This window comes from Luteolibacter sp. LG18 (assembly GCF_036322585.1).
Taxonomy (GTDB): Bacteria; Verrucomicrobiota; Verrucomicrobiia; order Verrucomicrobiales; family Akkermansiaceae; genus Luteolibacter.
Window position 1 is genome coordinate 748571 of record NZ_AP024600.1, and the last position, 57671, is coordinate 806241.

A 57671-nucleotide genomic window follows, 5' to 3' on the forward strand; every position below is an offset into this window, starting at 1 on the left:
CCGCAGGACGGCTGCGGCGGCATGGTGAAGCGCCTGCTCGGCACCGGTGCCGGCCTCCTTTTCAAGGGCGGCGGATTCTACCAGACCGACTACCGCTCTTCCTCCTACCAAGCCGGGGCGAAGGCCGACGCGGGTTCGAGCGCCGCCAGCGCGCCGGCACCTTCCAGCGCTCCATCCACCCCCGCCTCCAACTGATTTTCCATGGCCAGCAAGCACGAGGAAACTCCCCCCGCGAAATCCCGCGGCGGATGCATGGGGGTGCTCACGAAGACTTTCCTCTTCGTGACCCTTCTCGGGCTGGTCATCGCACTGGCCTTCTCCTACCGGCCGCAGGATCTCAGCGGAATCGACGGCGTCGGCCCGGCAGCGGCCGCGGCTCCCAAAAAAGACGTCCGCGCGATCCTGCGCAGCTCGTTGGAACGGGGCTTCGAGGTTTCGTTCACCGAGGAGGAACTCAACGCCTATCTATCCCGCACCCTCGCCAGCAAACAGAACGGCCTGCTGGGCAAGAACGCCACCATCGACGGGGTCTGGGTGAGCTTGGAAAAGGACTGCGCCGAGGTGATCATCGAGCGCCGGGTGTTCGGCCACTCCTTCACCGTATCCACCTTCCTCCAGGTCGAACAGACCGAGCAGCCGAACGGCAAGGCGAAGACCGAAGTGGTGCTCCACGGTGGCCCCTACATCTCCGGCACCTATCCCTACCGCGGCGGCCGATTCGGCTCGCTGGTGGTACCCCAGGGCTTCCTGCGCCTGGTGCTGCCCGCGTTCGAGAACCTCGCCGCGGTCTATCAGGATGAAATCGGCCTGATCTCGGACATGTCCCGGATCCAGATCGGCGAGAACCGCATCACCTTCAATCCCCACGCTCCGGGCGACGATCTGTCCGGCCTCGGCGGCGGATCGTTCTGAACCCGCATCCCCTTCCCCGGTGAAACGCCACGCCGTCGCCTTCGCGCTCATTTGCGGCGCGGCTTTCGCCGCCGATCCGCCGAAGGCGATCGTAGCGGAGCCTGTCGCCCCCCCCGCTCCGGCAGGTCCGGAGGTGGTCCCCGCGGCGGAACCTCCGGTGGCCGCCCCCCAGCGGATGGTGAGTGCCTCGAAGCAATTCGTGGTGGTCGGCGGAGAGCCGCACACCCGCGGCACCGTGGCCATGATGGCCGACGACGTGAAACTCCGCCTGCTCCGGCTCTCGAAGTCCACGGATGCCTGGAAGATTCCACTCACGATCCTCCTCCAGGGCCAGGTGGGAGATCCCCTCCCTGCGAAGCCGACCCAATTCGACCTCTTTTTCGACGACAGCGGCTGGGTGCTGCAACTCAAGCTCCACCTGCCGAAAGGCTACGAGAATGGCTCCGAGCACGAGAAGTTCGACCGCGCCATCCTCTCCGCCCTGCTCTATGAACAGGCGCTGCGGAAGATGCCGCCCCAGGAAATGGATGAACCGTTGATCGTGCCGCCGTGGCTGGTGGCCGGCCTCCAGGAAACGATGGCCTGGAAAGACGGCCAGAGCGACCGCAAGCTCTACGCCGCCTTGGACAAGAGCGGGGGCCTCTACAAGCTCGCGGACCTGCTGGCGGTCAAGGAAAGCCGGTTTGACTCGCTCGACGGCGCCTCACGCGGGGCTTTCCGCGGCACCTCCGGAGCGCTGGTGATGGCCTTGGTGGACCAGCCGGACGGCGAGGAGGGTTTCCGGCAGTTTCTTTCCGAGGCCGCCAACTTCGGTGGTGAAATGCCGGTGCTGTTGAAGCGCTGCTTCCCGGGCCTGAACCTCTCCGAGACCAGCCTCTCGAAATGGTTGGCGCTGAAGGTGAAGGAATTGGCCGAGCCGCCCCTCACCGAATCGCTGTCGGTGGCCGACTCCGATGCCTCCCTCGAGCTGGGGCTCAAGGTCCACTACCGCGATGCCGTGGGCAACCGCGTCGAACGCCCGCTCGGCGAATGCTGGCAGGACCTCGCCGCGCTAGCCCCCTCCGCCCGTGCCGAGGCGGTGAAACAGGTGCAGGATGACCTCGTGCGCCTCAGCTACCGCTGTTTCCCCTCCTATCGCCCGCTGTTGGAAGAGTATCAGGCGATCCTCCTCGATATCCTCAAAGGCAAGACCCCGAAGACCGCCGCCCAGCTCTCGAAGCTGGCGGACACCCGGACCACCATGAAGGAGCGGGCGCGCCAGGCCGGGGATTTCCTCGACTGGTTCGAAATCACCCGTGCCCGCGAAACCAGCGGTGCCTTCGAGGACTACCTCAAGCTCAAGGAGAAACTGAAATACGAAACCCCGGTCCGCAAAGACCCGGTCTCGAGCTACCTCGACCTGATGCAGAAATCGTTCGGCCGCGAAGAGCCCGCGCCGAAAGGCACCGGCCGCTGATCAGAGCACGGCGTGCCGCTTCAGGTCCGCCATGTCGGCGAACTCCAACGCCGATTCGTGGGTGGCCTCCAGCACCACCTCGGGCGCGCACCCGGCGTGCAGGGCCTCCTGCCAACGCGCCGCGCAAAGGCACCAGCGATCACCCGCCTTCAACCCCGGGAATCCATACTCGGGACGGGGAGTGGTCAGGTCGTTGCCACGGCGTTTGGAAAACTCGAGGAAGGACTCGTTCATCCGGGCGCACACGACGTGGACGCCCGCGTCTCCCTTGCCAGTACGGCAGCAGCCGTCCCGGAACCAGCCGGTGAGGGGCTCGATCGAGCAGGTGATGAGCGGCGTGCCGAGCACGTTGAGCGCTTCGCGGGGCATGCAGCCAATCTAACCGGAAATGCCGTGGCGTCCAGCGTGCTTGCCGTCCGGAGGGATCGATGGAACAATCGTCACGTGGGATCAGCATGGGACAATGACCTGCCCGAGCGCTTCGGGCCGATGACCGTCAAGGAACTGCGGCAAAATCTCCGCCGCGGGAGTTTCGTTTATCCATTCATCGGCATCCAGTTGCTGGCCGTGCTGGCGGTGGTCGCGGAGTTCCAGATGCGGCGCGTGGGCGAATACACCGAGTACATCGGCATGCTGAACCTCGGGATGCTGTTCACCTCCGGCCCGTTCTGGATCGTGGTCGCGGTGATCTGCATGGTGATCATGCCGCTGGGCGGGCTCATCCTGATGGGCCAGGAGCTGGAGGAGGGCAACCATGAGCTGCTGCTGCTCACCCAGCTCAACCGCTGGAAGGTCGTGCTCGGGAAGTTCTACACCATCTGGGGCCTGTGCGCCCTGACCTTCGTGTCCCTGCTGCCCTACGTGGTGGTGCGTTACCTGCTCGGCAGCATCGAATGGTGGCGGGAATCCTGCTGCTCGCTGAGCGTGCTCGGCGGCTCCGCCATCATCGCCGCCGGAGCCATCGGCGCCTCCTCCTTCAAAGGGCTGGCCGCGCGCATCGGGATCATGACGCTGTTCCTCTTCTCGTGCGTCGGAGCCTGCGGGGTGCCGCTGGCATCCTCCGCGAACATGGGCACGGTGAAGGGCTGCGGCGTGTGGTACCACCTCAATGCCATCTCCTCCGTGTTCTGCTACACGCTGCTCGGCCTTGCGCTCGCGCGTTCCCGGCTGCGGCTGGTGGTTCACGCCTACGAGGTGAAGCCGAGCTGGATGATCGTCGGGCTGCTGGTCTTCACCCCCTTCGTGGTGTGGATGACCACCCTTTTCACCGGCGGCTACGCCGGCTTGGTCGGGTTGGTCGGCATGGCCTTCGTGTCCATCTACTCGGACGTGACCCCGAAGGCCCCGAAATGGATGGCCGCGCCGCCGCCGAACGTGCCGCCTCCCCCGCCGATGCCGACGGCTTAAACCCGCGCCGCGGCGAGCAGTTCGCGCAGGCGTGCCAGCTCGGCCGCCGAGGTCTTCGCCACGAACCCGCGCGCGTGGGCGAAGTGGACGTCGTGCTCCTCCTGGATGCGGGTGAAATCGAACAACGGGCTATCGTTATGCCGGGACAGCCCGTAGCCGCTGCCGCGGCGGTCCGGATAGACGAGCCCCGCCACCGTGGTGTGCTTTCCGATCGATTCGAGATAGCGCCCGAGACCCGCGGAGGGCTCCTCGGACATCGGCTCGGTGCGCGGCAAGAACAGCACCTCGGTGCCATCGAGGTCCCACAGCTCGGCATGGCGCGCGACGAAGTCGAGCCGCTCGCGCAGGTTCTTCAGGTAGTCGAGCAGGTCCTCGCCGATGAAACGCAGGAGCTCCCAGATCGGGTCGCCGGGCTCCAACCGCTTGGCCTTGGCGAAGCGCCGCAGAACGGTCACGTCCACCGGCGAGTTCAGCTTCGCCAGCGTCTCGCGTTCGAGGCCGAGCCACTTCGCCGTGGAAACCGGGCCGCGGGTGTCGAACCACTCCGCGGGCTCCAGCCAGTCGCAGAACTTCCGGGCGTCCTCGTAAACCCCGAGGTGCTGGAGCACGAGCGTGAGCGCGCAGACCGGCGGATGGTCCGCGGGAAACTGGTGGTGATCGAAGTTGTTGCGGGCCGGATCGTGTTCGCCACCCACATCCACCACCGCGATCGCCACATCATCGAGATCCGCCTGCGTCGGCTCGCGGCGCTCGATCGGCACGCCGTGGACGGCGACGAGCAGGCTGCACGCGAGGAGTTCATCTTTGTGCGCGCCGCCGGGATGGGTGAGGATCAGGGAGAGGGACATCGGGCCGCCAATCTAGGCGGCTTTTCCCGCCCGGCAAGCCTGCCCGGAGCAGAGCGAGGTTGAGATGTCCGCCTCCAACTGATTCAGTCATCTCATGAGTTCATATGGCAGTCTCGGACGGATCGCCGGCTGGTCCACCGTCGGATGGATCGGAGGATGGTTTCTTGCCGCAACGGTTTGTTACTTCCAGCCAAAGAAATACCAATCCCGCGCGGGCTTCGAGGGACAAGAGCCGAAGGACCGCACGGTGGAACTGGCGCCGATCCATGTGGCGCAGGTGGTGCGTGACCAGGAGTTCAACAACCGCTGGCTGGTTTCGGAACAAGAAGCCGCGGCGATCGTGAAAAAGGCGATCAGCATCCGTTCGGTTCCAGGTGGGGTGGCGGTGATCGCCACCCACACCAACAAGGAGGACGCCCGCGATCTAGCCGCAGCGGCCGGCCAGTATTTCCGCGGCATGGACGCCGAGGTCGCGCTAGCCGCGAAAAGCGTCACGGTCCCGCCCCTCACGGAGAAGGCGGACTACGACCTCAGGCAGCTCCTGAACGATCTCCGTGCGAACGCCCGCAAGGCGAATCTGCCGGACTTCCGCCTGATTCCCCGCGCCGCGGAAGCCGGGGAGAAGGCCGCGGCCACACTCTGGAGCGACCCGGCATTCCAAACCCGCTGGACCGAATACGACAAACTCTCCGCCGCGGTCGACGGTCTGCCCACCGATGGCTCCGCGCCGAAGCTGTCCCATCTCGTCGAGATGCCCGTCATCGCCGCCGCCCCCTCCTCGCCCAAGGTCAATCTGTATCTCGCGGCAGGCTGCTGGCCGGGGCTATTGATCGGCTGCCTGTTCGGCCTGCGCCAGGAGAAGAAGCGGCCCGTGGACGCGGATGAAACCCATCCGAGCACCGATCTCGCCTTCGAAGACGCCCCGACGCAGCCCGTCCGGCAAACCCGCGCCACCGTGGAGGAAAGCTGGTGACGCGCCCGCGGAATTTTCCTTCGACACCACCCCGGGGCCGCCTCCATACGCGGGTATGAAAATCACCCGCCACCTCGCCACCTGCACCACCAAGGACGGCTCCGTGCTCGTCCTGCAGGAGCATGACGGGCACTTCTACCTACGCGTCGATGGCGTGCAGCTCATGAGCACCACCGCCTCGTCCTCCGAGCAGACAATGGCGGAGCTGGCCTGCTCCCACCTGCCGGAAAAGCCACGCGTGCTGATCGGCGGGCTCGGCTTCGGTTTCACCCTGAAGCGCGTGCTCGAACTGGTCCCCGCCGATGCGATCGTGGAGGTGGCGGAGCTGCTGCCGGAAATCGTCGCCTGGAACCGCGAGTTCCTCGGCGAGGTGAATGGCAAGCTGGTCGATGATCCGCGCGTGATCATCCACGTGCGGGATGTGAATGAATTGCTCAACCGTTCCGGCGCGGACCGTTACCACGTCATCCTCCTCGATGTGGACAACAGCCCAGACCCGCTGGTCCAGCGCGGCAACGCCCGCCTTTACAACCGCTCCGGACTGGAACGGGCGAAGGCGGCTCTCCATTCGGGAGGTCGCATCGTTTATTGGTCCGCGAACCAGGACAAGGACTTCGCCCGCTCGGTGGAGAAGGTCTTTGGCAATGTCGAGTGCGTGGGTGCGAAGGCCTACCCGAAGGCGAAGCGGTTCACGCACACGCTGTTCGTCGCGGATCGGAAGTAGGCATTGTTTGGCCGGTCGTGTAGGGTTCGCCGCATGAAACTCCGGCATGCGAGATGGATCGCCGCCTGCGGCCTTTTCGCAAGCTGCGCACCGCGATTGGTCGATGTGGAAGCCCTTCCCCGCCCACCGGTGCTGGACGTGCGCTACGCCACCACGGACAACTTCACGCGGACGAAACTCTATCCGCTGCCGAAGGTCTTCCTGCATCCGGACACGGCGCGAGCTTTGGAGGAGGTGCAGTCGGATCTCGCCTCACGCGGACTGGGCTTGAAGATCTTCGATGGCTACCGGCCGCTCTCGGTCCAGTGGAAGATGTGGAATCTGATCCACGATGAACGCTACGTTTCGAATCCCGCCGTGAACCGCGGCCGCCACACCCGCGGCACCGCGGTGGATGTGACTCTGGTGGATCGCAGGGGCCGGGAGTTGCCGATGGGCACGGCTTTCGACGATTTCACCGACCGCGCGCATCCGGACTATGCCGCCCTGCCGGAGGCGGTGAAAGGGAACCGACGCCTGCTGGCGGAGGTGATGACGAGGCACGGCTTCGAAGCATATGCCTACGAGTGGTGGCACTTCGATCTGAAGGGATGGAAGCGCTACCCGGTGCTGGATGTCGGCATCGACCAGCTGGCGGTCGCACGTTAGCTGGCTCAGCCCTCCAGGCGTCCGAGCCCCGGGCTACTTTGGCGCACACTTACCGATCAGCAAACTCGCGGCCTGATCGCACACCTTCGCGCCTTCACCGCTGTTGCACATGACCACCACGGCAAAGTCCTTCGCCGGAGACAGCCACATCACCGCGAAGAACATGGTGTTCGAGCCATTGTGCGTGAGCGTGGTGCCGCCCGCCCAATCGCGCTGCATCACCCCCCAGCCACAAGCGTAGTCGTCTCCCGGGGGCACCGGGCGATGCAGGTCATCGAGCTGGGCCTGGCTCAGCGGGCCCTTTTTCAGATCTCCCAGATGGAAGCTGGCATACTTCGCGAAATCGAGCACCGACATGCACACCGTGCCCGCGGGACCGATGGCCGCGGGATTGTCGCCATTCGGCTGCGGATTCACGGCGGTGAGTTTGCCATCCACCAGATGATGGCCGTAGGGCTGATCCACCTTGCCATTCGTGGCCGGTGCCCCGAAGCCCGCGGAGGTGATGCCCAGCGGCTTGAACAGGCGGTCCCTCATCAGATCCTCCCACGCCTTCCCGGTGACCTTCTCCAGAGCCGCGCCACCGATTGAAAATCCGCCATTGGAATAAACGCGTCCCTGCCCCGGCGTGTAGTCCGGCTTCACGGAGAGGACGTCTTTCACCAGCGCCTTGCGTTGTTCCGGCCCGCTCTGGTTCCGATCCCATGACGGGTTTTTCAATACGTGAGGAACCCCGCCACTGTTGGAAAGCATCTGGCGCAACGTGGCCTCGCGATAGTCCCGATGAATCTCGATGTCCTTGAAAACATCGGAGACTTTCGTCTCCCAACCGATCTTGCCGTCCGCGATGATCATTGCCGCGAGGCTGGCAGTCATCGATTTGGTGCAGGAACCGACGTGGAAATGATCGCCGAGCCCCACCTTCTGCGGTTCATCGAGCTTGCGGACTCCGGCCACCCCGGAGGCGACCACCTCGCCCTTCAGCACCACCGCCGCGGCCATGCCCGGCACCGGTGCGCCTTCGATCAGTTTCGCCAGATCGGCGGAAACGTCGACCGGTTCCGCCGCCGCGGTCACGGCGAGGCTGGCGCAAAGAGCGAGGATGCAACGAATCATGGCAGCGGTGACATACGATCACCGCTGCGCCGCTTCATCAAGACTTCGCCGGAGGCGGAAACGGCTGGTCGGTGATCTCCCAGTCCTCGTTCTTGTCCGTGAAGGTCTTCAGCGCCCACTCGTGCGGGATCAGCGCGACCAGCGCGCCGTGGACATCGCGGGCCAGCGTGACGCCCATCGAAAGGGCGGGAAGGTCCTCGCCGGTCTTTTCCGGGTCCTTCGGCCTCATCCAGCGGGCGAAGCTCCAGGTGCCGTTCTCCAGGCGGGTCTCCGCGCCGTATTCGTTTTCGAGGCGGTGCTGGAGCACTTCGAACTGGAGCGGGCCGACCGCGCCGAGCAGCGGCACGGCGATGCCGATGGCATCCAGCAGCGTGAACTCGGTGACGACGCCTTCCTTGAGCATCTGCTCCAAACCGGCCTGGAAGCGCTTGTATTTCGCCGTGCTGCGGTTGTGCAGGTAGGCGAAGCACTCCGGAGCGAAGCGCGGGATCTCGTCGAAGCTCACCTTCGGGTCGCTGGAAAGCGTGTCGCCGATCAGGAAATCGTGGTTGCCCACCAAGCCCGCCACGTCGCCCGCATAGGCGTCGTCCACGGTCTCGCGTTCCTGCGCGAACAGGCGCTGCGAGTTGGAAAGGCGCACGCGCTCGCCGGTGCGGGTGTGGACCACCGTCATGTCGCGCTCGAACTTCCCGGACACGATCCGGATGAACGAGACGCGGTCGCGGTGCTTCGGGTTCATGTTCGCCTGGATCTTGAAGACGAAGGCGGTGAACTCGGGAGAGGTCGGTTCGATCAGCTTGCCGCCGCCGCTTTCGCGCGAGGCAGGTGGGGGAGCAAGTTCCAGGAAGCGGTCGAGCAGGAGCTGGACACCGAAGTTGTTCGCGGCCGAACCGAAGAACACCGGCGTGAGTTCACCGGCCTCCACGGCGGAAATATCGAAGTCCGCGCCCGCGCCTTCCAGCAGCTCCAGTTCATCGCAGACCTGGCGGTAGGTGCCCTCGTCCAGCGTCTGGGTGACGATCGGATCGTGGATGTCCTTCACCGATTCCGCGGCGCGGTAGGCCCCGCCCGGGGTCTTTTCGAAAAGGTGGACCTGGCCGTGTTCGCGGTCGAAGACACCCTTGAAGCGCGGGCCATCGCCCAGCGGCCAGTTCAGCGGATAGGCGGCGATGCCGAGCACGGATTCCAGTTCATCGAGCAGCTCGAGCGGCGGACGTGCCGGGCGGTCGAGCTTGTTCATGAAGGTGAAGATCGGCACCCCGCGGCGGCGGCAGACCTCGAAGAGCTTCCGGGTCTGGCTTTCGATGCCTTTACCGGCATCCACCACCATCACGGCGGCGTCCACGGCGGTGAGCACGCGGTAGGTGTCCTCGGAGAAGTCCTTGTGGCCCGGGGTGTCCAGGATGTTCACCATGCAGCCCTTGTATTCGAACTGGAGCACCGTCGAGCTGATCGAGATGCCGCGCTGCTTTTCCAGCTCCATCCAGTCGGAGGTGGTGGCGCGCTGGTTCTTGCGCGCGGTGACGCTGCCGGCCTGGTTGAGGGCGCCGCCGTAGAGCAGGAACTTTTCCGTGAGGGTCGTCTTGCCCGCGTCCGGGTGGGAAATGATCGCGAACGAACGTCGGCGGGCGACCTCGCGTTTCAATTCGGCGGCGGTGGGAGCATCGGAAGCGGACATGGGACGGAAAACGCGGACGGCGTCAGGCGGAAGTAGGGTGCATTTCCGGTCGAGTCGAGGCTTTAGGCGGGGCCGAGGCCGCCGGAACTGGAGATCCTCCCCCGCTCCGGCTATCTTGGGATACCCACCGGCATCCGATGAATGCCCCCTCCATCCCCCCGCGGCGCGGCCACGAATTGTTCGAGGCCACCAGGCCGTTTGCCCGGGAATCCCGCCTCAGGAGCTGGTGGGAGGTGGCGTCCACCTTGGTGCCACTGGTGCTGGTCCTCGTGGCGGCGGCCCTGGTCACGGATTGGCCGTGGCGGCTTCTCCTTTCCCTGCTGGGCTCCCTGCTGATGGTTCGTTCGTTCATTTTGTTCCACGATTTCCTGCACGGCTCGATCCTCGTCCATTCCCGCCTCGCCCGGATTCTCCTATACGGGGTGGGGGCCCTCTTGCTGGTGCCCCCGCGGTCGTGGCGGGAAAGCCATAATTTTCACCACGCCCACGTCGGCCGGATCGGCGCGCCCGGCAACGACACCGCGCCGGTGATCATCACCGACATCGGAGCCTTCCCCATGCTCAGCGTCCAGGAATGGCGGCGCGCCACTCCTCTCCAACGCTTCCTCTATGCCCTCAGCCGCCACCCGGTGACGATCTGCTGCGCCTACTTCTCCGTCTTCCTCGGCAACATCTGTCTCGGCTCATTGTTCCGGAATCCGCGCAAGCACTGGCCCTCCGCCTTGGTTTTCCTCGCCCACGTGACGCTCATCGGCGGATTGTGGCGGGCGTTTGGCTGGAGCGTGATGCTCCACTCCTACCTTCTGCCCGTTTGGATCGCCGGGGCCATCGGGGCCTACCTCTTCTACATCCAGCACAGCTTCCCGGGCGTGAGGGTGTTCGTTCCCGATGAATGGGACCTGTTCGATGCGGCGATGGAAACCGCCAGCTACCTCAAGACCGGTCGGATTATCGAGTGGTTCACGGGGTGCATTGGCTACCACCACGTGCACCATATCAATTGCACCATCCCATTCTACCGCCTGCGGGAGGCCATGCGGGCGATTCCCGAGTTCCAGCACCCGATGACCACCCGGCTCCGCCCCTCTGAGATCTCCGGCTGCTTCCACGTGAATCTTTGGGATCCGGAAAAGCGGAGGATGGTGAGCTATCGCGAGGCGATGGCCTCGTGAGTTCCGATCCGAGATGGCCGGACGCCTCCACAGGCGGACGCTTTTAATGGCAACCCTTGAGCACGTAGAGGATCAGAAGCACCGGCAGCGGCACGCCGAGCAGCCAAAGGAGAGCCCAGCCGACTTTGCCGGCGGCGAAGTTCCAGAATCCGGGACGTTGGGTGGGATGGGGAGGCGTTTTCATGAGGATGGAATGGATCTCGGGATTCCATTCGCACGCCTCATGCCGCCGACAATCCGACTGATTTCCAGATAGTTGCAAACCGGGAAAGAATTGCGGATTGCGCCGAATGCCGCATTCCCGAGGCCCGCGATGCAGAACGCAAGATCACGGCGGGCATCGCCGCTTTCCATTTCCGCGCCGCCCCTTCAGCGTGCCGTCCGCGCATGGCAGTCCTCGATCCCAGCTCCATCACCGATCCCTCCTCGTCGGATGAGATCCTCAATGCCTTCCTCGAATACCTCGTCGAGGCCGGGATCGAGCCCTATGGCCACCAGGAGGAAGCCATCCTGGAGTTGTTCGATGGCAACAACGTCATCCTGAACACGCCCACCGGTTCCGGGAAATCGCTGGTGGCGCTGGCCCTCCATTTCAAGGCGATCTGCCAGAACCGCCGCTCGTTCTACACCGTGCCGATCAAGGCGCTGGCGAATGAGAAATTCCTCTCGCTGTGCCAGATCTTCGGCCCGGAGAAAGTCGGCATGATCACCGGGGACGCCACCGTGAATCCCGGCGCACCGGTCATCTGCTGTACCGCCGAGATCCTCGCGAACCTCGCGCTGCGCGAGGGCATGCGCGCCCAGGTGGACGATGTGATCATGGACGAGTTCCACTATTACTCGGACTCGTCCCGCGGCGTGGCCTGGCAGGTGCCGCTGCTCACGTTGCCGCAGGCGCGCTTCCTGCTGATGTCCGCCACGCTCGGCGAGACCGTGTTCTTCGAGGAAACACTGACCAATCTCACCGGTACGAAAACCGTGCTGATCAAGAGCGAGGACCGCCCGGTGCCGCTGCAGTTCGACTACAGCGAGACGCCGATGGAGGAACAGGTGATCGAGCTGGTGGAGGCCGGGAAGGCTCCCGTCTATCTCGTCCACTTCACCCAGCTCGCCTGCGCCCGCAGCGCGCAGAACCTGCTCAGCTCGAATTTCTGCACGAAGGAGGAAAAGCAGCAGATCGCCGAGGCCCTGCACGACGCGAACTTCCGCAGCCCCTATGGCAAGGAGGTCAGCAAGCTGCTGCGCCACGGCATCGGCATCCACCACGCCGGGCTGCTGCCAAAGTACCGCATCCTCGTCGAGAAGCTCACCCAGCGCGGGCTGCTCAAGGTGATCTGCGGCACCGACACCCTCGGTGTGGGCGTAAACGTGCCGATCCGCACCGTGGTTTTCACCCAGCTCTGCAAGTACGACGGCAACGGCACCAAGACCCTGGCGGTGCGCGATTTCAAACAGATCTGCGGCCGTGCCGGTCGCCGCGGCTATGACAACGTCGGCTACGTGGTCGCCCAGGCCCCGGAGCACGTCATCGAAAACCTCCGCCTCGAACAAAAGGCCGCGAAGTCCGGCAAGAAGAGCTTCGTGAAGCGCAAGCCGCCGGAGAAGGGCTACGTGGCGTGGGACGAGAAGACCTTCCGCAAGCTCCTCGATTCCCCGCCGGAAAAGCTCGTCTCCAGCTTCACCGTCCATCACGGCATGCTGCTCAATGTGCTCGGCCGCCAGGACGAGGACGGCTGCGCGGCGCTGAAGAAGATCATCGCGGACAGCCACGAGCCGCCCGCGAAACGGAAGGCGCTCAAGCGCCGCGCGATGCAGCTTTTCCGCGGCCTGGTGGAAGGGAAAATCCTCCGCATCATCCCGCCCGCCGAACGCACCGGCCCGGCCAAGGTCGGCCTGAACGTCGAGCTCCAGGAGGATTTCTCGATGAACCAGGCGCTCGGCCTGTGGCTGATCGACACCATCCCGCAGCTCGACCGCGAGTCGCCGGAATACGCGATGAACGTGCTCTCGCTGGTCGAGTCGATCCTGGAGAATCCCGAGATCGTGCTACGCAAGCAGGTCGAGCAGCTGCGCGGCGAACTCGTGGCGCAGCTCAAGAACGAGGGCGTGGAATACGAGGCCCGGATGGCCCTGCTCGAGGAAGTCGAGTGGCCGAAGCCCGGCAAGGATTTCATCTACGACACCTTCAACTCGTTCGTCGCCGGCCGCCCGTGGATGGCGGAGGGCAACGTCCGGCCGAAGTCGATCGCCCGTGAGATGTTCGAGAACTGGCAGTCGTTCGAGGACTACGTGAAGACCTACGGCCTGGAGAAAAGCGAAGCCGTGCTGCTGCGCCACCTTTCCGAGGTCTACAAGGTGCTCATGCAGACCGTGCCGCCCGCGGCGAAAACCGAGGAACTGGTCGAGGCCGAGCAATTCCTCGAGGACATCCTGCGCAGCGTGGACTCCAGCCTGCTCGACGAGTGGGAGAAACTGCGGAACCCGGACTATGTTCCCGAGGCGGAGAAACCGGTGGCCGAGCGCCGCGCCGTGCCCTTCACCCGCAACCGCGCCGCCTTCACCCGGGCGCTGCGGAATGCCGTCTTCTCGATCATCAAGTCGCTCGCCGCGGATCACGCCGAAGCCGTGCTGGAACAGATCGAGCCGAACGACGCGGACGGCACCGCCTGGACCCGCGACCGGCTCCTCGATCTCCTCGACCACTACCACGAGGACCACGAGCGCATCCGCCTCGACCCCGAGGCCCGCAACATCAAGCACACCCACATCGACAGCGAGCAACCGCGCCGCTGGACCGTGCACCAGACCGTGGTCGACCCCGAGGAGAGCAACGACTGGACCGTCACCTTCAGCGTCGATCTCGACCGCAGCGATGCCGAGGCGCGGCCGGTGCTCACGCTGGAGTCGATCGCGCCGACCGCGTGAGAGAAGCGGCTGACCACAGGGAGCAGCTTCAACTGGACCGCGGACTTCAGTCCGGCCTTCGCAGGCGAAGCTCGATGGATATTGGACTCCTTTCCCGTCATGGACGGAGGGATTCAGAGGCGAACTGAGACTGTCGACAAAAACCTCATAGGCAGGAGCCACTCCGGAAGTCTTCTCTTCCAATCAGTATAATCAGCGTAATCAGTGGTCATCCTTTCCCTTTTAAAGAGAGAGCTTTCCACGAAGAAGAGCGTCTCTTGGACTCCGAAAAGGAAACCACTGATTACGCTGATTATACTGATTGAAGAAATCCCCTTCGGGGGGAGGGGGATTTGTGGCGTCCCCCTTCGTCAGGGGCACCGATCCGAGCGGACTGAAGTCCGCGGTCCAGTTGAGATTTCCCGTTTTCCAAAGCGTTCCCCGGAAACCGTGCTACCCTCCCGCACCCGATGGACCATCCACCTGCGGACCCACACGAATCCCCCGGCAATCGCATCGCCGAGGCGATCCTCCATTTCCTCGGCAAGGTGCCGGAAACCGAATTGACCGAAAGCCGCACCCCGGCGCAGTGCGCCCGCACCATCGCCAACGGCGCGGCCGTGAAAGCGGCAACCGCGGCCGGGGCCTTCGCCCTGCCACCGGGACCGCTCGGCTGGCTCACCATCCTCCCCGAACTGGCCACGGTCTGGAAAATCCAAGGCCAGATGGTCGCCGATATCGCCGGCGCCTACGGCAAGCAAACCGCGCTTTCCCGCGAGCAGATGATCTACTGCCTGTTCCGCCACGCCGCGGCGCAGGCGGTGCGGGATCTGGTGGTGCGGGTCGGCGAACGCTACTTGGTGCGGAAGGTGTCCACGCGGGTGCTGGAAACCGTCGCGAAGAAGGTCGGCCTCAAGGTCACCCAGCACGCGGTGGGCAAGGGCGTGGCCCGATGGATGCCGGTGATCGGCGCGCTCGGCGTGGGAGCCTACGCCTACTATGACACCGCGCAGGTGGCGAAAACCGCCATCGAGCTGTTCGAAAGCGAGATCGAGACCGAGGAGGAGCCACCCAAGGGACCACCGCCGCTGCCCATTGGTGCGGGCCCTGCCACCCCCGCCGAATAGCCCATTCGGGTTATTGCCCGCAATTTCCGAAATGGGCTATAAAGCTGTCACTCCGGCATGGCGTTGGACGCCACCGGAACCAGCTTTTATTGGGTACGATGCTCCCAACGCCGTGGTTCTTTTCGAGGGTGCCACGGCGTTGGATCGTGTACATCCCGCGCTCAGAACGTCGTGCCGATGGAGAAATGCCAGGCACCCGACGGCTCGCCTGGATCCTGCGTGAGGTTGTGACCGTATTCGAAACGGACCGGCCCCACCGGCAGGTCGAAGCGGATCCCCAGGCCGGCCGCGACATCCGGATTGGGGTCGGACGAATTGCCCGAGCCGGCACCGCGCTGGGAAAGAGAACCGGCGTCGATGAAGCCCACCAGCTTCAGCGAGCCCGCGAGGCTGTGGATGTATTCGGCGTTCGTCACCCAATAGGCCTCGCCTCCGATCGGATAACCGGTGCGGGAATGCGGGCCCATTTCGCGCTCGGCGTAGCTGCGCACGGTGTTCGCGCCGCCGAGGAAGAAGCGCATGTCGATGGGTAGATCGAAATCCTCGCCGCTGGCCGCGATCACCCCGCTGCGCGCCGCGAGCGCCACCTGGCCCTTTTTCCCGACCGGGTGATACCAGGCCGCGGAAAGCTCCGCCTTCGTGTAGATCGTTGACACCTGCCCGATCGCGGAGCCGAACTCGATCGGCATCTCGACCTTCCAGCCCTTGGTAGGCAACACCGCGCTATCGCGGTAATCCAGCCGCTGGTTCAGGCGGACGTAGGGGTTTTGATAGACCGTTTCACCCAGCAGGGTGCCGGGAATGTCCTCGCTGTTGGTGTTCACGAAGCCCCAGCCGACGCGGCCATCGACCGTGTAGTGGGGCGTCACCGGCCAGATCACACTGCCTTCCAGCCCGGCCTTCCAGGTGCTGTAGCCCTCGTTGTCATGCGTAAGCAGGAACAAGCGCGCCGTGCCGCTCGCATCCGTGCCCCACAGCCAGGGATCGGTGAGCGACACCTCGCCGAGGATCGAGCGGGCGGAGACCTCGAAACCGCTGCTGAAATTGTAGAGCCGTCCGAGGAAATTCCGGTCGTAATAGGCCACCCCGGCGATCGGTCCCTCGTAGCTGCCCAGGCCCGCGGACAGCGTGTAGCCGCGCGCATCGCCTTCCTCGAAATGCAGGGTGGCGTCCATCACCCCATCCTCGCGCGGGTGGCGCTCCAGCCGCACGGTCTCGAAGGCCCCGGTGGCCATCATCCCGCGCAGCCGCTTTTCCATTACCGTTTCATCGAGTGTCTTCCCTTCCAAGTTCGCGATCCGCTGGCGGATGCGCCACGGCTTGGTCTTGGAAAGACCCTCGATGGCGATGTGGCCGAGCTGATAGCTTTTCCCCTCCTCGATGATCAGGCCGGGCACGAATTTCCCGCCCGCGAGCGTGCTGGTCATCAGCACCTTCGCGTTGGCGAAACCGCGCTTCCGGTAATAGGTCTCGATGGCGGCGCGCAGGCCATTGACGTTCGCGGTGTCCGCGGGCAGCCCGGTGAAGGCGGCGGCCTCGCGCGCCACGCCGTCGCGATTGCCGCCCGCGCCCTCGATGGTGGGCGCGGCGATCGTGTGCAGCGGCCCGGGATTGGTATCGATCAAGATGTCGATCCGGCCGCCCTGTTTCGGATTGAACTCGCGGTTCCGCACGGTGGCGGTGGCCGCCCAGTAGCCGCGGGAATGGAAATCCTCGATCACCAGCGCGAGCCCTTCGTCGATGTCCGACTCCCGGAACGGAGGACGCTGGCCCGCGCCGAAGCGCCGCTTTTCCGCGGGCACCGCGTAGAGTTTCGAGAGCCGCTTCGCCGTGTCCTTGTCGACACCGAGCACCTTCACCTCGCCCAGTTGCTGGCGCGGCCCTTCATTCACGATGAGCTGGATCGAGGCGGGCCCGGTGATCTTCCAAGTCACCTCGCACTGGTTGAAGCCCTGGTTCCGGAACAACTGGCGGGTCATGAACGCGGCATCGCTCGCGCGTGAGGCGCTCGGGGCCTGGCGGTGGACGTGCTCCAGCCGATCCCCGATCAAGGAAAGCGCGTCACCCTCCGACATGGTTGTAGTGCCCGCGATGCGGACCTTCGTGCGATGGTCCACCTCCGCCTCGCCATGGAGGATCTCTTTGAAAATCTCACGCAGTCCCGATGGCTTCTGCTCCGCACGCGCGAGGGAGGGCAGCAGAACCAGGACAAGCAGCGCTGTGGAAAGCCGGGTCATCGGAAGCGGACGAGATACATCAGCATCACCCGGGAGCGGCCTTCCTCCCCCATGCCGGCGCTGATCAGCCAGTTGTCGTCGAGATTGATCGTGGCGGAATTGTACTTCTGCCCGGAGTAGCGGTTCTGTTCGCCGATCTGGAAATCGACCCGGTCCAGCACCTTCAGCAACGGCTGGAGCCGCCTCGCGAAACGGATGCGCCCGCGCCGCAGCTCCTCGATCAGGAGCTGTGCACCGCGGGTGGTGGCCGCCTGCGGATCGGCGATGCCCGCGGTGGTGGTGCCGGTTGCGAGCAGGGTCATCACCTCGCTCTCCGGCATCGGCGGGTTCGAGGTGGTCAGCACCTTCGGATCGGACACCGGCCCATAGACGTAAACGTTCACCTCGTAGGGCCGCACCATTGAACGGCCGCGGATGTTCAGCGTGGGATCGAAGGGCGCATCGGGCCGGAAATCCACGGTCCCCTCCTCCACCAGCAGCGTGCTGAACGGCAGCTTCGCGGACACGTCCCGCATGATCGCCTGACCGCGGGGGGCGGGCTTCCCGAGGGTGCCGCCGACATTCACATCGAGAATCGCCTGGCCGCTGGCGAGATTGCCACGGATCAGGAACGCGTTCGCCGTCTTCACCTTCACCGCGAGCGGCCAGTTCCGGAACGGCTCGGGAATCGCCTCGACCGCGGCATCTTTCTTCGCCGTGTCGATCGCGGGCACCGAGGGCGGCGTCGGCTGGTTGAAGGGCACGCCAATCGGCAGCAGTTCGATGTCCCGGTAGAACAAGCTGTCGACGATCGCGACATTGCCACTGACGGCAGCCGTCTGCCACGGCCCGCGCACGGTGAGATCGACATCGCTGCGGACGATCATCGACTCATCCCGCTTCAAGGGCAGCGCGCGACCGCGCAGCGTGAGGTCGATGGTCTCCGGTTTGCCCTCCTTGAGGGCGATCTTCCCGCGGGCATCGAAGGTGCCGCCATCCATCTGCAAGCCGGACTGCTCCAGCACGATCGCCTCGGGCGTGGCAGTCGCCTTCAGACCGATCCCCTGCAACGGCGGAAACGCCTCGCTGACCAAGGTGAGGCCGCCGCCTTTCAGCTCCACCACGCCGTGGGGCTCCGGCTTGCCAAGCGTGCCGCCCACGATCAGGTCGCCTTTCAATGATCCGGCCAGCGACTTCACGCCGGGCACCAGCGCAGCGAGGCGGGAAAGTTCGAGATTCGGAATCCGCGCGGCGGCATCCAGTTTCTCGTCCTTGAGCACGGCGGGATTCTCGACCCACACGCCGGGGCGGAACGGCAGCTTCGCCGAAAGGTTCGCGGCCGGATAGCCCGGCGTGGTCAGCGTGCCGGCAACGTCGAGTTCCGCGCCCTCGGTCTTCAAGGTGAGGTCCAGGTCCGCCTTCGGGACCTTTGGCTGCGACAGCAGGCCGATGTCGCGGGCCGTGACCCGGGCATCGATCACCGGCTGGGCCGGGGTGCCGGAAACGTGGAGCACCAGCTTGCCGCGCGCGCTGTCCGGAAAGCGGGTGGTCGGCGGCAGGAACGGGTGGAGTTTCGCGAGCGGGAGTTCGCGCGATTCGATGTCGATGGCGAGCGGACGCGTCTGCTTGAGCAGGCCCTTCCAATCGGCGGGATTCTCGGTCACCGGCACGCTCGCCTTGCCATCGAGCAGCACCTCCATGCCATCGGTCCACTGGAGCTGGTCGAGGGTCAGAAGTTGGTCGGCGAGCTTCGCGTTGCTGACGAATTTCTCCGGTCCCTGCACCAACGTGAGTCCGCGGGCCTCGGCGCTCCTCGGCCAATCATAGGTGAGATCGCCGGTGGCGGTGAGCGGACCATTGGCCGCCTTCGCCGCGGTGAACTCCGCGATCACCGCGTGGCCCTTGTGAGATTTCGGCCCCAGGTCGCCCTCGCCCTCCCAAGTGCCACGCAGGGTCATCTGCGGCGGCACCCGCACCGCGAACGCTTCCAGCCAGCCGCGCAACCGGTCCGGCGTGAACTCCGTGAACGCCGCCCGCCCGCGGTAGCGCCGCGCCGTGGGGTCCACCGTGCCATCGACCTGCGCGCCATCGGCCACCACCCGCGCGTCCACCGGCCCGTGCGGCAGCCACCCGGCGGTGACATCGAGTTTTGAAACAGCCTCCGGGTGCGCCGGGGTCAGGATCGCGTGGGCGTCCGCCCGGGAAATCTTCCCCTCCGTGAAAGCCGCGGTGGCGGTGGCCTGGAGCGACGACTCTGGCACCTCGCCCGGCTCCTTCAGGTTCTTCATGCGCCCGCGCAACTCGGTGAGCACGGCAGCGGCATTCGGCGCGGCGATGTCCGCCGACGCGTTCTGGAGCACGATGCCCGCCGCCCGGGAAACGGCCGCCCGCGCCGCGATCGTCACCGACGAGCCCAGGGCCTCCGCGCTCACATCGGCACGGAGATCTCCCCCTTTCAGCTCGCCATTCAAGCGCAGGGCCGGCACCTGCCAGTCCTGATAGGCAATCCCGCGCAAGGCCGCGCGCATCGTGCCATCGAGAGTCTTCACACCGCCCTTCAACCCGCGCGCCTCGACCTCGAACGTCTCCAAGGTCCCATCCACCGGCAGTTTCACGCCGAAGGTCTCCCCCACCGGTTTCGCCTGGAGCGTGCCCTCGGCCAGCCGCACCTGCGCCCGCTCCAGCGTGCCCGCCGCCAGCAACCGCGCGTCGTTCAGGCGGATCGCCCCGTCGTAAGCCAGCTCGCCACCCGCGGGCAGGTTCGCCTTCACACCCTCCAGAGTCAGTCCCGGCAGCAGCAGCGCCTTTTCCAACACCACCGATTCACTCCCCCACACCAACGCCGTCTCCTGCGGCGGCAGCGTGCGGCCGTTGGAAAAACTGAGCTGCCCGAGTTTCAGCGCGAACCGGTCGTCGCCCGCGGTGTGCTGGAGATCCATCGACGCGAGCCCGAACACCGGCTGGCCCTGCCGCGTCACCATCACCTGCAGGTCGGCGATGTCCGCCTGCACCGGCACGATCCGCTGGCGTAGGGTGCGCAGCGTGTCGGAGAGTTTCGAGAGCCCGTCGGACTGCGCGTCCTTCGGCTTTTTCGGCCCCGGCCACGGCTTGTCGAGATTCAGCTCGGCATGCAGACCATCGATCCGCACCGATTCGATCTCGCCGTGGATCACGCGGGACGGCTGGTAGCGCAGCACCACCTGGCCGAGCTCGACCGACTTCACTGCACCGTCCCCTTTCAGGTCCACGCCCTTCAGCACGATCTCGCCGCTACTCAGGTTGCCCGCGAACGCCACGTCCCCGGATAGCCCCAACTCCGGCAAATAGTGGGCTGCCACCCGCCGCGCGATCCACCGCCAGCCGGGCCCGTTCAGCACCACCAGGCCGATGCCCGCGAGCAGCGCCAACACGAGCAACGTCCAGCGTTTCCAGCGCCGCCGCTTGCGCGGTGGCTTCTCGGGAGCAGCATCGGGATCCGGCATCGTGGGCGCAGCATGGACGCGAACTCCCGTGGCGGCAACGACGTAGCGACGGATTCCGGACTGCAATGCGCACCCTTCCACCGCCTCCGCCTGACGCCGGAATCCTGCACCGTGGCCTTCCTCCAACGGAAATTCCCGCCCGGCGATCTCTCCGAACCGCTCTCCAACCGCCGCCGCCACCCCGCGCGGAAAACCGGTTGTACTACGCGCAACTGGTTCATTGACACGGGGATGGCTGTTGCTAGCCTCCGCGCGCCTTGCGCCGGATCGAATGGGGCTCCCTGCCTTTTTTCCATCCGTCACGAAGTCTCACAACCCGACTAACACCACATGGCAACGAAAAAGAAGGCCGCCAAACCGGCTGCCAAAAAGTCCGTCAAGAAAGCGGTGAAACCCGCCGCCTCCACCGAGAAGAAGATCAAGTACGTCTACACTTGGGGCAATGGCAAAGCCGACGGTAACGGCAGCATGAAGGCCCTTCTGGGTGGCAAGGGCGCGAACCTCGCCGAGATGACCCGCATCGGTCTGCCGGTGCCTCCGGGATTCACCATCACCACCGAGGTCTGCACCTACTTCTACGGCCACAAGAAAACCTATCCGGCCGTCCTTCAGGCCCAGATGGAAGCCGGTGTGAAGAACATGGAGAAGATCATGGGTTGCAAGTTCGGCGACGCCAAGGGCATGCCGCTCCTCGTGGCCGTCCGCTCCGGTGCCCGTGACTCCATGCCGGGCATGATGGACACCATTCTCAACCTCGGTCTCAACGACCAGACCGTCCTTTCCCTCGCCGCCGCCACCAAGAACGAGCGCTTCGCCTGGGACTGCTACCGCCGCTTCGTCCAGATGTACGGCGACGTCGTGCTCGGCGTGCAGAAGACCGAAGGCGAGGACCACGAGCCGTTCGAAGTCGTCATCGAAGGCTTCAAGCATGAGAAGTACGGCAAGGACATCATCGACTCCGACCTCACCGCCGAAGACCAGATCGAGCTGGTGAAGCGCTTCAAGTCCCTCGTCAAGCAGCGCACCGGCAAGGGCTTCCCGAACGATCCGTGGGACCAGCTCCGCGGTGCCGCCGGCGCCGTGTTCGGTTCCTGGATGAACGACCGCGCGATCGTCTATCGCCGCAAGTACAACATCCCCGCCGAGTGGGGCACGGCCGTCAACGTCCAGGCGATGGTCTACGGCAACACCGGTGAAACCTCCGGTTCCGGCGTGGCCTTCACCCGCAACCCGGCCAATGGCGTGAACGAATTCTACGGCGAATTCCTCGTCAACGCCCAGGGCGAAGACGTCGTCGCCGGTGTCCGCACCCCGGATCCGGTGGCGCTGATGAAGAAGGCGATGCCGAAGCCCTTCGCGGAACTCATGAAGGTCCGCACCATCCTTGAGAAGCACTTCAAGGACGTGCAGGACGTCGAGTTCACCGTGCAGGAAGGCAAGCTGTTCATGCTCCAGACCCGCAACGGCAAGCGCACCGCCGCCGCCGCGCTGAAGTTCTCCATGGACATGGTCAAGGAGAAGCTCATCGACTGGAAGACCGCCGTGCTCCGCAACCCGGCCGACCAGCTCGACCAGCTCCTCGCCCCGATCTTCGACCTCGCCGAGGTCAAGAAGGCCAAGGAACTCGCCAAGGGCCTCCCGGCCGGCCCGGGTGCCGCCTCCGGCAAGATCTACCTCAATGCCGACCGCGCCGCCGCGGCCGCCGAGAAGGGCGAAGTCGTCCTCCTCGTCCGCAACGAGACCTCCCCGGAAGACCTTCGCGGCATGATCGCCGCCGAGGGCATCCTCACCGCCAAGGGTGGTGTTTCCTCCCACGCCGCTCTCGTCGCCCGCCAGATGGGCAAGGTCTGTATCTGCGGCGCCGCCGCCGTGGAAATCGACTACGACAAGAAGACCGTCACCGTGGCCGGCGAGACCTTCAAGGAAGGTGACTACCTCTCCATCGACGGCACCTCCGGCACCGTCTACGGCGGCCAGCTCAAGACCGCTCCGTCCGAGATCATCACCGGCATCGTCAGCAACGACAAGGCCGCCCAGAAGACCGAGAAGTTCAAGAGCTTCCTCCAGCTCATGAAGTGGTGCGAACAGGCGACCAAGATGGGCGTCCGCACCAATGCCGACACGCCGGAGCAGACCCGCATCGCCGTGGCCTTCGGTGCCACCGGCATCGGCCTGACCCGCACCGAGCACATGTTCTTCGAAGGTGACCGCATCGACGCGATGCGCGAGATGATCCTCGCCACCACCCTGGACGCCCGCAAGGCCGCCCTGGCCAAGCTCCTTCCGTATCAGCGCGAGGACTTCACCGGCATCTTCACCACCCTCAAGGGCCTGCCGGCCACCATCCGCCTCCTGGACCCGCCGCTTCACGAGTTCCTCCCGCACTCCAAGGAGCAGCAGCTCGATCTCTCCCGGAAGATCGACGTGCCGGTCGAGAAGATCATCCAGCGCGTGCACGACCTGCACGAGTTCAACCCGATGCTCGGCCACCGCGGCTGCCGCCTCGGCATCGCCTACCCGGAAATCACCGAGATGCAGGCCCGCGCCATCTTCGAAGCCGCCGCTGACGTGGCGAAGAAGAAGATCAAGGTGAAGCCGGAAGTGATGATCCCGCTCGTCGGCTTCCAGAAGGAATTCGACCTCCAGGCCGAGATCGTCCATCGCGTCGCCAAGGAAGTGATGGCCGAGAAGAAGGTGAAGTTCGAATACCAGGTCGGCACCATGATCGAAGTCCCGCGCGGTGCCCTCACCGCCGACGAGATCGCCAAGGGCGCCGAGTTCTTCTCCTTCGGCACCAACGACCTCACCCAGACCGCGCTCGGCGTCAGCCGTGACGACATGGGTGCCTTCCTCATGCCCTACATCGAGAACGAAGTGTTCAAGAAGAACCCCTTCGCCACCCTCGATGCCACCGGCGTGGGCCAGCTCATGGAGACCGCCGTCGCCAAGGGCCGCAGCACCCGCCCGAACATCAAGCTCGGCATCTGCGGCGAGCACGGTGGTGATCCGGACTCCGTGAAGTTCTGCCACACCCTCGGCCTGAACTACGTGTCCTGCTCGCCGTACCGCGTGCCGGTCGCCCGCCTCGCCGCCGCCCAGGCCGCCATCGAGGAAGCCGCCAAGGCACCGGCCGCCAAGCCGGTGAAGAAGGCCGCCGCCAAGAAGGCTCCGGCCAAGGCCGCGAAGAAGGTCGCCAAGAAGAAGTAATCGCGAAAGCGGTCACTCCGACTGACTGATTCCAAAGCCGCTCCGGGAAACCGGAGCGGCTTTTCCATTGGCCCGCATCTCCTGCCCACGATAGGTTCAGACGAAATGCAGGCGGCAGCCGTCATTGATGCCAATCACGAAACGTTCGCCGTACAGTGGTATGTCGATGGCGTTCGGATCTCGAAAGAGATCGGCTGGAACGAGCTTCTGACCGTAACCGCATTCAAACGCGATCTCGCCCTCTTCGACCTCATTTGCCTCGGCATCCGGACGGTCGATGGCTTGATCGAAATCGACGAGGAAGATCCGTTGTGGGAAGATTGGATCGCAAAGGCCACGGAGATGTTGCCAGGCATGGTCCCATGGAGCGAATGGTTCACCTCCGTCGCATTCCCCGCATTCACGACGAATGAACGGGTGATCTTCACGAGCCCGCAAGACCATGACGGCACCGTGGCACTGGAACGCCCTTCATAGTCACATCCCGACGAGCCGTTCTTGACTCCAAAGCCGCTCCGGAAAACCGAAGCGGCTCTTCCATTGGGTGGCATCCCGTTTCCTGAGCACCCGGCCAAGGATACTTTCATCGCGATTGCCATTGCCAGCCCGCGCGCGGCCGCTATCTGGTAGCCCTTTTATGAAATTCTCGTTCCATCAATTCGCGTTCGCCGCCGTGACGGCCCTGTTCTGCTCCGGTGCCGCGCTCGCCAGCGGCGAAGGCTGGGTCACCGATTTCGAAGCCGCCAAGAAACAGGCCGCCGCCGAGAAGAAGGACCTGCTGATCGACTTCACCGGCTCCGACTGGTGCGGCTGGTGCATCAAGCTCGACAAGGAGGTTTTCTCCGAGGAGGCCTTCAAGACCGGCGTGAAGGACAAGTTCGTGCTCGTCTCGCTCGATTTCCCGCGCAAGCCCGAGAACGTCGAGAAGCTCGGCGAAACGCTCAAGGCCCAGAACAGCGAGCTCCAGAAGAAGTTCGCGATCCGCGGCTTCCCCACCATCATGCTGTGCGACGCCACCGGCAAGCCGTTCGCGAAGACCGGCTATCAGGAAGGCGGCCCGGAGAAATACGTCGCCCACCTCGACGGGCTCCTCGCGAACAAGAAGACCCGCGATGAGGCCCTGGCCGCCGCCGGAAAAGCCCAAGGCCCGGAGAAGGCAAAGCAACTCGTCGCCGCCCTGAAGGCGATGGACCTCGATGACGGTGCGGTCGCCAGCTTCTACGGCGACATCGCGGAGCAAATCAAAGCCGCCGACCCGAACGACGAAAGCGGCTTCGCCAAGGCTGCCGCGGCCAAGGAGAAGAAGGCCGCCTTCGAAAAGGAACTCACCACCCTCCTGCGCGCGAAGGACACCGCCGGCGCGATCGCCCTCATCGACCGCACCATCCAGACCGGCGACCTCGATCCCGAGACCAAGCAGCAGATGACCATGGCGAAGACCTCCGTCTACGCGCAGGCCGGCAAGTTCGACGAAGCCGTGAAGGTCTGCGACGAAGCCATCGCCCTGGCTCCGGACAGCAAGAGCGTCCCGCGCATCCAAGCCTTCAAGGAGCAGCTCGGCATGGCCAAGTCCAAGGCCGCCGACGCGCCGAAGGAGAAGGAATAACCCCCCTTTCATCGATCGATTCCAAGCCATCCCGGTTCCTCCGGGATGGCTTTTTCGTTCTGGCCAGCCTACACTGGCGGAGTGAGAACGCGGCTCTTGCTGCCACTCCTGATCGGAATCATCGCCCGTGCCGATGATTTCTCGGAGGAGCTCAATCGGCTCTCCGGCCCAGGCAGTCACTCGCGGGAGGCGGCCGCCCTCTTCGTGGAAGCGGAGCTCGAAGTACAGCGGAGCAATCCCGACTACTACGCTGCGGCGGCCACCTTCTGGTGGCATATGGCCCTCGCCAAGGAAGCCACCGACAAGCTCGACGCGGGAGGCATTCCGGATGGCAAGGGTGACCCACTCATCCGCCAACGCGCGATTGATCTCGCGATCGAAGGCCACCGGAGGTTCCCTCAGCGCGTCGACATCGCCTTGTTTCTCGCGCTGCTGGAGATCCGCACCGATCGACCGGACAACGCAGTCGCCACCGTCCGGACCCTCCTCGATCAAGCAAAGTCCACCCCGGACAACCTCACCTGGAAAGACAATGCCAGGCTTCCCTCCGCACCGGATACTTTCATCCCTGATCAACTCACCCTCCACACGTTCCTGCTGATCACAACCCGTGCTCCGCGCGCGCCGGACCTCGCCCGGGAGCTCGCCTCCGCCACCATCGCAGTCTATCCCGATCATCCCCGCGCCTACAGTGCCCTCGCCGAGATCGCGAACCTCCAGGGAGATCGAGAGGCGGCCTTCCACTGGCTCAAGCTCGGACACACCAAGGCACCCTCCGACCGCTACCTCCTGGATTGCCTGATCGAAAGCGCCCATCGCATCCGCCGCTTCGGCGACCTGCCGCAGCTCTACCGGGATCTCCTCGCGACCGACATCGACGAGGAAACCCGCAAGAACGCCAACAAGTCCCTCGATCAGGTGAACTCTCGGCTGGCGAAGGGCAAATGAACCTCAGTGGGAAAACGCCGCCGCCGGAACCGGCTGCCGCGCGATGCCCGGCCCGCTCCACTCGAAATCCAGCGCGGGCTTTCCACTACCATGCGTGTAGTAGAGGCGGAAGGCGTGGGGACCGGCCTTGAGCAGGATCCGCCCCTCCGCGTCCACCGCCTTGGAGCCGAAGCCGCCGTCGATCACGGTCGCTTCGTGCACCCGCAGCACCACGCCGGAGTCCGCCTTGCAATGAAAGGTGTATTCGCCATCCGCCGGCACCTGGATGAACCCGGACCACAGCACCCCGGCATCCTCCTGCTTCGTCAGCGCGGCAACCTCCGGCCGCGCGGACACACCGGCCTTCACCGGCACCACGGAATCGAACTTCGGCACCCACGCGAACTTCGCCTCATACGCCCGCCACGCGACGCCCGGCTCCTTGCCGCCCGCCTTGTCCGCGGGCACCAGCTCGCCATCGTAGGGACGCTTCGCCGCAGGCAGCGGACGGCGAAGTTGCAGCACCTTGTCCTTCATCTCCTGCTGGAGCTCCTGGTTCTGCCCGGCGAGGTTCTTCGTCTGCTGCGGGTCCTTGATGACGTCGTAGATCTCGAAGTCGTCGGCCTGCGCCTTCACTGCATAGCGGACCCCCACCAGGTTTCCAAGGCGGATCACCTGCATCTGGCCGCGCTGGCGATCGCGGTGCGAGACATCGAACTCCGGAAACGACGGCGTCCGGCCATTGAAGGCGTATTCCACGTACACCGTGGAGGGCTTCTGCTCGCCCTTCCCGGTCAACGTCGGAACCAGTGAAACACCATCGGCACGTGCCGGAGCAACCACGCCCGCCACCTCGGCGAAGGTCGTCATCCAATCGTGCGCCTGACAGGGCAGCTCGCTCACGCGCTTGCCGGGAACGAAGGCGGGCCAGCGCACGATCGCGCCGGTGCGGATGCCGCCTTCCCAGCAATCGCGCTTGATGCCATCGAAGGGACCAAAGCTGGCGAAGAAATTCGGTTGGAACTGCTGCGGCAGGTAGGACTCGTTGCTCGGACCGTTGTCGGTGGTGAAGATGACCAGCGTGTTGTCGTCGATCTTCAAGTCCTTCAGGAGCTGGCCGAGGTCCGCCACGCACTCGTCGATCCGCCGCACCGAGGTGGCGTAACGCTTGTAGACATCCGGCCACGGGCGCTTCTCCACCGTGTCATCCTTCTTGTCCTTCTTCCCGCCCCATGCCGGACCGGTGTAGGTCGCGTTGGCAAACTCCGGATAGTAATAGGAGTCCACGGTCCCGGTGGCAGAGCTGATCATCGCGCCCGGCTTGCCGGTCCATTGGAGCCCACCCTTCACCCCCTTGCCTGCCGGGTAGGGCCCGGTCGGCAATTCGGTGGTGGCGTGGGGGGTGTCATACGCGAGGTAGAGGAAAAACGGCTTGTCCGGCGCGGAGGCCTTCTGATCCACGATCCACTTCTTCGCCCGGGCGGTGAAAAGGTCGGTGGTGTAGCACTTGTCGAGCTGCGCGGAGATCTCCTGGTTTCCGTCCCACACTTGCTTGCCCCCCTTGTAGGTGCCCTCCTTCGGATAATGCTCGTGGCCGTCGCCGTGGCGCACGTAGCCGAAGAAGTAATCGAAACCGCGCTTCGTCGGATAGGCCGGCCAGGTGCCCGGCGAACCGGCCTTCTGGCCCTTCGCCTCGTCCACCTCGCCACCGCCGCCGAAGGGCGAGCCTTGCAGCCCCCACTTGCCGATCACCGCGGTGGCGTAGCCCGCCTCCTTCAGCACGGACGCGACGGTGTGGTTGTCCTCCAGCGCCTTGTCGAACTGGTTGTCCCGCACGTTCGCATGGCCCTGGTGGACGCCGCTGAGAAACGAGGCGCGGGAAGGTGCGCACACCGGAGCCGGGCAGTAGTGGCCGCGGAGCTGGAGTCCCTCGCCCGCCATCTTGTCGAGCGCCGGGGTCATTTCCGCGGCGGCGTTCTTGGCGGCCCGCTGGTTCTGGAAAAACACGCCGACATCGCCGTAGCCCAAGTCGTCGGTGAGGATGTAAATGATGTTCGGCTTCGGCGCGGGAGCCGCTGCGGACGCGACCGGGCCAAGAACCGCCATCGCGGCGAGGGTCAACAGGACGGGAATCTTCATGAGCTGGAATGAAAGCAGGGGCAGCGGCCTCGCCGTGAGCGCGTGGGACGGCAGCCCGGCCTTCCCCACCCTATGACGAAACCTCCCGGAGTCTTACACCATCCGCGGAGGAAAATGATCATGCAAAATGCCGGAACCTATCTGCAATTTCCGCTCGCCACCGGCCTGATCCACAGGCACCCACGGGCATGGACGATGAACTCAGGATCGCCGCGAAGGCCGCGGGCGTGGGGCAAGTGAAACGCCACATCTTCCTCTGCGCCACCCCGACCAAGCCGAAATGCTGCGACCCGGCCAAGGGCACGGAATCCTGGGAGTTCCTCAAACGCCGCCTCGCCGAGTTCGGTGCCGCCGCCCCCGGCCTCCTCCGCACCAAGGCCGATTGCCTGCGCGTCTGCACCCGCGGCCCCATCGCCGTGGTGTATCCGGAGGAAGTCTGGTACCACTCCTGCACGCCCGCAGTGCTCGAGCGCATCGTCGTCGAGCACCTCGTGGGCGGAGAGATCGTGGAGGATTTCCGGATCGAAGCCGCGGGCTGAATCCCCGCGGCCTCCCCGGTTTCAAACCGCATCCGGCTCGGTGCGGATGCGGTAGCTCTCCACCGCCTTGCCCCAGGACGAGTGGAGCGTGTCGAAGGGGCGGGACCACACCGCGCGGTGCATCGCCAGCACGGACGGACCGTGGTAGAGGATGTTCGCCAGCTCGTCCTTCTTCAGGGCACCCGGCCCTTCCTTGAGCATCTTCTCCGCCAGCTCGGAATGATCCTCGTCGGGATCGGAGGCATCGAGCAGGGAAACGTGGACGCCGTTCACATACGGATCGACGACCGCGGCGATCACGCCCTCGCGACCGGCAGCCCGGGCGGTCAGCGCCGCGTCCACCGCGGCCTGGGCATTGTCCGCCAGCGTCATGATCTCCGGCTGGTTGATCTCCTCCGGGATCGAGAACAGCTTCCGCTTCTTTAGCGCCTGGCCATAGCGGACCCGGCTGGTGAACACCGAAAGCGGGATGGAAAGCAGCATGCCAAGCAGGATCGGGCTCATCCACAGCGCGAACGAGGGTCCGATCCACAGGGCCAGCGCGGTCCAGAGCACACCGGCGATGAACGCCGGGCCGTGCACGGCGACCGCTTCGCCCCAGCCGGTGCCATCGGTCTCGCGGGTCTGGTTGCCCCAGCTCACGGAGGCCCCCATCACCATGCCCAGAATCATGAAGGTGTGGGCGATCATGATCGCCGGTGCCATGAACATCGAGAGCACCAGCTCCATCGCCACGCCGAGAATCAGCGGGATCGCCCCGCCGAAGGAACGGCGCGTCGGACCATGCAGGACACCACCGATCAGGGCCAGGATCTTCGGCAGGAACAGCATCGTGGCGACCAGGCCCATCAGGATCAGCGCCTGGTCGTTCGTCGTCATCTTCAGCGTCAGGTCGCGCAGATGATGTAGCTGGGTGACCACCGGCTTCAGGGACGGCCATTGACCCACCCATGCGGCCAGCTTGTCCAGCCATTCGAAAAGGCGGCTCACCACCGTCAGATCGCTCAGATCGCTCTTGCGGCGCTCCCACGCCACCCAGGTGCCGAAGGCGAGGAACAGGAACCACAGCGGGCTGCCGAGGTAGGCCATGATGCCCATGAAAAGATGGACACGGGAAGGCAGCGGGAATTTCCGGGCGAACACCAGCCACATGTGCTGGAGGTTGCCCTGACACCAGCGGCGGTCGCGCTTGAGGTGGTCCACCAGCGTCGGCGGAGCCTCCTCGTAGGTGCCAACGATGTCCCAGGCGAGCCAGACCTCCCAGCCCTCGCGGACCATCAGCGCGGCTTCCACGAAGTCGTGGCTGAGGATGCGGCCGCCGAAGGGCTCGCGGCCCGGCAGCGCGGGGAGTTCGCAGAACTCCGAGAACGGCTGTACGCGGATGATCGCGTTGTGCCCCCAGTAACTGCCCGAATTGAGCTGCCAGTAGTTCAGACCGCGGATGAACAGCGGCCCGTAGAGGCGCATCGCGAACTGCTGCATCCGGGTGAACACCGAGCCGCCACGGATCAATTTCGGCGGCGTCTGGAGGATACCCAGTCGCGGATAGAGCTCCATCGTGCGGGCCATCTTCACGATGTCGCCGCCGTCCATCAGGCTGTCCGCATCAAGCACCACCATGGCCTCGTAGTGGCCGCCCCAGTTGCGCACGAAGTCGCCGATGTTGCCCGCCTTGCGGTTCTCGTTCTTGCGGCGGCGGCGGTAGTAGATCTTGCCGAAGCCGTCGAGGCGGCGGCACAGGTTCGTCCACGCGACCTCCTCCTCCACCCAGCAATCGAGGTTGGTGGTGTCGCTGAGGATGTAGAAATCGAAGGCGTCGAGCTGACCGGCGGCCTCGATCGAGCGGTAGATCGCCTCGACACGGCCGCAGACCTTCACGATGTCCTCGTTGTAAACCGGCATCACCACCACGTGCTTCTGCGTGAGCGGGCCTGTCTTATCCTTCGCCAGATCGGTGATGCAGATCGCGCGGCGGCGGCCGCGCAGGAAATCCCACGCACCGATGAAGGCGTGCATCGTTCCGAGGGTGAGAAGCCCGTTGAGCAGCAGGAAGAGTCCGAGGATCAGACCGTGGGCACGATGCATGCCGAGCCGGTCATAGAGATCGAACAGCCAGATTCCGGCCGCCAGGTTGATCGTGAACACCAAGCCGAAGAAAATCGTCCGCCGCACTCCGGCCGTGAACAGGCTGGTGTAGGGCTTGATTCCAGTGGGCGGGCCGCTATCGGCGTGAGAAGGGGAGGAATCCATCAACGGGGAAGTTCGATATCAGGGCCGAGCACGAACCAGAGCACCACGGCGACGAGGAGCAGCAGCAGGAAGAAGAAGAACATCTTCCGGATCACCGGGCGGCGGTCCATGGTTTCCCACCACTGCGCGGCACCGGAACCGATCGCGTTCAGCTCCAGCGGGCGGGGGGTCATGGTGAGAGCGGCAAACTGCGGGCCAGCCTTGAGGTAGGATTTCCGCATCGACTCGACGAAAGCCGGGGGCCACGGCTCGGGGGTGAGGAAGACGGACTGCCACTGGCCGGGCATGTCCGTCAGCAGCAGCGCCAGACGGCCGCGCGCGGCGAGGCGGCCCTGCTGGAGCGGCTCGGCGAGCACCTGCTTCGTCCACTCCGCGATCTCCTTGAGCGTTTCATCCATCGCCAGGCTGCGGACGGAAACGCCGGGCTCCTTCGCGTGGCGGGCGGAAGCACGCCACAGGATGCCGCGCACCAGCTCCGCCACCAGCAGGCGATTGCGGATGCGGAGCGCACCGAGGTACGCCTCCACGGCGACGTAGGCTTCTTCCCACTCAATGAGTTCGCCCTCGTTCAGAGGGCGCAGAGCGGCTAGGGAATGATCCGGTTGACCCATGTTTCAGTGAGGAAATCGTCTCCCACTTTCAGCGAGACGCGGATATCGAGCGGGCCCACGTCGGAAAGCTTGGCGCCTTCCTTGAGCGGAGCGATCTGGAAACCGGCGCGCCAGCGGTCGCCGGGAAGCGATTGGACGGCCAAGCCCTGGACCTTCGCGCGCTCCTTGCCGTCGCCCACGAGTTCCACCACCGCGGTCGGAACCACATCCTTGCCGTCCTTGTCCTTGAGGCGTTCCGGAGCGATGCCGCTGAATTCCACGGCGATCGTCCGCTGCTCCGGCTGCCAATCGTGCAGGCCGGTGCGGGTGGCGACCACGTGGCCGCCCGCCTTCGCCGGATCCTCGGAAGTGGTCCAGTGCTGGCGGTAGACGAATTCCATGCGCTGGCCGGGCTGGGCCTTCTGGCCCGGCTCCCACATCGCCACCACGTTGTCCGAAAGCTCGTTGGCGGTCGGGATCTCCATCAGGAACACCTTGCCCGGACCCCAGTCGTTGACCGGCTCGATCCACAGCGACGGGCGCTGGTCGTAAGCGGCCTCGCCGTCCTCATAGGCGGCGAAACGGCGGTCGCGCTGCAACAGGCCGAAGCCGCTGAGCTTCTCGACCGCGAAATAGTTCTTCTCCAGCCGGCCGGTGTCGTTCGAAAGCGGGCGCCAGATGCTCTCGCCGGAACCCTGCTTGATCGCGAGGCCGTCGGAATCGTGGACCTCGGGGCGGAAATCATCGAAGCGGCGGCGGGAATTCTCACCGAACCAGAACATGCTGGACATCGGCGCGACGCCGAAGGTCTTCACCTCCTTGCGAGGGAACAGCACCGCCTTGACCGTCATCACCGTGTCGTCGCCCGGCTGGACCACGAAGGCGTAGGCACCAGCCACCGACGGGCCGTCAAGCAGGGCCAGCACCTGGGCCGCTTGGTCGCCCTGGTCCGGCTTGCGCAGCCAGAACTCACGGAAGCTCGGGAACTCCTCGGCGGAACCCTCCGCTCCGGTGTCGATCGCCACCCCGCGGGCGGAAATGCCGTAGCGCTGGCCCTTGCCAAGCGCGCGCCAGTAGCTCGCTCCTTGGAACACCGCCAGTTCGTCAAATTTCCCCTGCTGGTTGAGCTGGGACAGCAGGCGGACGCCAGCGAAGCCCGCGTTCGGCGGAAACTCGCCCTTCTCCCCCACCAGCGAACCGTAGTCGTAGAACCCCGGCGTGAACCGGACTTCCTGGGAATGGGTGGAGGTGAACTCGCGGACCTGGACCGACTCCCGGAACAGGTAGCCCGGATGGAAAAACATCGCCCGGAACGGCAGATTTCCCTGCAACCACAGGGCTTGGTCCTCGCGGAACCGGATGTCCCGGTACTGGTCGTAGGAAAGCGCCTTCATCCATCCCGGCAGGGCCTCGCGGTCCGGTGCCTGATAGGGCTGCGACGCGAGCTCTTTGGCGCGGGCCTCGATTTTCTGGAAATCGACGTCCTCGCGTAGCCAAGTCTGCGCGCGGGCGAATCCGCTGGCTGCGACGACCCCGAGCGCGAGGGCTATGGGCCGGTAGGGATGGAGTGGCATAGGGAGGCCCTTATCGGACGACGAACGCCACCCTACTGTCAATTCTCTACCGTTATTTCAATAATCCCGCCGGCAGAAGATCCACGCGGCCAGGCCCAACATCACAGCCTCGAACGCCAGCGAGGTGCCGATGATGTAGAAGGCTGAATGGCGGGTGGCTACGCTCTTCGACAGCTGCCCTAGCTCGCCATACCCGGACGTAGTGGCGGAAATCAGATCGTCCTGCGCCCCTTCCCTGGCGGTTTTGACCTTGATGAGCCGGTTCATCAGCCTCGTGGTCTCACCGGTCTTGGGCAGAGCCATCATGACCCCCTCGGTAACACGGTGCCATTTTTCCCACTGGATATCGGTTTGACCAGGCTCCAGGCGAGGAGCCCCGAGGACATCACTGCCTTTTGCCATCATGTAGAGGCCATCGTTGGTGAACTGCATGAAGAACACGAGCGCCCAGAAGAAAAAGCCCGCCAGCAACCCCGGAAGCACTGAGCGGGTCTTTACCGCAACGACCACCACCACCGAATATATATAGCTGAACATCAGGGTCACCAAGGGCACCGCCCAGAAAACCCCCGGATTCCAAATACCTATCCGCCACCGGACCGCGACGAACACAATCACACAAAACGCGAGGACCTGAAGGAGCACGAACAGCAGGCAACCCACGTACTTATAAAAGAACAGGGTTCCCCGGGATACTGGCTTCGACATGGGAATCCCGATCGCCCCCTCGGTCATGAAATCTGGAAAGATCGGGGCACATGAGATCAAGGCCAGAATCACCGCAGCCCACGACAACCAGAAGCCAACCAGCTTCCCGAAGATGTCCAAATACATGGATTGGGCACCGGGACTGCCGGCCCGGATCACCTCGTCCTTCGCCGTGAGCATTCCGAATCCCAGATACCAGCCATCGCTAGTAAAGCCCACGGACAAATAAGCCAGAGCCACTACAATCGAGATCGCCAAGGTCACCCAGAACAAGCGCCGCGCGCGCAGCAGCCGCAGCGAGTCCACCAGCAATGTCATGAACACCTTCATGCTCCGTTTTCCTTTCCTTGGGATTTGACCGCGCTGAGGAACAGATCCTCCAGCGAGAGCCGGGCCTCCTTCACCTCCCGGATCATCAGGTTCGCCGAGCGCAGGGCGTCGATCACCGGCTGGACCGGCGCGGCGTTGTCCGCCTCGATGTCGATGCGGTCGCCCGCCACCTGCCAGCCCGCGGCCAGAAATTGATCCCGCAGCGCGAGCGGCACCGGGCCCTCGGTACGGACCTCATAGTGGCGGCCGCGGTTGGTGAGATCGGACATCCGGCCGCTTTCCACGATCCGGCCCTTCGAGAGGATCGCCACGTGGTCGGCCACCTGTTCGACCTCCGCCAGCAGGTGGCTGTTCACGAAGACCGTCTTGCCCTCCGCCCGCATGCTTTCGATGAGCTTCCGGATCTCGATCCGGCCCTCCGGGTCCACCCCGTCGGTCGGTTCGTCCAGGAACACCAGCTCGGGGTCGTTCACCAGCGCCTGGGCGAGGCCGACGCGCTGTTTCATCCCCTTCGAATAGGTGCCCACCGGCTTGTCCGCCCAGGCGGCCATACCGACCCGCTCCAACAGGGCCGAGGTCCGCGGGCGGCTCACGGAAGCCGGGACCTTGGACAATCCGGCGGTGAACTCCACCACCTGGCGGCCGGTGAGGTAGTCGGGAAACTTGGCGTGCTCCGGCAGGAACCCCACCTTCGCCAGCGTGGCCCGGTGACCGATCGGCTGACCGAGGAGCTGGCCGCGGCACTCGGTCGGCCGCAGGATGGTGAGCAGGGATTTCACCATCGTGCTCTTTCCCGCCCCGTTCGGCCCCAGCAGGCCGAACACGCTGCCCCGCGGCACCTCCAGCGAGATTCCCGCCAGAGCCTCGAAGCCCCCGCGGTACACCTTCCGCAGATATTCAATGGATACCGCCAGACTCATGGCACCGTGTCTAACCGATCACGAATCCCGCGCAATCTGGAATTCCATGACTCGGCCCGCCGTATGGGCTATGGAATCCCTTGTCCGGAGCCCCTTTTGTTTTTCCGGGAACAATTTCCCATCCGCGCCATCTTATGATCATGAACCGCCGCTCGATCCTGGCCTTGCTTTTCATGCTTCCCGCGCTTGCTTCGTGCGAACCCGAAAAGCCCATGGACCACACCCCCGCCCCCACGCCGAAAGTCCCCGCCGGAGACGAAGTCGTCACCCTCGGCGCCGGCTGCTTCTGGTGCGTCGAAGCCGTCTTCAAGCAGATCGATGGCGTCGCGTCCGTCACCTCCGGCTACATGGGCGGCAAGGTGAAAAGCCCGACCTACCAGCAGGTTTGCGAGGAAGACACCGGCCACGCCGAGGTCGTCCAGATCGTCTACGATCCCAAGAAAGTCACCCTTGAGAAGATCCTCGACTGGTTCTGGAAGCTCCACGATCCCACCACCTTGAACCGCCAGGGCAACGACGCGGGCACCCAATACCGCTCGGCGATCTTCTACCACACCGACGCCCAGAAAACCGTGGCGGAGGCCTCGAAGAAGGCGGCCCAAAAGGATTTCACCGACCCGATCGTGACCGAGATCACCAAGGCCACCGACTTCTGGCCGGCGGAAAACTACCATCAGGACTACTACTTCCTGAACAAGAACAAGAACGGCTACTGCCGCGTGGTGATCGAGCCCAAGCTGAAGAAGCTCAAGCTCGAACACTGACACCCCGCCTCAGCGGCGGCGGCGGAAGATCAGCAGGGTGGCGAGGCCACCGAGCAACGCGGCGGACGGCTCCGGCACCGGGGTCGTGGCCGCCGGAGTGGTGCTGAACTGGCCCCACAGCTCGGCCTTGCCCTGGGTGCCCTCGTAAACGCGGAACTCGTCCGCGCTGGAGAGGGTGTTGCCCATGGTGTTCGCGTCCGGGCGGAAGGAGAGGTTCAGGTAGTAGGTGTTGCCCTGGGCATCGGTGAAGGTCAGGGCCGAGGCCGGATTGCCGAGTTTCACGATGTCCGCGCTGGCCGCCGGATCGCTACCGTTCGGGGTGTTGATAAGGTCCATCGAGAACGTCGTGGTGACGTCGGAAAGGCCGCTCGGATTGGAAAAAGCGAGCTGGAGGGTGAGCTCCACGCTGGTGGCACCGGTATTGGTGACGATGGTGCCGTTGCGGTAGTAGAGGTCGGCGATCTTGAAGACCTGCTCCGGCGAGACGTTCGAAACCTCGGCCGGCGAGAACCACAGCGCGCTCGGGTGGGCGTAGGAGGAGGAGCTCGAAGCCTTGCCCCACTGGAAGGCCGCCGATCCGGCCGGGCCGCCGCCGGTCATGCCGGACGGGGCATCCTTGAGATCGAAGCCGCTGGCATAGCCATCGGTCAGGTTGTTGTCGGCGATCAGGAGGCTGTTCTTGCTTTCCGCGGTGGCGTTCGAGAATCCGCCGGTCACCTCGAAGCTCAGGCTTCCAGGGAGGTTTTGGGCGGAGGAGCTACCGATCAGGATGGCGAGGACGGGGACGATTTTGAAGAGACGGGGGAATCTCATGTTTGGGGGCTGGAAACCGCGGCTGGAGGGGGGGAACGCCTTGGCTTCCGGGGGGTAGGGGGAGCAGTGTGGGGGGGAGTGAAGCCGCCTCCGGGGGTGGTGCTGACTTCGAGAGGATCATGACACTTTTTCGGCCACAGCGACATTACGGTTTCGCGTAAGCTGCTGAAAAAGGCCACATTACGGAAAACCGAAATAATTCCGCCGATCTCCCGCCTTGGCGGATGCCCGCCGGTCCCTATGCTGCGGGCGATGTCCAAATACGCGGGAGAAGAAGTGCTGGTGGTGCCCCGGGCACTGATGGAAGAAACCGGAATGTTCCACGGCATCCGCACCGAAGGGGTGGAGGCCGTGATGGAGCGCCTGCTCGATCCGGCGAACCATTTCTTCATGGACCGCGCCGCCGCCGAGGAGGACCCGAGCCACAAGCAGCTCATCCCCTACTGCGTCTTCCGCCACGGCGACCGCATCCTCCACTACACCCGCGGCAAGTCCGGCGGGGAGGCCCGCCTGCACGCGAAGATCTCGGTGGGCGTGGGCGGCCACATCAATCCGGTGGACACCGGCGAAGGCCGCACCGGCCCGGCCGCCTACCACGCCGCCGTGGCCCGCGAACTGGCCGAGGAACTCCACCTCACCGGCGGCTACCGCGAATCCATCATCGCGCTCCTCAACGACGACACCAACCCCGTCGGCCAGGTCCACCTCGGCGTCGTCCACCTCATCGAACTGGACGACGAGGAAGTCGCCTCCCGCGAGGACGCGCTGTGCGAACTCGGCTTTTCCTCCCTGGAGGACCTCCGCGGCCCGCTGTTCGAGCGGCTGGAGACCTGGTCCCAGCACTGCATCGAGCACTTGGCCGGACAGCCGGTGTGATCCTCCAAGGAGTGGCGGATTTCGATCCGCCATGCTCCTGGCGATGGCCATCGCTCGCCGTCACACGGCTCCCTTGATGTTCCGGTATTCGCGAAGCGTAAGGATGTCTTTTTCATCATGGCGGATCGAAATCCGCCACTCCTTGAGCCCCCCTCAGCTCGCGCCCGGCTTCTTCCCTTCCTCACCGGCGATGTTCTTCTGCCACAATGACGACGGCGGGAGATCTTTCGGGCGGCAGACGATGATGCCGGTGTGCTTGGACATGCCGTTGAGGTAGTCGGTGATCGGGCGGTCGATCACGACCATCTTGCCCTTGTCCCGGTCCGAGGTGGCGTGGGAGAAATAGGCGCGGCCGTTCACGCGGACGATCAGGCCGACGTGAGTGGTGTAGCAGCTCTTGTCCGCGCCGGTGATCGCGCAAATGTCGCCATCGGCGAGGTACTTCTCGATGCCGAGCACCTTCGACTTCGGCACGTAGGACACCGGCAGTTTCGACACCCGGGCCTCCACCGCGGCCATGCCGGGCAGCAGGCCGGGATTGTTGCGGAGGTAGCGGTAGTCCTTCCACTGCACCGTCATCTCGTGGATCTCGCGGCTGAGCCCCTCGGCCCCGGGGATGCGCGGAGTGATGTTCTCGGCGATGCCGCGGCGCTGGTTGTCGTAGAAGACCTCCTCGAGCTGGTGCATGCGGCTGAGATACTCGCCGGTGCAGCGGCCGCCGCGGTAGCGTTCCAGCTCCACCATCTGGAGCAGGTCCTCGGGCTTGTACGGGCCGGGCTTGTAGGAAATGAGACGCGCCATCGCGAGGGCGTTCTCGTAGTAGGTCCAGCAATCCATGGCGGTGAGGTTCACCACCGGCGATTCGATGTGGTCATCCACCTCCAGCGTGTAGTGCTGGTAGGGGGTGCCCACGAGCTCGCGGCCGATCCGGACCGTGCGTGCACCGAGCGGCAGCGCCCGCCAGTTCTCGCGCTCGGCCTTCGCCATGATCGCCTGGAATTTCGTCTGGCCCTTGAACACCGTGTCCAGCGGCAGGCGCGGCGCGACGGGCACCGGCAGGACGTCCGCACGGGCGGAAGCGCCAAGGCCAAGCAGCACCGCGGCGGAGAGAGCGACGACTTTCCCGATCATCCGCGCAGCATACGAAGTTCCGCCCAAAAGCAAAGGCGGGATTCCAACAGGTAGATGGCGCGCCGCGGACTAATCCATTCGGCGTAGCGAGGGCTTTCCCCTTTGCAGCGTAAACCCGGTTTCTTATCATTCCCAACTATTGCATTCAACATTCACCCCGTGATCTCCAAGCCCCTTCTCCGCCAACTCCTGCTCGGTTCCCTGGCCCTCGTTCCCGGTTTCGCGGCCGAACCCGGGGCCGACGTGGCGTGGCCGCCGCAGACCCGTGAAGCCCGCCCGTGGACCCGCTGGTGGTGGCTCGGCAGCGCGGTGGACAAGGAGAACCTGACCCGCCAGCTCACGCTCTATCGCGATGCCGGCATCGGCGGCGTGGAGATTTGCCCGCTGTATGGCGCGAAGGGCTACGAGAGCCGCTATCTGCCGTTCCTCTCGCCGGGCTGGATGGAGATGTTCGGCCACACCACGGCGGAAGGAAAACGCCTCGACCTCGGCATCGACCTCACCACCGGCACCGGCTGGCCGTTCGGTGGGCCGTGGGTGAAGACCGAAGATTCCTCCGCAAAGGTCATCCTGAAGCAGGTCGATGCCACCGCCGCGGACAGCCTCAAGGAGGCCGGGAAGAAGGCCACCCTCCAGTGCCTGACCGCCGTTTCCGACAGCGGGGAAACGCTCGACCTCACCGCGAAATGGAAGGACGGGAAGCTCGATTGGACCGCGCCTGCGGGGACGTGGAAACTTTACAGCGTCTGGCAGCAGAGCGGCATCCAGCAGGTGAAGCGCCCGGCGCCCGGCGGCGAGGGCAATGTGGTCGACCCCTACTCGCTCGATTCACTGAACCGCTACCTCGCGAAATTCGACGAGGCCTTCGCCGGCTACCAGGGCGCGATGCCGGGCTACCAGTTCCACGATTCGTTCGAGTACTTCGGCGCGACGTGGACGAAGGACTTTTTCCGCGAGTTCGAGAAACGGCGCGGCTACGACCTGAAAACGAAGCTGCCCGCCTTCTTCGGTGAGGGCGATCCGGACACCGTCGCGCGCGTCAAGGGCGACTACCGCACGACCATCTCCGAGCTGCACCTCGCCTACATCCAGCGCTGGACCGACTGGGCGCACGGCCACGGCAGCCTCACACGCGAGCAGGCCCACGGCGCGCCCGCCAACCTGATCGACCTCTATGCGATCGCCGACATCCCGGAGACGGAAATCTTCGGCACTGCGGACGACAAGCTGGAGCCGATGTTCCAGTTCGCCTCCTCCGCCGCCCACCTCACCGGGCGCAAGTATGCCTCGTCCGAATCCTTCACCTGGCTCGGCGAGCATTTCCAAACCACGCTCGCGGAAGCCAAGCCCGCGGCCGACATGCTGCTTCTATCCGGCATCAACCACCTGTTCTTCCACGGCATCCCCTACTCCCCCGCCGAGGCCCCGTGGCCGGGCTGGCAGTTCTACGCCGCCGTGAACTTCGGCCCGCAGGGCGGCCTGTGGCGCGATCTCCCGAATTTCAACGGCTACCTGACCCGCTGCCAATCGGTGCTGCAAAGCGGCGCGCCCGACAACGACGTGCTGCTCTATTTCCCCGTCGACGACCTCTACCACGACGCCAAGGAACAGCTCATCCCCTTCACCATGCACAACGCGGAAACGGTGATGGCGAAGCACTCGTTCTACAAAACCGCGCACACGCTCACCGCCCGCGGCTACAACTACGACCACGTGTCCGACCAGTTCCTGGCCAAGGCCACCGGCGGCGAGGGCACCGTGAAGATCGGGGACGCGAAGTACCGCGCGATCATCGTGCCGAACTGCCACGTCATCCCGCTGGCGACGATAGAGAAACTCGCCGCGTTGTCCCAGGAAGGCACGCCGGTGCTGTTTCTCGACAAGCTGCCGGACGACGTGCCGGGCCTCAGCGATCTCGACAAACGCCGTGCGGCATTCCGGGCCGTGATCGAAAAGAACCAAGCCCAGCTCACCCTCGGCAGCGACGTGGCGGCGATGTTGGACAAGGCGGGCGTGCACCGGGAGATGGCCGTCGATCAGGGCCTGCGCTACATCCGCCGCACCCACGACCAGGGCTGGCACTACTTCCTCGTGAACCGCGGCACGCAGGCGATCTCCGGGTGGGTGCCACTTTCCGTGCCGGCGAACTCCGCGGTGATCCTCGATCCGCGCCAAGCGGACCGCAGCGGCGTGGCGCGGCTCCAAACGACCAAGCTGGGCACGGAGGTGTTCCTGCAACTGGAGCCGGGCGAATCGTGCATCGTCCGCACCTTCACCACCGAAACCGCCAAAGGGCGGGCGTGGGACTACGATGAACCGGCGGGCGAACCGAAGCTCGTGGACGGCACCTGGAGCGTGCGTTTCATCGACGGCGGCCCGGCCTTGCCCGCACCCTACCAAGGCAAGGATCTGGTTTCCTGGACCAGCCTCGACGACGTGGAGGCAAAACGTTTCGCGGGCACCGCGCTCTACTCCACCGAGGTGACGATCCCGGAGGGAGTCACGAGCGAATGGGTGCTCGATCTCGGCCGGGTGTGCGAGAGCGCGCGGGTGCGCGTGAACGGCAAGGACGCCGGAGTCGCCTGGAGCGCGCCGTTCAAGATCCACCTCGGCCACCTCCTCCACGCCGGAAGCAACACGCTGGAGATCGAGGTGACCAACGTCGCCGCCAACCGCATCGCCGACCTCGACCGGCAGAAGGTGGATTGGAAGTATTTCCACGAGATCAATTTCGTGGGCAAGGACTACAAGCCCTTCGACGCCTCCAAGTGGCCCGCGCGCGATTCCGGACTGTTCGGCCCGGTGCGGTTGTTGCCGGTCAAGTAGCACAAGCATTCCTGCTTGTGAGTGGGAAGACTCGCGAAGTTGTGCATAGCTCCAGTCCGCCTTTGAGAGACAAACTGGACACCCGGGACATTCGCGGCTCTCCCCAGCACGCCGGGCCAAGCCCAGCGCTACTATCGCTCACGCCAGAATCCCCTCCACCACCTTGCCGAAGACATCGGTGAGGCGGAAGTCGCGGCCGGAGTAGCGGTAGGTCAGGCGCTCGTGGTCGAAGCCTAACAAATGCAGGATGGTCGCGTGCAGGTCATGCACGTGCACCGGGTTCTCCACGGCCTTGAAGCCGAACTCGTCGGTCGCGCCGTGGACGTGACCGCCCTTCACGCCGCCACCGGCGAGCCACATGGTGAAACCGTAGTGGTTATGGTCGCGGCCCTTCATCACGCCCTTGTTCGATCCGGCCTGCGGCAGCTCCACGGTGGGCGTGCGACCGAACTCACCGCCCCAGATCACCAGCGTGTCATCGAGCATGCCGCGCATCTTGAGATCGGAAAGGAACGCGCCGATCGCCTGGTCGCACTCGCCCGCGAGCTTGCGATGGTCCTCGATGTTGTCGTGGCTATCCCACGGCTGGCCGTTGCCGTGCCAGAGCTGGATGAAACGCACGCCGCGCTCCAGCAAACGCCGCGCCATCAGGCACTGGCGGGCAAAATTGCCCGGGCCATACATCTCACGGACATGCGACGGCTCCTTCGAAACATCGAAGGCATCGGTGGCCTCGCTCTGCATGCGGTAGGCGAGTTCGAAACTGCGGATGCGGGCTTCGAGCTGCGGATCGTGCGCGCGCTCGGCGAGGTGGCGTTCGTTCAGCTCCCGCAGCAACTCGATCTGCCCGGCCTGGCGCGGATCGCGGGCCGAGGGATTGCGGAGGTTCTCGATCATCCGCTCCAGCTCCTGGATCGAGGTGTCGAGGTAGGTGCCCTGGAATCGTCCGGGCAGGAAGGCCGAACGCCAGTTCTCGGTGCGCTTCACCGGCATGCCGCCGGGGCACATCGAAATGTAGGCGGGCAGGTCCTCGTTGCCACTACCCAGGCCGCAGCTCACCCACGAGCCCATTGAAGGCCGGGCAAGCCGGCCATCGCCACAGTTCATCAGCATCAGCGACGGCTCGTGGTTCGGCACGTCCGCCGTCATCGAGCGGATCACGCACAGATCGTCGGCATGCTTCGCGGTGTGCTTGAACAGCTCGCTGACCTCCAGCCCGCACTCGCCGTAGCGGTCGAACGAGAACGGCGAACGCAGCGCCGCACCGGTGGGCCGTTCGGTCTTCAGGCCATCCAGCGAGATCGCCTTGCCGTGCTGCTGGTCGAGCAGGACTTTACGGTCAAAGGTGTCCACCTGCGACGGCCCGCCGTTCATGAACAGGTGCACCACCCGCTTCGCCCGCGGCGCGAAATGGGGGCCCACTACATCTCCCGCGGTCAGCGGCATCGCCGACGCCCGGCCACCCAGCAGGCTGCCGAGCGCGAGCCCGCCGAAACCCATCCCACAGCGGCGGAGGAAATCGCGCCGGTCGAGAATGAGGTCCTTGGCGGTGAGGGAATGGCTCATGGCGGTCAGTCGATGAAATTGAATTCGTTCGAGGCCCACAGTATTTGGATCACGTCCGCCCACGGATCGACGGCAGCGGAGGCATGCGAGGGCGCACCCGGTTTCGGAAAATCGCTGGTGAAATTCCCGACCACTGCGGGCTTCGCCTGTGGCGTCTCGCGGCCCATCACCTTCACCGTCCACGCGATGCCGCCGCAGGCATCGCCATCCGGCGCGCGCAAGACGAGATCAAGAGTATCCCCGGCCTTCACCGTCACCCATTCGCCAGCGGGATCGATGGTGCTCTCGGGCGCGAACTTTCCTTCCACAAGCGTGCGGGTGCCCTGGGCATCGATCCGCCACGCGAGCGTGTTCCCCTCCTTCTGGGTGCGCTTGAGATGGGCGGTCATCTTCACCTCGCCGGAGCCGGTCGCGCGCCAGCGCAGGATCATCGCGTGCCGGGCCGCGACGTGGCCGCCGTTCGCCCCGACATTGAGCCAGCGGATCGGCGCGGTGGCCGGATCAGGGCCGGTCTTCCACACCTCGTCCGCGAACAACGGGAACTCCCGTACTTCCAGCGGCAAGGTCGGGCTGTCATCGGCATGGCGCACCTCCCAAATGCCGCCGAGCTTCGGCTCGTAGTCCGCCGGATCGACCTTGGCGAGCCATTGCAGGATGGCGCGCGACTCGGCCTCGCGCGGCTCGCGCTGGAACAGGCGGCGGTAGAGCCAAGCCACCCGCGCGGCATTGTCCGGCTGGCGCTTGAAATCCGCATCCCCCGCAAGAGCTTCGGACCGACGCAGCAACAGCGGGTTGTTCAGGAAATACAGCGCCTGTTGCGGCACGGTGGTCTGGCCACGCGCCGCGCTGAGGTGGTCGGGATGCGGCAGATCGAACGACACGAACACGCCCGGCAGCGCGTAGCGGTCGATGAACGAGTAGACGCTGCGGCGTTCGTCGGCGGATGGCTCCTCAATCTTCACCGATCGCCCGCCCACGCTCTTCGTCTCCAGACTCCCGGCGGATGCCAGCAGGTGATCGCGCATCACCTCGAAATCCAGACGACGGCGGTTCCATTTCCAAAAGCGCGTGTTCGCCTCATCGATCGCGTTGTTTTCCGCCGGTCCTTCCGCCGCGAGCCGGAATGCCTGCGAGGTCGCCAGCAGGCGATTGAGTTCCTTCACCGAGCCGCCGTGCTCCGTGAACCACACGGCGAGGTAATCGAGCAACGGCTGGAGCGGAGGTGCGGCCTGCTGCGTGCCGAAGTCCGCGGGATCGGCGAGCGGCGCGCCGAAATTCCACGCCCACACGCGGTTCACCATCACGCGGGCGGTGAGCGGGTTTTTCGGATCGGCGATCTTCTCCGCCAGCGAGAGCCGCGCGCTGCGGTCCTTCGAAAACACCTCGCCGCCGAGGAAGCTGAACCAGTGGCGGTCGAACTTCTCCCCTCTCATCGCCGGGTTGCCACGCTTGAACACCACCGCCTCGCTCCACTTCGGCTTGTCCTGGAGCGTCATCGCGCGCGGCGGCGAGCCGGGGTGCTCGGCCTGGAGCTTGCTCGTGGCGCTGGCGCGCTTGCGCCGGGCGTTGTCGTCCTCCGTGTCCATGATCGAGGTCACCCGGTCCACGCCATAGGCCATCGGGCACGATGGATCCTTCGAACATTCCGCAAAGGCGCCACCCGCCATCCATTCCTCCGCCAATTTTGCGCAGGCCGCCTTCTTGCCCGCGTCATCCGCCGCGGCCATCTCGCGGTCCCATTCGGCGAGGCGCGGCACCGCCTTGTCGCCCGAAGTGTTTTTCCGCAACCAATCCCGCCACTGAAGCACGGCCTTCGCCCGGTAACGCCCGCGCTTGAACGCCTCCGAGGCCGCCATGCCGTGCTCCCAACCCTGCGCCTTCGCGCGCCAACCGAGATCGAGATACACGGCGAGCGATTCCTTGCTCCGCAAGTGATCGACCAATGCCTGGCGGGCATCGAGGTCCTCCTTCTCCAGCTTGGCGGCTTCCACTTGATAAACCTTCAGCGCGGCCTCGTCGGCGGGCGCGCCCACCACCGGCTTCTGCTCCGGCTCGGTGACGTTGTCGAAGATCGAGTAGAGCGAATAATAGTCCTGCGTGGTGATCGGATCGAACTTGTGATCGTGGCAGCGCGCGCACGACACCGTGCTGGCCATGAAGCCGCGGGTCACCACGTCCACGCGGTCATCGATCGTCTCCTCGTGCCCGGATCGCGGTCCCACGGTGATGAAGCCGAGCGCGGCGAGGTCGGGATGATCCGGACGGTCCACCATCAGGTCCGCAGCGATCTGGAGTTCCACGAACCGGGCGTAGGGCAGGTCGCGGTTGAAGGCCCCGATCAGCCAATCCCGGTAGGTGTAAGCGAAGGGGTAACGGTTGTCGGCGTCGAAATTGTAGCCGCTGGTATCGGCGTAGCGGGCGACGTCCATCCAATGGCGGGCCCAGCGTTCGCCGTAGGCCGGGCTGGCGAGCAGCTCATCGACCAGCGCCTTCCGGGTGGCCTCGTCCGGATGCGCGTCGATCCGGGCCAGTTGCTCCGCGGAGGGCGGCAGGCCAATGAGGGTGTAAGCGGCCCGCTCCAGCCACTGGCGCGGGGAAGTCTCCGCCGCGGCCTTCATTCCCATCTTCGCCCGCGCATCCTCTAGGAAAGCATCGACCGGGTTCCTTCCCTCCGCTCCAGCGGGAGCCGCAGCCACCGGAGGCACATACGCCCAGTGCGGTTCATCCGCCGCGAGGACGGAGGAAACCGACAGGCAAACGCTGACCAAGGGCCGCCACATGAAACGCACAATTACCACGCGGGACGTCCCGGAGCTGGCGATTCTTTCACCGCGGCGGCGACCGGGCAAATCGCCCGGCTGCCCCGTGTAAATTAATCGTCAAGGAATCTCACGTCTCTTGTCGCCGCACCGTGCCGATATGTTATGCACTATCCGTGCACTCCGCATTCCTCCGCTGCCTGCTGGCAGGCTCTCTGGTTTTTTCCTCTACCTACCTTTCCGCCGAGGAGATCCAGCTTTCCGAAAAAGCGTCGAGATATCACGAGGCGCTGCTGGGACGCCCCTCCAGCGACACCCTTTACCGGCGGTTCGTGGAAGCGTGGCGGGAAGACGGATCGACCAACGAGCTGGAGCAATTTCTCATCAAACGCGCCGACGTTGGCCGACCCGCGGACTGGGCGGTGCTGGCGCGGAACCAATTGCTCGCCGGAAAAGAAAAGGAGGCGATGGCCAGCTTCGACAAGGCTCTGGCCGCGGGAGCCGAACCGGGATGGATCGAGCTGGAAATCGCCCGCATGCACCTCCGTGCCGGGCGCTTCGACGAAGCCATCGCCCATGCCGACAAGGTGCCCGCCACCGCCGCCGAGTTCCCGGAGGCCGTCCGTGCCGCCGGTGAAGCCGCTGCCCGCGCCGGGCAGGGCGAGGATGCCGTGGCCCGCTGGACGAAGGCGCTCGATGCCGCGCCGGACGATCTCGACCTGCTGGCCGACCTGATCCGCACCGCGGGCCGCGAGGGACAGAAGGAAGCGGCCCTTACCTTCAGCCAGCGGCGGGTGGAACGGGAAAAGGATCCGTTCAAGAAAACCGAGGCCCGTCTCGATCGCGCCGATCTGCTCACCGCCGCCGGGCGCACCGATGAGGCCCTGGCCGAATGGACCGCCGCCCTCGATACCTCCGGGACGGATTCGTGGCTGGAATCGGAAATCCTCACCCGCGCGGAGAAGAGCAGCCGCAACCGGCAGGGCGACACCGGCTGGCTCAAGCAGATCGCCGCATGGAGCACCGCATTTCCCAACCGCATGGAAATCGTGCGCCGCCATGCCCGTGCGCTGGCCGCAACCGGTGATCCCAACACCGCCTTCACCCTGCTCACCGAGCTCCTCAAACGCATTCCCGGCGATCAAGCGCTGCGGTTGGAACGCATCGATCTCCTCGACCGCGGCAACCGTCTGGATGAAGCCGCCGTCGAGTGGCGGAAGCTCGCAGCGGACGACCCGAAGAACGAAACCCCGTGGCTGAAACTCGCGGACCTCCAATTCCGGTTGGACCGCCCCGCGGAGATCCGTTCGGCCCTGGAGGGGCTCTCGAAACTCTCCTCCGCCGATCCCCTGAAGCAGGTCAACCAAAGCGACCTGTGGTTCCGCTACGGCCTGGCCTCGGAAGGCGAGGCCCGTTTGCGCGAGCTCGCGAATGGAGCGGCTGGAGCCCAGGCCGAGCAACGGCTGGCGCAGTATCTCGCCAGGATCGGCCGGCCCAAGGACGCGATCGAGTGGTGGCGGAAACTGGGAGCCCGCCCGGCACTCACCGATCTTCTCGCCGCGGCCCAGGGCCTGGGCACCGCGGGTTCGCATGACGCGGCATTCACTCTCCTTGTTTCCCGCCAACAGGAGTTCGCGAAACTCCCGGACTACCGTGCCGCCTACGCACCTGCGGCCCTGACCGCCCAACAACCGGCCAAGGTGCTGGAAATCGCAGCCGATCTGCTCAAGGACGGCGCGGCCGCCGGCAATTACGACGCCGCCATCGGATGGATCGCGACCGCCACCGAGGCCGCAGGCGAGCGGGACGCATGGATCAGGACTCTCCAGGAAAACCCGGCCCGCAGCGTGGCGGAGACGCTGCTGCTCGGCCGCCTCTTCGTGGGAGCGAACCGCCCGGCGGACGCGGATACCCTGCTCGGGGCCTCCACCGATCCCCTGCTGCGGGACGGCCACATCGCCCTGCTGCAGCGCCAGGGCAAAACCCGCGAGGCGGTCGAACGCCTCGGCACCCAACCACCGGCCGACCGCCTCCAGGAGGCGGCCTGGCAACGCCGGGTGGCGGGCTTGAAGCGTGCAGCCGGAGATCCCGCCGGAGCCCTGGCCGCTTGCCTGCGTTGGCGCGAGCTGGCACCGGAGGAAATGAACGCTTGGCTCGAAGAAGCCCGGCTGCTCCTCGTCACCGACGCCCGGGCGGCGGAAAAACAGCTCCGCAAGGCCGTGGCCCGCTTCGACAAGGAGCCCGTCTTCCGCACCATGCTGATGGAGGCCGTTGAAAACAACGGCGACGCCCGCGGCGCGATCGAACTCGCCTGGCAGCAATATTCGGTCGCGGAGAACTCCGCCGACCAAAGCCGCTGGCTCCACCGGCTCGCCGAACTCGGGCAGCGCTACAACCTGCTGCCCGATATCGTGGAAGAATTCCGCACCCGCGGCCGCCGCGACCCTCTCTCCCCCTCCCCATGGCTGGGCCTGGCCGAGTGCGCGAAATTGCAGAACAACACCCGCGACGTGGTCGAAGCCCTCCAACAGGCAGCCCAGCGCGCCCCGCGTGATGCGGCGATCCTTGGGGAACTCGCCACCCTCGACGAGCGCTCCGGCAACAACACGAACGCCATCGCCCGCTTCGAGGACATCGCCCGCCTCGCCCCCGGCCCCGAATCCGCCCGGCAACTCGCCCAGGCCCGCGTCCGCAATGGCCAGATCGCGCGCGGTCTGCTGGAGATCCAGGCCCTTGCGGGTGAAGCGGGCACCGATATCCGGGTGATTGAAAGCACCGCGGTCTCGGTCGCCTCCGCCGGCTGGACGGAAGCCGCCATCGATCTGCTCCGGAACATCGACCCCAAACTCCACGACATCCGTTCCCAACTCACCCTTGGCAAGCTCCTGGCCATCGATGGTCACGAACGGGAGGCCAACGCCTTGTTCCTGGCCATCCTCCGGACCCCGGAACCTCCGCCGTCGACTCCGGAGGAAGAACAGGCGCGCCAGGGCAAAAGCAACTGGCCCGAGGCCACCCGGATCAACCAACTGATCCAAACTTTCACCTCATCGATCCGGAACCAAGCGTCCGGCGGAGTCGCGTCCGTTCTCCAGAACACCTATGGCCACCAGCCCGGCTATGAGAGGGATCTCTGCGCCGCCCACGCACTGGCCACCGCCCTCACCCTGGACGATGACGTGTGGCGCGCCAATGTGGACGCCATCCCGATCCTGAAATCAGGATCGAAGGAGGAATGGCGGCAGACGCTCGACGAAGCGATGTCCTACGACAGCGCCCCCTCCGCCTCCCTTCCCCCGGAAAGCGGAGGACGGCTCATGCTGCTCCGCTACATGAACTACGGCGCGTGGAACTCGCTTCCGGACGACCAGCTATCGAGCCTTCACCAGCGCCTGCGGAAAGCCGGCATCGATTCCCAATGGCAGGTGCTAGCCACCTTGGCCGGACGATCGGACGCCGCTTTGGCCAAACATCTGCAGGAATTTCTCGACCATCCGGAAACGCAACCGTTGGAACAAACCCATCGGCAGACCATGCTGCACACCATCGCGTCCAAGGCGACCGGACTTCAGACAACCTCCCCGCCTCCGCCTTGGGTGCCGCTTGCACGCAAGTGGATCGAAGGCTCGCTGGCACAGCCGGATCTCGGCCCCGGGCTGAGCGTCTACTACCGATCCGTCCTGATCCGCCTGCTGGACGCCATGGGGGACACGGAGGCGCTTGTCGCCACGCTCAATGCGATCGGCCGGGATCACCTGGCGGCCCTGAACCCATCCGCCGCCAAGTCCCCTCCGCCGCCTCCCGCCCCGTTTTTCTCATACCCTTACTGGCAAGCGGACGATTTCGGTTACCAAGGCCGCTGGAGCCGTGGCTACGCCGGGCTCTCCCGCCGGGCTCTTCCGCCACCCCAGCCGAGGGTTGCCCCCGCGGATGCCCGGACCTATCCGCTGTATTACCTGAACGGACTCGGAGCCACCTGGTGCAAGCGCCTTCAACCGGACGCCACGCTGAAGCGGCTGGAATCCCCGGTCCTGCGCGCCTACGTGGCTTGGACCGCGACGAGCTCGCTGAAACAAATCGATCGCGAGATCGAGGCCCAGCCCCCCTTCTCGGAAATCGCGGCCGACCTCGTCGCGATCCGCTGGACCTGGGACGTAGAGCACCTTGAGAAACGGACCAACGAGCTGGAATCGTGGGCGAAACGGCTCAAGGAAAACCCCGGCACCGCCCAAAAGGCGTGGTCGGCGCTCACCGGACTCGCCGCGAAGGACAAGGACCGCCGGACCACGATGATCACCCGGCTCACCGGCCTCCTCGATGAACCGGCCAACGCCCTGCTGGTCTCGCAGTGCGCTCCCCTCCTCCGCGACCAAACCCTGGTAGAGAAGGCCCAGCTCCTCTACGAGAATCAGATGTCCTCCTCCGGACTCTCGAGAACTTTCAGGACCCCACAGCAGATGGGTTTCGGAGGCGCCGCGCCACTCATCCAGATCCAGCCTCACCGCACCGATTGGCAGAAGATCGCCAAACTCGTCGGGTCAAACCAGCAGGACCTGGCCACCGCGGAGGCCACCCGCGCCTTGGAAGGGGTGATCCGGACCTGGAACACCGGTTATGACCGCTCCCTACGTCAGCAAATCCAATCCCTCAAGCCCGACATCAAGGGCGTGGTGGATGCGGCCCTCAAGCGGCTAGCACCAGGACCCGATCATGGGTTGCTCTACCGGATCAACCACATCCGGCTGCTGGATGCCCTCCAAGGCTCACAGGCCGCCCTCGAACCGGCCGAAGCGCTCGCCCGCCTCCGCCCTTCCGATCCTGGCTGCGCGCTGGACGCCATCCTACAGCTCCCACCGAACCGGCAGAACGAAGCGTTTGCCCGCCTCGACGCCCTCGCCGGATCGGATGTCACCGGATTCAGGGCCGCCATGCGGCAGAGGGCCTCAAGCGTGCTTTCCCAAAGCAGCATGTCCGGGTCGATGGATGAATTCGAACTCCTTGGAACATGGCAATCACGCCCCGGGTTCAATGTCCCGGGTGGTTCCCCTTGGCGGATCGGAATCCTGAGTGCGATCTCAAGGGGACTGCAGGAATCGAACGGTGGGGACGCCCAAACGAACGCCGCCCGGCTCAAACGCCTCACCGACCTCGTCCTGCTATGGACGGAGCTGTGCCTGGATGATCCGGAGACCGCCGAGGCGGCGTTTCAACTTTGCCTGAGCGCCCACAAATCCTCCGACTCCATTGACCTGCTCACAGCGGCAAGGCGGGTGATCGGCAGCGGGGCCTATGCCACCTCCGCCGCCCAGGTGGATCGCAATGGGATTCTGAGGGTCCACCAAAACAGTGATGACGATGGTGCCTACGCCTTGGAATTCCTGCTGTTCAACCGCGATCCCGGGGCCGCCATCGATGCCGGGCAGCTCACGGCCATCCGCGCGAAGGACCCCGACCTGGCTGACTGGATCGAACGCTTCCGCACCGCCAAATCCGCCCCAGATTTTCTACCTCTCCTCGTCCGCCAGTCCCCCTCGTCTTCCTTCAACAGCGGCCAGACGTGGCCCGCCACCGCGAAATTCCGGGCCGCCGTGCGGCGGGCCGCGGAACTCCCGAAGGCGGGCGCTGCGGTGGAAGCACTGATCGCGCAGAACACCAACGTCAACCCGTTGCTCGGAGGCGATCCTCGACAGCTCGATCCGCTTTTTGCCCGCGCGCTCGAGGACGCCTACGCCCGCGGGCCGAAAGAATTCGGCCAGTTCGTCACCCATTGCCTCACTCGTGCGGACAAGGCCACGGACGGCAATCCGCATGGCTACAACGCCGACTACCTCCGCCAGCAGGTCATCGGTCGCATGATTGATGCGGCGGAACGCCCCGTGATCGCCTGCGCCGTTGTCCGCCATCTGGCCGATGCGAGGATCGAACTGCCAAACGTGTCCCTTAGCAGCGGCAATGCCCGACTTCTAGACCCGACGATCCATGACCTGGCCGCCGCGCTCAAGAACGCCGGGATCGACCGCCTCGATGCCCTCGCCCGGATCGGGTTCTGGACCCGCACCCGCCAGAACAGCCATGGGTTCGATGGATACGACATCTACGATAGCCGGATGAATGGAGAGAACGAGGATGGGACTCCGCCCCCTCTGTCGTTCAACTGGCTCGCCACGGAAGCCTTGAGCCGGTTTTCACAATCGACGGATCGGAACAAACTCTTCGAGGCCTCCGCCAAAAAGACGAATGCCTCCGCGGCCGAATGGGTCGCCGTCGCGCTGTTGGCACCCGCGGGCCCGACCCGCACCACGTTCGCCCGCAAGGCCCTCGACGCGGGAGCGAAGGAGTTCGGCGCCCTCCCCGCCGGGTTCCGGGAACCGATGTTGAACGAGCTGTTCGGTGCCGCGAGCCCCGCTGAACTGGCTGCCCTGCCGGAAATGGTCCGCGCCCCTTTGCGTAAGAACCGCAAGGCGCAGCTCGACCAAGTCGAAAAGGATCTGGAAAAGGCCGTCAGCCTCCTGAACGACAACTCCCCCACCGATCCCTATCGCCGCCAACGGGCCGGCGGCGTGATCCAGCAACGCGTCCAGCTCCTCGCCCAAATGGGGGAAATCGAAGGACTCCATCACCTGCTGGTTACCTGGGCGGAGAAAGCCAAGGGCCTTTCGGCCTCCACCCTCGATCCCCGTTACCGATCAGCAGCGCTCCTGCAGAACGCCCTGTCATCCTATCCCAATACTCCCGGGCTGCTGGCGGCGACCCCGGCGTGGCGGGAGGAGCTCTCCACCATCGACTCCACCAGCGCAGGTAGATCCGGCATCGAGTCATTCTGGAACGCGCTGAGGCAATCCACGCAGTCCTCTCTCGGCTCCCAAGCGATCTCCCGGGACGCGTGGGGTGGTTTGACGGCGGTATCACCGAAGGTCCAGGCCACCTACCTGATGTCCGCCGAGTCCCTCACCTACCTGTTGGAGCGTCAATCGAAGGAAACCGTCGGCGGCTGGCTCACCGCGGCAAAAAGCTCTCCCCTCCTCACCGCTGCGATCCACTGGCACGCCAGGGAGGCATCTGGTTCCTCCGATGTCTCCGAAGCCACCCTGCTGGACAGTTACACCTCGGCGCTGGCCGAAGCGGGTGTCTCCGCCCAAGAGGTGGCCAAATTCGCCCTGGCCCGGATCCTGGAGTCCCGCCGCGACTCCAATCCCGCGCGTCCGGATGAAATTCTCCGCATCACCACCAAGCACCTGACGGCGATGGGAAGCGCCGCGACCTCCTCTCATGAGCAGGCCTCCTCGCTTCTTTACCAGATGACCTCCCGGTCCCCCCTCAGCCCGGAGACCATCACTGAAGCCGGACGACTCCTCGAACTCCTGCTCGGCTCCAATCCCTCCGCCAAGTCGGCGGACAATTCCAACTCCTACCTAATGAGAACCGCGGAGGCCATCGGGCGGCAAGACCTCATGGTTGTCATCATCCGGAAAAGCGGCGTCCCTCATGACAACTCGGCCTCGATGCTCCAGGAGCAGGCTCGCAAGGGCCGGCTCGATGTGGTGGCGGAGATCCTAGTCCGGGACTCGGACGCTTGGTTCGAAGCCCCCACCTTCACCATCACCACCGAACGGCTCATCTCCGCGGCGACCGCGGAAGGAAAACTGGCGGATGCCCGGGGCCTGCTCCTGAGGACCTTCCTTTCGTCCGGCCTCGATGGGTCTGGCGGCAATGAAACCCCGGCGGAATCCCGCGATGCCCGCATCACCCGCCTCCAAGCGGAATTCCAAAACTCGAAGATCGAGGAGGCTGCAATCCGCAGGGCGCTGTATGTCTACCTCGCCCAACCCGCCGCCTATCTCCTAGGCAGGACCGCGGTGGCGGAGGAATTCCGGGAAGTCGATTGGAGCCGCCTCCCCACTCCCAGCGATGACCGGGCGAACGGATTCCAGAAGTTCGGGATGGCCCGACGTCTCCTCACCTTCACCACCTGCTCCGCGCTCCACGCCGGAGACACCGCTTCTCTCCAATCGTTCACCCACATGCTGGAGTCCATCCCTCAGGCGGTGACCCGGACCGAGGCAGCCCAGTCAATGATCACCCAGAATGCGCAGCCCATCGCGCTGACCCTGCTCGTCCTCGCCGGAAAAAATGGCGGCACGCTGCCGGAGCCCTTGCGGCCGGTGACCCGCGACTTCCTCACCGCGATCCTGAACACCATCGGGGCAACCAGCACCTCCAGCTACCGGAGCCAGCCCTTCGACGCATTGGCGCTCGTCTTGGTTCCCGCCGACGAAGATCCCGGCAAGCTCGCCCCGCTCGTCGCTCCCGCGGCAAAAGACTGGCCGGATTCGTTGCAGAAGACGCTTGAAACCCTGCAAATCCAACGGGTTTCACGGGACGTCGATCTGCGGCTCACCATCCTGAAACTAGCGGCGAAAACCCCGCGGCTGGCCAGATTTCTGGAAAACTCCGGCCGGACTTCCCTATGGGACGGGATGCCAGCGGAAGGACCGACCCGCGCGGCCTTCGTGAAAGAAGTCCTGGGCGATCCGGCCCTCCGGGCGAAGCTCGCCCCGGTGAATGTCGCCAGCCTGCCCGGCAGGAATCCGACCTCGGAAACCGTCGATCTCATCCAGCTCTACCTGAACGAGCAGCGCGGCCGCCTCGATCCCGAGGCGGCCAAGCGAATCGAATCGTGGATCGAAGCCACCCGCAAGAAGCTCGGCGGGGAGCCATCCAAATGACACCTCAGGCGGTGAGATCCTTGGTCTCGCCGCCCGCGTTCTTGATCACCGAGGCGATGCCGTTCTCCGCGGCCGCCTCCGTGACGTATTGCTGGCTCTGGCCGATAATCTGGCCATTGCCCGCCTTCAGCACGAAATACGACTTCCCGCTGGAGCTCTGGCGGATCTCGAAATTCTTGCGGTCGGTCCCGTTCTTTTTCACGGACGCAATGCCGTTTTCCGCCGAAGGCTTCGCCTCGTAAGCCTCGCTGGAGAGGATGATCTCGCCATTCCCCGCCTTGAGCCGGAAGTGGTATTTACCGGACGCCTCGCTTTTGAAGAGTTCGTACATGGTGGTTTCGTGGATTCATCGTGACTAACTGTTATTTTCCCACGAAAGGCAAGCCCGGCCCGTCCATGCCGCCGTCGATTCCATCGGTAAAAACTCCGTCAACCGGTCGGCGTATCTTGCGGCCAACCACGAGCGATGGCTTATCGGAGGAATGCACCTCGCGTTCACCGGCCTCCTGTCGCTCATCCTGCTTGCCCTGGCCGTGCCGGTCCGGGCCTACGAACCACCGGTAGACGAGAAGCTCCCGGCTCTCCTCCTGGAAGGGAAGACCGATCAAGCGCTGGCGCTGCTGCCCTTGGAACCGGACAGCCTGATCCACCCGCCCCACTACAGCCCGGCGTTGGAGAAGGCGATCCAGCAGGAACTCGCGGCCGGCCACCTGAAGGATGCACGCGGACTGCTGCTGCGAGCGATCCTGTCCGGCGGCGAAAATACAGCGCCCGACACGGAGACTCCGTCCGCCCGCATGGCCCGCCTGCAAGCGGAGTTCCACGCTCTCAAGATCGACGATTCCGCGCTGCGCCGGGCGCTCCTCGCGCACCTCGTCACGACCGCAGACTGCATCCTCGGCCGGGTGCCTGATTTGGGGGATTTCCGGAACGAGGACTGGGAGACATGGGCAAAGGGGCCTCTCGCGGCCGAAAACCGGGACACCTCGGATGACCTAATTCGCCATACCACCATCGCCAGACGGATGCTCCTCCTCACCACCTGTGCCAGCCTCCATGCGGGAAACCCCGCGGCCTTGGATTCATTGACCCGCGCCCTGTCCCTGGCAGGCAGCGATGAGCACCCGGTGAGCCGCGATCTGCTGCTGGTGGACGGCCCCGTGATCACCCTGACGCTGCTGACCATCGCCGAACGGCATGGCGGCGCCTTACCGGAAGCGATCGAAACAGCCGCCCGCCGACATCTCACCACGTCCTTGGAAGCCCGCACGGCCCCCTTGTATGTCGATCCACCCCTCGATTCCCAAACGGCAATTCTTGCGCGCGACGCACGGGACCTCACCCGATTGAACGGGCTCTTCCGGACTTCATGGTCCCGTCTTTCTCCCCTCGATCGCCTCACCATGCATGCCGGCGTCTGGTGCCGGCCGGCGGATGAAGGCGTGGTCCGGATGATGGTTCGGCTGGCATTGAAGAATCCGCGGTTCGGCGGAACAGCCTTCCAAGCAAACCCCGACCACCGGACGAATACCCTTACCTCTCTCGGCTGGAGCCAATTCCCCGGCCGTCAGGCAGAATGGACGCGGGCCGTGTTCGCCGATCCCGAGATCCGCGCGAAAATGCCGCCGGGCGCTCTCGCGGGGCTGCTGGCATCCTCGCCGCCCTCACGGGAACTGGCCGACAGCGTGAAAAGCTACCTGCATGAACAAGCCAGCCGGTTGGATACGGCCACCACCGCCACAATCCAGCGATGGCTCGATACTCCGTGAAGGGTTCCCCATCCCCGGGATTGCCAGCGCCGCTGCCCGTGCTTGAATGGGCGGGATGTCCATGAAACCCGACGACCGCGCCTTCCTTTTCGAACTTCTGGAAACCCCGAGTCCGACGGGCTTCGAAATGCCGGGACAGCGGGTCTGGGCGAAGTGGATCGGCCAGCACGCGGCGGAAACCGCCTGCGATGCCTACGGTTCCACCTGGGCCATCCTGCCCGGGAAGTCCGAGCGGATCGTGATGCTGGAAGCGCACGCCGATGAGATCGGTTTCATCATCAAGCACATCGACGACAACGGCTTCCTCCGGCTTGACCGCATCGGCGGCAGCGATGCCGCGACCGCCCGTGGCCGCCGCCTGACCTTCCTCGGCGACGAGGGACCGGTGTCCGGCATCATCGGCAACACCGCCATCCACCTCCGCCGCGACGAGGCGGGCCAGGAAAAGGCCCCGGCCGTGCACGAACTGTGGGTCGATGTCGGTGCCTCCAGCGCCAAGGAGGTGGCCGCGCTCGGCCTGCGCGTGGGCCACCCGGCGGTCTATCAAGACAGCCCGATGGAACTTTCCCACGACCGGCTGGTGGGCCGCGCCCTGGACAACCGGATCGGCGGCTACATCATCGCCCAGGTCATGAAGCGGGTGGCGAAGGAGAAAAAGAAGCCCGCCTTCACGCTGGTCTGCCTCAATGCGGTGCAGGAGGAGATCGGCGGCCATGGCGCGATGATGGCAACCTACCGCCTGAAGCCCGAGGTCTGCGTCTGCCTGGATGTGACTCACGCCACCGACACGCCGGGGATCGACCACGTGAAGTTCGGCCGGGTGAAGCTCGGCGGCGGCCCCTCGCTGACGCACGGTTCGTCCAACCACCCGAAGGTGGTCCAGCGCCTGATCGAGGTGGCGAAGAAGGCCTCGGTGCCGGTCCAGCACGAGTCCAGCAGCCGCTTCACCGGCACGGATACCGACAAAATCTTCCACAGCCGCGAGGGT

At 65.1% G+C, this 57671-nt stretch carries 39 protein-coding genes (2 of these 39 running past the window's edge); 21 read left to right on the forward strand and 18 right to left on the reverse strand.

Translation table 11 applies throughout. The annotated features are described in order from the left end of the window. The 3 genes in view from llg_RS03080 to llg_RS03090 are tightly spaced (at most 19 nt apart) and all read left to right on the forward strand, a layout consistent with a single transcriptional unit that may run on beyond the window. Positions 1–195: the 3' portion of an FmdB family zinc ribbon protein gene (locus llg_RS03080; RefSeq protein ID WP_338288093.1), read on the forward strand. 87 nt of this gene lie to the left of the window's left edge; only the last 195 of its 282 coding nucleotides appear in the window; its start codon lies off the left edge, out of view; the stop codon is at positions 193–195. Positions 196–201: 6 nt separating this feature from the next. After that, a complete protein-coding gene (locus llg_RS03085; RefSeq protein ID WP_338288094.1) occupies positions 202–912 on the forward strand; it encodes a hypothetical protein in 711 nt (236 codons plus the stop codon). Between the two features lie 19 nt (positions 913–931). Then, positions 932–2368, forward strand: a complete 1437-nt coding sequence (locus tag llg_RS03090; protein ID WP_338288095.1) for a hypothetical protein — start codon at positions 932–934, stop codon at positions 2366–2368. Here the strand turns inward: llg_RS03090 and llg_RS03095 are convergent, their stop codons facing one another. Continuing rightward, entirely contained in the window at positions 2369–2737 is a 369-nt protein-coding gene (locus llg_RS03095; RefSeq protein WP_338288096.1) for a DUF2237 domain-containing protein, read from the reverse strand. Between the two features lie 75 nt (positions 2738–2812). On the opposite strand from llg_RS03095, the gene llg_RS03100 reads away from it, so the two are divergent. Next, complete coding sequence (locus llg_RS03100; RefSeq protein WP_338288097.1) at positions 2813–3775, forward strand: hypothetical protein; 963 nt, start codon at positions 2813–2815, stop codon at positions 3773–3775. Here the strand turns inward: llg_RS03100 and llg_RS03105 are convergent. After that, a complete protein-coding gene (locus llg_RS03105; RefSeq protein ID WP_338288098.1) occupies positions 3772–4623 on the reverse strand; it encodes an MYG1 family protein in 852 nt (283 codons plus the stop codon). The two genes, llg_RS03100 and llg_RS03105, sit on opposite strands and share 4 nt — an antisense overlap. Before the next feature lie 94 nt (positions 4624–4717). Between llg_RS03105 and llg_RS03110 the strand changes: the two genes are divergently transcribed. The 3 genes from llg_RS03110 to llg_RS03120 are packed head-to-tail and all read left to right on the forward strand — an operon-like array spanning position 4718 to position 6968. Next, a complete protein-coding gene (locus llg_RS03110) occupies positions 4718–5596 on the forward strand; it encodes a hypothetical protein (RefSeq protein ID WP_338288099.1) in 879 nt (292 codons plus the stop codon). A 55-nt stretch (positions 5597–5651) separates the two neighbouring features. Next, positions 5652–6320, forward strand: a complete 669-nt coding sequence (locus llg_RS03115; RefSeq protein ID WP_338288100.1) for a hypothetical protein — start codon at positions 5652–5654, stop codon at positions 6318–6320. Between the two features lie 33 nt (positions 6321–6353). Continuing rightward, the gene (locus tag llg_RS03120) at positions 6354–6968 is read left to right on the forward strand and encodes a M15 family metallopeptidase (RefSeq protein WP_338288101.1); all 615 of its coding nucleotides are present in this window, start codon (positions 6354–6356) and stop codon (positions 6966–6968) included. Positions 6969–7001: 33 nt separating this feature from the next. On the opposite strand, the gene llg_RS03125 is transcribed toward llg_RS03120, so the two are convergent. Together llg_RS03125 and llg_RS03130 are read right to left on the reverse strand one after the other, a co-directional pair. Next, positions 7002–8084: a serine hydrolase domain-containing protein gene (locus tag llg_RS03125; RefSeq protein ID WP_338288102.1), complete on the reverse strand. Its 1083-nt coding sequence runs from the start codon at positions 8082–8084 to the stop codon at positions 7002–7004. A gap of 37 nt (positions 8085–8121) precedes the next feature. Next, complete coding sequence (locus tag llg_RS03130; RefSeq protein ID WP_338288103.1) at positions 8122–9762, reverse strand: peptide chain release factor 3; 1641 nt, start codon at positions 9760–9762, stop codon at positions 8122–8124. A 137-nt stretch (positions 9763–9899) separates the two neighbouring features. On the opposite strand from llg_RS03130, the gene llg_RS03135 reads away from it, so the two are divergent. Then, entirely contained in the window at positions 9900–10934 is a 1035-nt protein-coding gene (locus tag llg_RS03135) for a fatty acid desaturase (RefSeq protein WP_338288104.1), read from the forward strand. Positions 10935–10977: 43 nt separating this feature from the next. Here the strand turns inward: llg_RS03135 and llg_RS03140 are convergent, their stop codons facing one another. After that, positions 10978–11118, reverse strand: coding sequence for a hypothetical protein (locus llg_RS03140; protein ID WP_338288105.1), 141 nt, complete (start codon positions 11116–11118; stop codon positions 10978–10980). A 203-nt stretch (positions 11119–11321) separates the two neighbouring features. Between llg_RS03140 and llg_RS03145 the strand changes: the two genes are divergently transcribed. Both llg_RS03145 and llg_RS03150 read left to right on the forward strand, forming a co-directional pair. After that, entirely contained in the window at positions 11322–13859 is a 2538-nt protein-coding gene (locus llg_RS03145) for a DUF3516 domain-containing protein (protein ID WP_338288106.1), read from the forward strand. Positions 13860–14308: 449 nt separating this feature from the next. Then, positions 14309–14965, forward strand: coding sequence for an EcsC family protein (locus llg_RS03150; RefSeq protein WP_338288107.1), 657 nt, complete (start codon positions 14309–14311; stop codon positions 14963–14965). Between the two features lie 161 nt (positions 14966–15126). On the opposite strand, the gene llg_RS03155 is transcribed toward llg_RS03150, so the two are convergent. Beyond that, positions 15127–17202, reverse strand: coding sequence for a BamA/TamA family outer membrane protein (locus tag llg_RS03155; RefSeq protein WP_338288108.1), 2076 nt, complete (start codon positions 17200–17202; stop codon positions 15127–15129). Beyond that, the gene (locus tag llg_RS03160) at positions 17199–20663 is read right to left on the reverse strand and encodes a translocation/assembly module TamB domain-containing protein (protein ID WP_338288109.1); all 3465 of its coding nucleotides are present in this window, start codon (positions 20661–20663) and stop codon (positions 17199–17201) included. Before llg_RS03160 ends, llg_RS03155 begins: the two co-directional genes overlap by 4 nt. A gap of 330 nt (positions 20664–20993) precedes the next feature. Between llg_RS03160 and ppdK the strand changes: the two genes are divergently transcribed. From ppdK to llg_RS03180, 4 genes are all read left to right on the forward strand, one after another. Continuing rightward, on the forward strand, positions 20994–23870 hold the full coding sequence (gene ppdK, locus llg_RS03165) for a pyruvate, phosphate dikinase (RefSeq protein ID WP_338288110.1): 2877 nt from the start codon (positions 20994–20996) through the stop codon (positions 23868–23870). Positions 23871–23975: 105 nt separating this feature from the next. Next, positions 23976–24347 (forward strand): hypothetical protein, encoded by a 372-nt coding sequence (locus llg_RS03170; RefSeq protein ID WP_338288111.1) that lies wholly within the window; start codon positions 23976–23978, stop codon positions 24345–24347. A 160-nt stretch (positions 24348–24507) separates the two neighbouring features. Continuing rightward, on the forward strand, positions 24508–25476 hold the full coding sequence (locus tag llg_RS03175; protein WP_338288112.1) for a thioredoxin family protein: 969 nt from the start codon (positions 24508–24510) through the stop codon (positions 25474–25476). Between the two features lie 81 nt (positions 25477–25557). Continuing rightward, positions 25558–26424, forward strand: coding sequence for a hypothetical protein (locus llg_RS03180; RefSeq protein WP_338288113.1), 867 nt, complete (start codon positions 25558–25560; stop codon positions 26422–26424). A 3-nt stretch (positions 26425–26427) separates the two neighbouring features. Here llg_RS03180 and llg_RS03185 read toward each other — a convergent pair whose 3' ends face one another. Further along, positions 26428–28542, reverse strand: coding sequence for a sulfatase-like hydrolase/transferase (locus tag llg_RS03185; RefSeq protein WP_338288114.1), 2115 nt, complete (start codon positions 28540–28542; stop codon positions 26428–26430). A 188-nt stretch (positions 28543–28730) separates the two neighbouring features. Between llg_RS03185 and llg_RS03190 the strand changes: the two genes are divergently transcribed. Continuing rightward, complete coding sequence (locus llg_RS03190) at positions 28731–29081, forward strand: hypothetical protein (RefSeq protein WP_338288115.1); 351 nt, start codon at positions 28731–28733, stop codon at positions 29079–29081. 21 nt (positions 29082–29102) lie between these two features. Here the strand turns inward: llg_RS03190 and mdoH are convergent, their stop codons facing one another. From mdoH to llg_RS03215, 5 genes are read right to left on the reverse strand one after another with little or no spacing between them, the layout of a single operon-like run. Continuing rightward, a complete protein-coding gene (gene mdoH / locus llg_RS03195; RefSeq protein ID WP_338288116.1) occupies positions 29103–31331 on the reverse strand; it encodes a glucans biosynthesis glucosyltransferase MdoH in 2229 nt (742 codons plus the stop codon). After that, positions 31331–31942 (reverse strand): hypothetical protein, encoded by a 612-nt coding sequence (locus llg_RS03200; protein WP_338288117.1) that lies wholly within the window; start codon positions 31940–31942, stop codon positions 31331–31333. Before llg_RS03200 ends, mdoH begins: the two co-directional genes overlap by 1 nt. Next, a complete protein-coding gene (locus tag llg_RS03205) occupies positions 31918–33495 on the reverse strand; it encodes a glucan biosynthesis protein (protein ID WP_338288118.1) in 1578 nt (525 codons plus the stop codon). Before llg_RS03205 ends, llg_RS03200 begins: the two co-directional genes overlap by 25 nt. A gap of 57 nt (positions 33496–33552) precedes the next feature. After that, positions 33553–34533, reverse strand: coding sequence for a hypothetical protein (locus llg_RS03210; RefSeq protein WP_338288119.1), 981 nt, complete (start codon positions 34531–34533; stop codon positions 33553–33555). Next, on the reverse strand, positions 34530–35453 hold the full coding sequence (locus llg_RS03215; RefSeq protein WP_338288120.1) for an ABC transporter ATP-binding protein: 924 nt from the start codon (positions 35451–35453) through the stop codon (positions 34530–34532). The genes llg_RS03210 and llg_RS03215 overlap by 4 nt, the downstream gene beginning before the upstream one ends. A gap of 212 nt (positions 35454–35665) precedes the next feature. Between llg_RS03215 and msrA the strand changes: the two genes are divergently transcribed. Beyond that, a complete protein-coding gene (msrA, locus tag llg_RS03220) occupies positions 35666–36217 on the forward strand; it encodes a peptide-methionine (S)-S-oxide reductase MsrA (RefSeq protein WP_338288121.1) in 552 nt (183 codons plus the stop codon). Between the two features lie 9 nt (positions 36218–36226). On the opposite strand, the gene llg_RS03225 is transcribed toward msrA, so the two are convergent. Continuing rightward, on the reverse strand, positions 36227–37030 hold the full coding sequence (locus tag llg_RS03225) for a choice-of-anchor K domain-containing protein (RefSeq protein ID WP_338288122.1): 804 nt from the start codon (positions 37028–37030) through the stop codon (positions 36227–36229). A 252-nt stretch (positions 37031–37282) separates the two neighbouring features. Between llg_RS03225 and llg_RS03230 the strand changes: the two genes are divergently transcribed. Next, positions 37283–37906 (forward strand): hypothetical protein, encoded by a 624-nt coding sequence (locus llg_RS03230; protein WP_338288123.1) that lies wholly within the window; start codon positions 37283–37285, stop codon positions 37904–37906. 153 nt (positions 37907–38059) lie between these two features. On the opposite strand, the gene llg_RS03235 is transcribed toward llg_RS03230, so the two are convergent. Next, positions 38060–39037, reverse strand: a complete 978-nt coding sequence (locus llg_RS03235; protein ID WP_338288124.1) for an N-acetylmuramoyl-L-alanine amidase-like domain-containing protein — start codon at positions 39035–39037, stop codon at positions 38060–38062. A 159-nt stretch (positions 39038–39196) separates the two neighbouring features. Here llg_RS03235 and llg_RS03240 point away from each other — a divergent pair, with 159 nt between their 5' ends. Beyond that, the gene (locus llg_RS03240) at positions 39197–41863 is read left to right on the forward strand and encodes a glycosyl hydrolase (RefSeq protein ID WP_338288125.1); all 2667 of its coding nucleotides are present in this window, start codon (positions 39197–39199) and stop codon (positions 41861–41863) included. Between the two features lie 138 nt (positions 41864–42001). Here the strand turns inward: llg_RS03240 and llg_RS03245 are convergent, their stop codons facing one another. Both llg_RS03245 and llg_RS03250 read right to left on the reverse strand, forming a co-directional pair. Then, complete coding sequence (locus llg_RS03245) at positions 42002–43429, reverse strand: DUF1501 domain-containing protein (protein ID WP_338288126.1); 1428 nt, start codon at positions 43427–43429, stop codon at positions 42002–42004. 5 nt (positions 43430–43434) lie between these two features. Next, on the reverse strand, positions 43435–46209 hold the full coding sequence (locus llg_RS03250) for a DUF1549 and DUF1553 domain-containing protein (RefSeq protein WP_338288127.1): 2775 nt from the start codon (positions 46207–46209) through the stop codon (positions 43435–43437). 155 nt (positions 46210–46364) lie between these two features. On the opposite strand from llg_RS03250, the gene llg_RS03255 reads away from it, so the two are divergent. Beyond that, a complete protein-coding gene (locus tag llg_RS03255; protein ID WP_338288128.1) occupies positions 46365–54914 on the forward strand; it encodes a hypothetical protein in 8550 nt (2849 codons plus the stop codon). 4 nt (positions 54915–54918) lie between these two features. On the opposite strand, the gene llg_RS03260 is transcribed toward llg_RS03255, so the two are convergent. After that, positions 54919–55245, reverse strand: coding sequence for a YegP family protein (locus tag llg_RS03260; protein WP_338288129.1), 327 nt, complete (start codon positions 55243–55245; stop codon positions 54919–54921). Positions 55246–55396: 151 nt separating this feature from the next. Between llg_RS03260 and llg_RS03265 the strand changes: the two genes are divergently transcribed. Together llg_RS03265 and llg_RS03270 are read left to right on the forward strand one after the other, a co-directional pair. Continuing rightward, positions 55397–56683, forward strand: a complete 1287-nt coding sequence (locus llg_RS03265) for a hypothetical protein (RefSeq protein ID WP_338288130.1) — start codon at positions 55397–55399, stop codon at positions 56681–56683. 61 nt (positions 56684–56744) lie between these two features. Further along, on the forward strand, positions 56745–57671 hold the 5' portion of the coding sequence (locus llg_RS03270) for a M42 family metallopeptidase (protein ID WP_338288131.1). Its footprint extends 150 nt past the window's final position; 927 of the gene's 1077 nt are visible here — the first part of the coding sequence; it begins with the start codon at positions 56745–56747; its stop codon lies beyond the right edge, outside the window.

Coding starts and splice junctions, on each gene's coding strand:
- llg_RS03250 (WP_338288127.1), bottom strand. CDS start 46,209: ATGTGGCGGCCCTTGGTCAGCGTTTGCCTGTCGGTTTCCTCCGTCCTC.
- llg_RS03200 (WP_338288117.1), bottom strand. CDS start 31,942: ATGGGTCAACCGGATCATTCCCTAGCCGCTCTGCGCCCTCTGAACGAG.
- llg_RS03230 (WP_338288123.1), top strand. CDS start 37,283: ATGTCCAAATACGCGGGAGAAGAAGTGCTGGTGGTGCCCCGGGCACTG.
- llg_RS03190 (WP_338288115.1), top strand. CDS start 28,731: ATGGACGATGAACTCAGGATCGCCGCGAAGGCCGCGGGCGTGGGGCAA.
- llg_RS03225 (WP_338288122.1), bottom strand. CDS start 37,030: ATGAGATTCCCCCGTCTCTTCAAAATCGTCCCCGTCCTCGCCATCCTG.
- llg_RS03135 (WP_338288104.1), top strand. CDS start 9,900: ATGAATGCCCCCTCCATCCCCCCGCGGCGCGGCCACGAATTGTTCGAG.
- llg_RS03160 (WP_338288109.1), bottom strand. CDS start 20,663: ATGCCGGATCCCGATGCTGCTCCCGAGAAGCCACCGCGCAAGCGGCGG.
- msrA (WP_338288121.1), top strand. CDS start 35,666: ATGGACCACACCCCCGCCCCCACGCCGAAAGTCCCCGCCGGAGACGAA.
- llg_RS03110 (WP_338288099.1), top strand. CDS start 4,718: ATGAGTTCATATGGCAGTCTCGGACGGATCGCCGGCTGGTCCACCGTC.
- llg_RS03235 (WP_338288124.1), bottom strand. CDS start 39,037: ATGATCGGGAAAGTCGTCGCTCTCTCCGCCGCGGTGCTGCTTGGCCTT.
- mdoH (WP_338288116.1), bottom strand. CDS start 31,331: ATGGATTCCTCCCCTTCTCACGCCGATAGCGGCCCGCCCACTGGAATC.
- llg_RS03095 (WP_338288096.1), bottom strand. CDS start 2,737: ATGCCCCGCGAAGCGCTCAACGTGCTCGGCACGCCGCTCATCACCTGC.
- llg_RS03140 (WP_338288105.1), bottom strand. CDS start 11,118: ATGAAAACGCCTCCCCATCCCACCCAACGTCCCGGATTCTGGAACTTC.
- llg_RS03185 (WP_338288114.1), bottom strand. CDS start 28,542: ATGAAGATTCCCGTCCTGTTGACCCTCGCCGCGATGGCGGTTCTTGGC.
- llg_RS03155 (WP_338288108.1), bottom strand. CDS start 17,202: ATGACCCGGCTTTCCACAGCGCTGCTTGTCCTGGTTCTGCTGCCCTCC.
- llg_RS03115 (WP_338288100.1), top strand. CDS start 5,652: ATGAAAATCACCCGCCACCTCGCCACCTGCACCACCAAGGACGGCTCC.
- llg_RS03245 (WP_338288126.1), bottom strand. CDS start 43,429: ATGAGCCATTCCCTCACCGCCAAGGACCTCATTCTCGACCGGCGCGAT.
- llg_RS03175 (WP_338288112.1), top strand. CDS start 24,508: ATGAAATTCTCGTTCCATCAATTCGCGTTCGCCGCCGTGACGGCCCTG.
- llg_RS03085 (WP_338288094.1), top strand. CDS start 202: ATGGCCAGCAAGCACGAGGAAACTCCCCCCGCGAAATCCCGCGGCGGA.
- llg_RS03125 (WP_338288102.1), bottom strand. CDS start 8,084: ATGATTCGTTGCATCCTCGCTCTTTGCGCCAGCCTCGCCGTGACCGCG.
- llg_RS03210 (WP_338288119.1), bottom strand. CDS start 34,533: ATGAAGGTGTTCATGACATTGCTGGTGGACTCGCTGCGGCTGCTGCGC.
- llg_RS03265 (WP_338288130.1), top strand. CDS start 55,397: ATGCACCTCGCGTTCACCGGCCTCCTGTCGCTCATCCTGCTTGCCCTG.
- ppdK (WP_338288110.1), top strand. CDS start 20,994: ATGGCAACGAAAAAGAAGGCCGCCAAACCGGCTGCCAAAAAGTCCGTC.
- llg_RS03170 (WP_338288111.1), top strand. CDS start 23,976: ATGCAGGCGGCAGCCGTCATTGATGCCAATCACGAAACGTTCGCCGTA.
- llg_RS03130 (WP_338288103.1), bottom strand. CDS start 9,762: ATGTCCGCTTCCGATGCTCCCACCGCCGCCGAATTGAAACGCGAGGTC.
- llg_RS03215 (WP_338288120.1), bottom strand. CDS start 35,453: ATGAGTCTGGCGGTATCCATTGAATATCTGCGGAAGGTGTACCGCGGG.
- llg_RS03260 (WP_338288129.1), bottom strand. CDS start 55,245: ATGTACGAACTCTTCAAAAGCGAGGCGTCCGGTAAATACCACTTCCGG.
- llg_RS03120 (WP_338288101.1), top strand. CDS start 6,354: ATGAAACTCCGGCATGCGAGATGGATCGCCGCCTGCGGCCTTTTCGCA.
- llg_RS03145 (WP_338288106.1), top strand. CDS start 11,322: ATGGCAGTCCTCGATCCCAGCTCCATCACCGATCCCTCCTCGTCGGAT.
- llg_RS03205 (WP_338288118.1), bottom strand. CDS start 33,495: ATGCCACTCCATCCCTACCGGCCCATAGCCCTCGCGCTCGGGGTCGTC.
- llg_RS03150 (WP_338288107.1), top strand. CDS start 14,309: ATGGACCATCCACCTGCGGACCCACACGAATCCCCCGGCAATCGCATC.
- llg_RS03105 (WP_338288098.1), bottom strand. CDS start 4,623: ATGTCCCTCTCCCTGATCCTCACCCATCCCGGCGGCGCGCACAAAGAT.